The sequence below is a fragment of the Streptomyces sp. NPDC008139 genome, assembly GCF_042957025.1.
Taxonomy (GTDB): Bacteria; Actinomycetota; Actinomycetes; order Streptomycetales; family Streptomycetaceae; genus Actinacidiphila.
In genome coordinates this window covers 527,547-585,217 of sequence record NZ_JBIBHM010000001.1, presented here as the reverse complement: position 1 = coordinate 585,217, position 57,671 = coordinate 527,547, and the positions used below count along the sequence as shown (strand labels likewise).

Here is a 57,671-nt window from a genome sequence, read left to right as displayed (position 1 = left end):
GCCGGCGCGTGGGGCTGACGGTCGGCGGCCGGCGGGCCACCGCGCTGACGGCTGGTGGTTTGCGGACTGGCGTACGCCCCACGGACCGGCGTAATCCGGCCAGCACGAGGAGAGGGGCGAGAACGGTGGGATCCGCGCGGACGACGGCGTAGGAACCCGTCGTCCGGGGGGTGGGGCGGCGCCCCTGGGGGCACTCGTTCGGCGACCACGCCGAGCCGCGACGACGCGGAACTTCCGGTGATACGTACGCGTTGACGTGTGGAGTGCCCCCGGCAGGACTCGAACCTGCGGCCAAGCGCTTAGAAGGCGCCTGCTCTATCCACTGAGCTACGGGGGCCGGACAGTGGCCGCGGCTGTCTCCGCCCCTGGGTGGTTCCGTGACCTTGTACCGAGGTCAAGGATAGGGCGCTACATGCCTGCCGCCGGTTGCTTCACCCGCGTGACACGTTGTGGAGGTTCGGTGAAGTGGTCCGATAATCGCAGGCATGTGCAGAACGTGCATCGCTTTTGACGCCTCGGATCGCTGCTGTTGTGCACTCGTTATGCCGATGGCTCATTCTGCCCCATCGACCCCATGGGCCGCCCCATTTCGCGTAGTGCGGGCCGAATGGGGTGGTTTACCCGAAATGCGCTTCAAAAATGCTCCAATATGGGGCATTCTGCCGGTGTGGCGATCTTGGACGTACGGCCCGAGCTGCTCGACGCGCTGTCCGCGCTGCGCGACCGCGTCGACGCCGCACGCTTCCCCTTCCCGCTGCGCGGAGCCGCCCGCGCCCGGCGTACACGACAGGAGTTGCTCGCCCAGCTCGACGACTACCTGGTGCCCCGGCTGAAGGCGCCCGAGGCCCCTCTGCTGGCCGTCGTGGGCGGTTCGACGGGCGCGGGCAAGTCGACCCTCGTCAACTCCCTTGTCGGCCGCCGCGTCAGCGAATCCGGCGTGCTCCGGCCGACCACCCGCACCCCGGTGCTGGTCTGCCACCCCGAGGACCGCGCCTGGTTCGCGGACCCGCGCGTCCTGCCGGGCCTCAACAGGGCCTGGGCGGTACGCCAACGGGTGGGTCCGGGCGGCGCGGCCGGGGACGGCAGGCCCGGCCGGGGCGACAGCGGTGACCGGAACGACGACCGGCGCGGCCGGGGCGACCGTACCGACCGCGGCGAATCCGGGCGCGCCGAACTGCGCCTGGAGACCGACGACAGCCTGCCCCGCGGCCTCGCGCTCCTCGACGCCCCCGACATCGACTCCCTCGTCACCCGCAACAGGGAACTGGCCGCCGAGCTGATCTGCGCCGCCGACATCTGGGTCCTGGTCACCACCGCCTCCCGCTACGCCGACGCCCTGCCCTGGCATCTGCTGCGCACCGCCAAGGAGTACGACGTCACGCTCGCCACCGTCCTCGACCGCGTCCCGCACCAGATCGCGGACGACGTCGGCAGGCACTACGCGGCGCTGCTCGGCAAGGCGGGCCTGGGCGACGTACCCCGCTTCACCGTCCCAGAACTGCCCGAATCCGCGGGCGGCGGCGGCCTGTTGCCGCAGACCGCGGTGGCCGCGCTGCGCGAATGGCTCGCGCACTGCGCCCAGGACCCGGCCGCCCGCCAGCACGCCGCCCAGCGCACCGCCGTCGGCGTACTGGACTCCCTGCGCGGCCGGTTGCCCGCCCTCGCCTCCGCCTCCGCCGCCCAGCACGCCGCCGCCGTACGCCTGGCGCGCGGCGCGGAGGACGCGTACGAACAGGCCGGGGAGCGGATCGACACCGCGATCGGCGCGGGCGTCCCGCTGGCCGGTGAGGCCCTCGCGCACTGGCAGGGCTACCCCGCGTGCGGCCCCGACGCCCTCCAGCACGCGCTCGCCGAGGAGTTCGCGGCCCTGCTGCGGACCGAGACCGACGCCGCCGACGAACGCGTCGTCGCCAACTGGCAGCGCGACCGCGCCGGATCCGCGCTGCTCGGCGAGCCCTCCGCGCGGCCCGACCGCGACCGCGTCGCCGTCGCCGCCCGGATCGACAAGGGCGTACGCCGCTGGCGCCGCGGCCTGACCGAACTGTCCTACGCGCAGGCGCGGGCCGCCCGCGACGCCGACCGGCCGCCCGTCGACCCCGAGGACGTGGCCGCGCTGCTGGCGACCGCGCTGCTCGGCGGCAAGCGCGGGAGCGCCGCGGGTGAGCGCCTCGCCGAGACCGTCGGCGTACAGGCCGCGCTGCGGCTGCGCGACACCGCGCGCGACCGGCTGGACGACGCCGTCGCCGGGCTGCTGCGCGCCGAGCGGGACCGGCGGCTGGCCCCGGTCGACGGCTACGACGTGACCGCGCGGCAGCAGTCGTCGCTGATCGCGGCGCTGTCCGTACTCCAGAGGGAAAGGTGACCACGGTGGCCACGACGACCGGCAGTTCGGCACGATCCGCGGCGGGCGGGTCCGTGGACGCGGCGGGAGACGGGCCGGGACGTGTCCCGGCCCCGTCGTCCTCCGCGCCGTCCGCTTCTCCGTCCTCCGCTTCTCCGTCCTCCGTTTCTTCGTCCTCCGTTTCTTCGTCGGTCGCTCAGGGGCGGGGGAGCGCTACGGACGCGCTGACCGTGCGGGTGGACGCGCTCGGCGAGTTGCTGGGGCTGTCCAGGACGCGGATCAGCCCGGACGCGCTGGCCGAGACCGGCGAGCTGCTGGAACGCCTGGGCGAGCGGCGGCGGTTGTCGCTCGACCACACGGTGGTGGCGCTGGCCGGGGCGACCGGCAGCGGGAAGTCCACGCTCTTCAACGCTCTTGCGGGGCTCGCGCTCTCCGAGACCGGTGTACGGCGGCCGACCACCGCGAAGCCGGTCGCCTGCGCGTGGCAGCCGGAGCGGGCGGCCGGGCTGCTCGACCGGCTGGGGATCGCGCCGCAGGACCGTTACGCCAGGCGCGGCGCGCTGGACGCGGCGGGGGAGTGGCCGGGGGACCTGTCGGGGACGGAGGGCGTCTTCGCCGCCGACGGCGCCACCGGGCGCGCGGAGAGCCTGGACGGGCTCGTCCTGATCGACCTGCCCGACCACGACTCGGCCGCGACCGGCCACCGCGAGCAGGTGGACCGGCTGCTGGGCCTGGTGGACGTCGTGGTCTGGGTGCTCGACCCCGAGAAGTACGCCGACGCGGCCCTGCACGAGCGCTATCTGCGCCCGCTGTCGGGGCACGCCGACGTGACTGTGCTGGTGCTCAACCAGATCGACCGGCTGCCCGGCGACTCGGTCGACCTGGTCCTCGACGACCTGCGGCGGCTGCTGGACGAGGACGGCCTCGCGGTCGGCGAGCACGGCGAGGACGGCGCTGTGGTGCTCTCCGCGTCCGCGCTGACCGGCGAGGGCGTCGCGGACCTGCGCGCCGTACTGGCCCAGCTCGTCACCGACCGCGCGGCGGCCGGAAGGCGGCTGGCGGCCGACATGGACCGCACGGCGAGCAGGCTGCACCCGCTCTACGTCGGCGAGGGCGGCGCCGGACTCACGGACTCGGCGCGCGAGGAATTCGTGGACCGGCTCGCGGACGCGGTGGGCGCGGCCGGGGCAGGACAGTCGGCGGAACGGGACTGGGCGGGCGCGGCGGAGGAGGCCTGCGGTACGCCGTGGGGTCGGCTGATCGGTGAACGGGCCGCGGCCGGCGCCGGTTCCCGTGGTGAGCGCCCGGCGCAGGGTTCACCCGTACGAGCGACCCGTACGGGCGGCGGTGGGCTGTCCGCGTCCCGGCCGGTGGTCGACGAGGCGGTGCGCGGTGTGGCGGCCGACGCGTCCCGCGGGCTGCCCGCGCCCTGGGCGCAGGCGGTACGGGACGCTGCCCGGCGCGGCCGTGACGGGCTGCCGGAGGCGCTGGACGGCGCGGCGGCGCGGGCGCGGCCGGGGGCGCCGGAGCGGCCCGGCTGGTGGTCGGCGGCCGGTGGCGCGCAGTGGCTGCTGATGGCGCTGGCCGTGGCCGGCGCGGTCTGCCTGATCTCGGTCGCGGTGGGCTCGCTCGATCTGACGTGGTGGCTGCCGGTCGTGATGATCGCGGTCGGCGGGCTCGGCGGCCCGGCCCTTGCCGGTGCCTGCCGGTTCGCGGCCCGCGGGCCCGCCCGGCGGTACGGCCAGGCCGCGGAGCGGCGGCTGCGGGACGCGGCGGCGGACTGCGGCAGGGCCCGGGTGCTCGAACCGGTGGCGGCCGAATTGATGCGGTACCGCGAGGTGCGCGAGCAGTACGCGGTGGTCGCCGGGGCGCATTCCACGCACGTGGCGCATTCCGTCCGCACTTCTCTGGGAGATCACTCGTCCGAGTGACGAAGTTATCCACAACCGGCCGGTAATCCACAGATTCCAGCCGGTTTCTCCATGACTGGTCGAATTCCTGCACGATGTCCTTACGGCGTCCCGCAGGGGGCGCGATCGGCAGGGAGGGCAGAGAAATGAACGAGACGCTTGTGACCGTGGTGGGAAATGTGGCCACCGAGCCGGAGACCCGGCAGACCGCGACCGGTGTGGCCGTCACCCGCTTCCGGCTGGCGACCACCGCGCGCCGGTGGGACGCCGAGCGCGGCGCGTGGACGGACGGTGCCACGAGTTTCTACACGGTGTGCGCGTGGCGGACGCTGGCCTGGCATGTGAAGGAATCGGTCGGACTCGGTGAACCCTTGCTCGTCCAGGGGCGGTTGAGGGTCCGCGAGGAGGACCGTGAGGGTCGGCGCTATCTGACCGCGGAGATCGAGGCGGTGGCGGTCGGGCACGACCTGGCGCGGGGTGTCTCGCGGTTCAGCCGGGTCGCGGCGAGCATGACCGGGGCGGGGGCCGCGTCCGTGTCCGGAGCGGCGGGTTCCGTGGTTGGGAACGCGGCCGGGAACGCGGCCGAGACGCCGCCGGTGGCCGCCCGGCCGGATCCGGCGCCGCCCGTTCCCGCGGCGGCGCCCTGAGTATCCGGAGTATCCGCTTTCGGCGGCATTTCCCAGGATGAATTCTGTCGATGACTTATCGACAAACACGGAATCATGCAATTGTGCCGATAACGATTGGGATTCGAAAAGGCGCTGCGGGGACTCTCTTGGTGAGCGTGTGACGCCTGGTTCCTAGGATCTCCTCGTTCAGCACGCACGGGGGCCGGAACTGCGCAGGCAAGGCGATCCTCTGAACGACCAACGCGCCTTGCCCGGAGGGGAAATCCATGTTCAAGACCTACAGGCGGGGCGCCGCCCGCCTCGCGGCGGCCGGCATTGCCACGGGCCTGCTCGCGGCGGGCGTGATGGCGGGCGCTGGCGCGGCCGTCGCCGCCCCGAACGACGGCACGACGCCGTCGGCCACGGGTGCCACCGCCGTGCTCGGTGGCATCGAGAAGGACAAGGCCGACAAGGCCGTCGTCAACCCCGGTGCCAAGGACGAGTACGACGTCACCGCCGGGCTCTTCTCGATGGCCGTGACCGGTGGCGGCACCATCGAGACCTACTGCATCGACTTCAATCACCACACCGTCGACAAGGCGACCTACAACGAGGTCACCTGGGACAACTCGACGCTGAAGGACAACAAGGACGCGGGCAAGATCGCCTGGATCCTCAACAACTCCTACCCCAAGGTCGACGTGGCGGGCGTCACGGACACCCTCAAGGCCGCCGGGGTCACCCTCGACCACCCGCTCACGCCGGGCCTGGCCGCGGCCGGTACGCAGGTGGCGATCTGGCACCTGTCCGACCCGGGGGTGAACGTGCAGGCCAAGGACAGCGACGCCAAGGCGCTCGCGGAGTACCTGGACAGCCACGCGCAGACCCTTGAGGAGCCCAAGCCCTCGGTGACGCTCGACCCGCCCGCCGTCTCCGGCAAGTCCGGCGACCGGCTCGGTCCGGTGACCGTGCACACCACCGCCGACGCGGTCGACGTCAAGCTCGGCGCCGACGCCCCGGCGGGCGTCAAGATCGTCGACAAGGACGGCAAGGCGATCAGCGGTCCGGTCAAGAACGGCACGGCGCTCTACTTCGACGTTCCCGCGGGCACCGCGGACGGCACCGCCCCGGTGACCGTCGCGGCCACCACCGAGATATCCGTCGGCCGTGCCTTCTCCGCCACGGACACCTCCAGCCAGTCGCAGATCCTCGCCGGTTCGCAGAGCACCACCGTCACCGCGGCGGCGACCCTGTCCTGGGCCAAGAAGGGCCCGATCCCGGCGCTGTCCGCGCAGGTCGTCTGCGCCAAGAACGGGGTCGACGTCACCGCCGCCAACCAGGGCGACGAGGACTTCACCTTCGAGCTCGAAGGCAAGAGCTACACGGTCGCGCCCGGCAAGTCCCAGACCGTCACGGTCCCCGTCCAGGAGGACCAGAAGTACAAGATCGACATCACCCTGCCCAACGACCAGGTGAAGACCTTCGAGGGCGTCCTGGACTGCAAGACCGCCACCACCCCCGGCCCCACCCCGACGGCCACCCCCACCAACGCCCCCAGCCCCGCCACCTCCGGCAGCACCACGGGCGGCACCGATCTCGCCGAGACCGGTAGCAGCAGCGCCACCCCGATGATCGCGGGCATCGCCATCGCCCTCGTCGTCCTCGGCGGCGCCGCCGCCTTCTTCTTCCGCCGCAAGAAGAACACCCCCACCGCCTGACCCGGGGCACCCCACCGCGAACGGGTCCTGCCGCACCGGAGGGTGCGGCAGGACCCGTTCGCACACCCGCCCCCGTCCGGCCCGCGCCGCCTACCGCGGCGCTCGCGCGAATATCGGCTTCCGCCGGCGCTCAGCAGGCACGCGAGATCATCGCCCGCGGCTGAGAGCGCCGCCCCGGCTTCTCTCGAAGCTGTTCGAAGGCGACCGAACGGTGGCACGATGCGGCGCACCAGGTGTCACGAGGGGGCGAGGGGGGCCGATGCCGTGTTCGCGGGAGGTCGTTTGCCAGGGCAGAGGCTCTGCCCTGGCGGCCAACCGCAGCACGGGCGGATCAGCGCCCCGCCCCGTAAATGTCCGGACGCCTCCCGGGCCGTCTGCGGGCCGGGTGGGGATGACGGGCGCCGGGCGGGGGTGGGGGAGGGACCCGTTCGCACGGATGGGTGGACGTACGGCAAGATGGGGTGTATCTGCCCTCACGCGGCGGTGCCGCACTGTGGCCCTACTCGATTGCCGGACGGTTTCTCTTGGCTGAGTTCATTTACACCATGCGCAAGGCCCGCAAGGCCCACGGCGACAAGGTGATCCTCGACGACGTGACGCTGAGCTTCCTGCCGGGAGCGAAGATCGGCGTCGTCGGGCCGAACGGCGCCGGTAAGTCGACCGTCCTGAAGATCATGGCGGGCCTGGAGCAGCCGTCGAACGGCGACGCGTTCCTGTCGCCCGGCTTCTCGGTGGGGATGCTGCTCCAGGAGCCGCAGCTCGACGAGTCCAAGACCGTGCTGGAGAACGTGCAGGACGGCGCCGCCGACACCATGGCGAAGCTCACGCGGTTCAACGAGATCGCCGAGCTGATGGCGACCGACTACTCCGACGCGCTGCTGGACGAGATGGGCAAGCTCCAGGAGCAACTCGACCACGCCAACGGCTGGGACCTGGACGCGCAGCTCGAACAGGCCATGGACGCGCTGGGCTGCCCGCCCGGCGACTGGCAGGTCACCACGCTCTCCGGCGGCGAGAAGCGTCGCGTCGCGCTCTGCAAGCTGCTGCTCGAAGCGCCCGACCTGCTGCTGCTCGACGAGCCCACCAACCACCTGGACGCCGAGTCGGTGAACTGGCTGGAGCAGCACCTGGCGCAGTACGCCGGCACCGTCGTCGCCGTCACCCACGACCGGTACTTCCTGGACAACGTGGCCCAGTGGATCCTGGAGCTGGACCGCGGCCGGGCGCACCCCTACGAGGGCAACTACTCCACGTACCTGGAGAAGAAGTCGGCCCGCCTGAAGGTCGAGGGGCAGAAGGACGCCAAGCGCGCCAAGCGCCTCAAGGAAGAGCTGGAGTGGGTCCGCTCCAACGCCAAGGGCCGTCAGGTGAAGTCCAAGGCCCGCCTGGCCCGTTACGAGGAAATGGCCGCCGAGGCCGACAAGGTGCGGAAGCTGGACTTCGAGGAGATCCAGATCCCGCCGGGCCCGCGTCTGGGCTCGATCGTGGTCGAGGTCAACAACCTCTCCAAGGCGTTCGGCGACAAGGTGCTGATCGACGACCTGTCGTTCACGCTCCCGCGCAACGGCATCGTCGGCGTCATCGGCCCGAACGGCGCGGGCAAGACCACGCTGTTCAAGATGATCCAGGGCCTGGAGACCCCGGACTCCGGCTCCATCAAGGTCGGCGAGACGGTCAAGATCTCCTACGTCGACCAGAGCCGCGCCAACATCGACCCGAAGAAGACGCTGTGGGCCGTCGTTTCCGACGAGCTGGACTACATCAACGTCGGCCAGGTCGAAATGCCGTCCCGCGCCTACGTCTCGGCCTTCGGCTTCAAGGGCCCGGACCAGCAGAAGCCCGCAGGTGTGCTCTCCGGCGGTGAGCGCAACCGCCTCAACCTGGCGCTCACCCTCAAGGAGGGCGGCAATCTGCTGCTCCTCGACGAGCCCACCAACGACCTCGACGTCGAGACCCTGTCGTCGCTGGAGAACGCCCTGCTGGAGTTCCCCGGCGCGGCCGTCGTGATCTCCCACGACCGGTGGTTCCTCGACCGGGTGGCGACGCACATCCTCGCGTACGAGGGCGAGAGCCGCTGGTACTGGTTCGAGGGCAACTTCGAGTCGTACGAGAAGAACAAGGTGGAGCGCCTCGGCGCCGACGCGGCCCGGCCGCACCGCGCCACGTACAAGAAGCTGACCCGCGGCTGAGGGCACGGTATCTGTGATGGCACGGCACATCTTCCTCTGCCCGCTGCGCTGGGCGGACATGGACGCCTTCGGGCACGTCAACAACGTGGTCTTCCTGCGGTATCTGGAAGAGGCGCGGATCGACTTCATGTTCCGGCTGGCGCCGGGCGAGGGAAGCGTGTCGTTCACCGGCGGGTCCGTCGTGGCCCGCCACGAGATCGACTACCTGCGTCCGCTGGTGCACCGGCACGAGCCGGTCACCGTCGAGACGTGGGTCTCGGACATCAGCGCGGCGTCGCTGACCGTCCACTACGAGGTCAAGGACGGCGAGACGGTGTACGTACGGGCCTCCACGGTCGTCGTCCCGTACAACCTCGCCGCCGGACGGCCGCGGCGGATCACCGCGGAGGAGAAGCTGTTCCTCCAGCGGTATCTGGACGGGGCCGTCACCGTATGACCGCTCCCGCGCGGTTGACGCTGACGCTGGCACGAGTGGGGGAGGCGGCCGATCTGGCCGCCTTCCTCGGCCGACTGATCCGCTGGGACAAGGCGGCGGTCGTACGGCTCAGGTCCGCCGAAGGGGAGGCCGCCCTCGGGGTCTTCGGGCACCCGCCCTTCGGGGGCGTCCTCGCGGTCCGCACCGCGGCGCTGGCCGAGGGCGGGGTCGGGGCGGCGGTCGACGCGACCGTGTCGGCCGGGCAGCTCCTCGACGCCGTGCCTCCGCCGGAGGGGGGCGAGTTGGTGCTGCCCGGGTCCGTCACCGGGCCCTCCTGGGCCGGGCTGTTGCCGCCGCGCGGCGGCTGGCTGCGGGTCACCGAGGTCGACGGGGACGCCGTGCGGGCGGCTGCCGCCCGTGTGATCGGGGAATTCCGTACGCGTACGGAGGAGTTGGACGAGGCCGGGCGTACGCGGGCCGGACTCGACGCGCTCGCCGAGGAGTTGTGGGCTCGGCCGCTTCCCGGTACCGGCTTGCCCTTGCGGGCGGTGCACGCCGCCCATGCCCTCGGGTTTCTGCGGGGGGTCGAGGACGCCGTGCTTCTGTCCGCCGGGCCCTGGCTGCGGTTGCGCACCGCGCTCGGTTCCGTGGCCGTACGCGCTGCCGCGCCGGCCTCCGGCCTGACCGTCACCCCGGCCTAGCGGCCGGCCCCTCTTTTTTCCCACCCGCCCACCGGTGCAGTGCTTCCACCCCTGCGGGTGCCGCCCGTGGACCCTCCCGCCGTCGGCGGCTGCCGCGCCCCGTCCGGCCGCACGACGTGCGAGGTGAGTCGGCACCCCGCAGGTGCCGTCCTTGCGGGTCCCCACAATCGGCCGCATGGTGCTCGCCGTCGTGTGTGTGCGCGTGGGTGACCGTCAGTTCTCCGGGGGCTCCTCCGTCCGCTGAGGGGGTTGGGAGGGGTCGGGCCAGAGGGAGATGTGGTCGGGTTCGAGTTCGAGGAGGACGCGGGAGCGGATGGAGAGGGAGTCGGTGTAGTCGCGGGGGAGTTGGAGGCGGCCGGCACGGTCGACGGTGGCGTATTCGCGGGCGACGACGGACTCCTGGCCGTGTTCGTCGACCTCGGTGTGGCGGACGACCTCGGAGGCGGTGCGGCCGTCGCGGATGGCGACGGTGCGGCGGACGGCGTTGGCGACGGCGTGGTCGTGGGTGACGACGACGACCGTGGTGCCCAACTCCTCGTTGGCGGTGCGGAAGGAGGCGAAGACCTGCTCGGCGGTGGCGGAGTCGAGTTCGCCGGTGGGCTCGTCGGCGAGGACGACGGAGGGGCTGTTGGCCAGGGCGACGGCGATGGCGGCGCGCTGCTGCTCGCCGCCGGACATCTGGCCGGGGTGCCGGTCGTGGCAGTAGCCGACGCCGAGCATGCCGAGCAGTTCGGTGGCCCGCGCGGTCCGCTGCCGCTTCGTGCGCAGCCCGCCGGTGCGGCCGGCGAGCTGCATCGGCAGGACGACGTTCTGCGCGGCCGTGAGGTACGGCAGCAGATTGCGGCCGGTCTGCTGCCAGACGAACCCCACCACCTCCCTGCGGTACCGCAGCCGCGACGCGGCGTCCATCGCCAGCAGGTCGTAGCCGCCGACGGACGCGGCGCCCGCGGTCGGCACGTCGAGCCCGGCCAGGATGTTGAGCAGCGTGGACTTCCCGCTGCCCGAAGCGCCGACCAGCGCCATCAACTCGCCCTTCCCGACGAGCAGATCGAGCCCCTGGAGGGCCTGCACCTCCACCCCGTCCGCGGTGAAGATCCGCACCAGCCGGTCGCAACTGATCAGCGCGTCCTTGCCGTACGCGGGCCGCTCCCGCCGCTCGGCGACCGCCCGCTCCAGATCCGCGAGACTGCTGACGGGAGCGCGGTCAGGTCCCGTCACCGGACCCGGCACCGCGCCGCTCACCCCGCCGCCCACTTCGCCCGTCATACCCGGTCCCCCACTCTCAACTCCGCGCTCTCCCGCCGCCGTCCGCTCACCCACACCTGGATCAGCAGCACCGCACAGGCCAGTATCAGCAGCCCCGCCGACGGCAGGGCAAGGGACCACGGATCGGCCCGCAGGCCGAGCCCGAAGTCGGCCGGTTCCACGCCCTGTTCGCCGCCGCCGAAGGTGAGCGCCCGCAGATCGACGCCCGGTCCGAGCAGCGGGACCACCGCCAGGCCCACCAGCACACCGCCGACGGCGGCGAGCAGCGCCTGCGGCAGCATCTCCAGCAGGACCAGCCGCCGCGACTGCCGCCGCGTCATGCCCATGGTGCGCAACCTGGCCAGCAGCGTGGTCCGTTGCGGCGCGGCCTGGAGCAGCGACAGCAGCAGGGCCAGCGCGCTGAAGGCGGCGCCCGCCGCGACCGCCGCCAGATAGACCGAGCGCGCGCCGTGCTGCAAGGGGAAGTCGCCCAGCCGGGACCGCTGTTCGCCGCGCATCAGCACCGTCAGGAAGGACGCGGGCTCCTTGGCGACCGCGCGCAGCGCCCCGCCGTCGATGTGACTGCCCGGCGCGTTCATCGCGAGCAGCACCGTAGGACCGCTGTACTGGCTGTACGCGGCCAGGTCCGGGTGTCTGGCGGCCAGTTGAGCCGCGGAGACGATCACGAACTCGGCGCCGGGCGCGGCCGGGGTGCTGGTCAGGACGGCCGCGGTCCTGACGGTGACGGCGCCGACGGCCGCGTCCACCCGGGCCGTTCCGTCGCCGAGCAGCGACGCAAGACCGGGGCTGAGCACGGCGGGCAGCGTTCCACGCCCCGGATCGTGTCCGAACGCGTGCGCGGGGAAGGCGGGCAGCCCGATGTCGTGGGTCAGTCGCGCGTACGCGGCAGGGTCGACGATCACCAGCGAATAGGACAGGCCGAAGGGCGCGGTCGGGCTGTTCGGCTCGACGCGGGCGGTGACGACCCGGCCGACGCCGGGCACCTTCTTCCGTACCTCGTCGGGCAGTTGGCGGGGGAGCCCGAAGCGGGAGTCGACCCGCGCGTCCGCGCCGACCAGGGCGCTCGCCGCCCGGTCCCTGCCGTGGTCGACACCGGCCAGCACCGAGCCGCCGAAGGACGCCACCGTCAGGGCCACCAGCAGGGCCAGTAGCGGCAGTTGGCTGGTGGCGGGGGAGCGGCCCGCGCGGGCCAGGCCGAGGTGGGTGACCGCGCCGGGCAGCCGGGCCGCGGGGCGCGCCAACAGCCGTAGCGGCAGCGGATACAGGCGCAGCAGCACCAGCGCCGCCGCGACGGCGACCAGCACCGGGGCCGCCGCCAGATACGGGTCGCCGCCGCTGTCGGTGCCGCGCCGCCGCAAGGCCAGTACGGCGCCCACGACCAGGACGGTGACGGTCAGTTCCGCGACCAGTCTGCGGCGCGACGGCCGGGCCGCGGTGACATCCTCGCGGCCCGCCGCACGTGGCCGCCGGGCCGCCGCCACGGCCCGGACCGGCAGCGCCAGAGCGGCGACCGCGGTGACCGCCGCGCCCAGCAGCAGCGATGTTCCGTACCGCGAGGTCGGCAGCGCCAGCAGCGCCAGGGCGACGCCCAGGACGCCGCCCGGCACGGCGGCGGCCGTCGTCTCGCCGAGCAGCCGCCGGAAGATGCCGCGCAGGGCGGCGCCGCGCGAGCGCAGCAACGCGATCTCGCCGCGCCGCCGCTCGGCGGCGAGGCCGCCCGCCATCAGCAGCACCGCGAACGCCGTCGTGCCGACGCCGACCGCCGCGATCAGCACCAGCGGCGACACCGCCCGCCGGTCGTCGGAGTAGTCGTCCAGCACGGTGCCGAGGCCGCCGGTGAGCTGGATGTCGGGGTCGGTGGCCTGCCGCAGGGCCACCGAGTCGGGCCCCGCGTTGAAGGACGCCAACTGCCTTTGCAGCGCGGGCACATCGTGCGCGGCCAGGCCGTCGGTGGCCAGCGGGTGGTGCCAGTAGCGGGTCACCAGCGTGCCCAGCAGCGGCATCGAGCGCGCGGCCGTACGGTCGACGAGCAGCGAGAAGTGCCAGTACGTCTTGGGTTCGCTGCCCGGCGGGGTCGGCGGCGCGGACAGCTGCGGGGTCAGCAGGTCGCTGTTCTCGGTCCAGAAATCGTCGGCCGGGTCGCGGGGCGCGACGATGCCCGAGATCCGGACGGTCAGCGCGGTCGCGGTGCGGCCGTGCAGGTGCACGGTCTGACCGACCCTGAGACGCATGACCTCGGCGGTCCGTACGGTGACGGCGGCCTCGACCGACAACGGCGCCGGAACGCCCCCGTTCGGCGCGGGAGCCGGCAGCCGCCCGGCGACCAGGCGCCCGTGCCCGGCCAGTCCCGCCTGCGCCACCAGGCTGGCGGCCGGGAAGAGTTCGGAGGTACGGGGCAGCCCCTGGTCGGGCACCGACGCCTCCGAGGCGCGCACCCCGATGACGGACCGGTCCTTCCGCAGCCGCAGCGGCGGCTTCGCCATCCGCTGGAAGACCTTCTCCACATGGTCGACGGCGGTGGGGTCCAGCAGTTCGGTCGTCGTGAACTCGGGCGTGTAGGGGCCGGTCAGGCTGACACCGCGGTCGAGCGGCGCGGCGTCCCGGACGGCCTGCCGCAGCGCGGTGTCCTCGTAGCGGTCGACCGCGCGGGGGAGCGTCGCGGCGAGGAAGGCGGTGACCAGGACCAGGACGGCCGTCGCGAGCGCGGCGGCGGGCGCGGACCGCAGCCTGACCCGTACCCAGGAGGTGTCCACGCGCGCGCCACCGTCAGGACCGGGCACCGGCGTGCCAGCAGATGCCCGGCCCGGAGCCCGGCCCGGAGCCCGCCGCCCCGAAGCCCGTTCCGGAGAAGCCCCCGAAGCGCCCTCCGAAATACCCCCGCCCTCAAGCGAGTTGTCGTCCGGCATCTCAGTCCTCCCCCTGCCGCCGCAGCGTCGCCGCCGGATCGCCGCGGCGCACCGCGGTGGCGAGGACGACGACCAGCGGCGCGATCAGGACGACGCCCAGCAGTTCGGCCAGCGGCCCCGCGGGCATCTCGACCAGCAGATCGGGAACGGGCCGGGCGGCCTGCGAAGTGAGCACGACCAGCGGGGTGATCAGCCGGGTCAGCAGCGCGCCCAGCACCACGCCCACGACGAGCGAGATCAGCACGAGCGTCCCCTGTTCCGCGGCGATCATCCGGGCCAACTGGCGGCGCGGGGTGCCCAGGGCGCGCAGCACCGCGAATTCGCCGTTGCGCTCCCTGATCGCGCCGACCGCGCTGACCGCGAAGCCGACCGCGGCCAGTACTGCCGCGGCGATCACCGCGGCGGGCAGCGCCGACTGCGGTCCCGCGCCCAGCGGATCGGCCCGCAGATCCGCCGCGGTCTCGTCCCGTACGAGCACCACGTCGACGTCGGTACGGGCGCGCAACGCGGCGGCGACCCGCGCGGTCGTGCCGGGCCCGGTGGCCAGCCACCACTCGGTGGGCTCCATGGAACGCGCGTCCTGCGACTCCAACAGCCGGTTGACGGACCGGAGATCGAGCAGCAGGGCGCCCGCGTCCAGGTCCTGCCGGCTCTGCGTGTCCTGCGCACCGTCCGGGGCGGCGGCGCTCCGGTCCGCCGTGCCGGGGATCGCGCGGACGGCGGCGGTGACGCGGGCGACGATGTCCACACCGTTGAGCTGGATCCGCACGGTGCCGCCGACCCTCGCGCCGACCGCCTTGAGGTACGAGTCGGTGGCGACGGCCGGGAGTTCGGGCGGCACGAGCGACTCGACGCGGGTGCGTACGGTGGCGGTCGGCGGCGCCTGCCAGCTGTTCGGGACCACCTCCGTGGAACCGGTGGCGTACTCCAGGCGGAACAGCGCGGGGCCGCCCAGCACGGGCGGTTCGGCGGACGGCCGCACCGCACCGGGATCGCCCGCCAGGCTCGGGTCGTCGAAGTCCGCCTGCGCGTCCCACGAAGCGGCGCCCCGCGCCGTACCGGTACCCGCCGCGCTCAGCGCCTCGCCACCGCCGTCCGGCCCGACGACCCGCGCGGAGGAGATCGTCAGTCGGTGCGTCTCGTTCACGCCCGGCAGCGAGAAGACGGTGTCGATCCGCGTCAGCCGCAGCGGTCCCGCCGGGCCGCCGCCCGCCGTGCCCGCCGCGGACGCCAGGTCCAGGGCGAGCCGGTGCGGTGCGCCGTCCGGCGGCAGGTCGCCCAGCTCGAACTCGTACACCACACCCGTGGCGTCCGTCAGCGCGGCGGTCAGGTGGTCGGGGCCGTCGGCGGACGCGATCCGGCGGCCGTGCTTGTCCACCGCCCGCAGCGACGCGGTGAACTCCACCCGGCGCGCGTCACCGGGGACGGCGAACCCGCCCGAATCCCCGGCGCTCCCAGTGGCCCCGCCCGAATCCCCGGCGGCCCGGCCCGAACCCCCGGCCCTCCCAGTGACCCGGCCCGAATCCCCGCTCCTCCCGGCGGCCCCGCCCTTCCCTCCCGCCCTCAGCGGCGCGAGCAGCTCTGCGACCGGCCGCCCCGACGTGAGGTCGGAGCGGAACCGCATCGCCCTGCCCGCCTGCTCGGTGTCGATGGCCAGGACCGTCGCGTGCCGCTGCTGTGTCAGCAGCACCTCGTCGCGGGCCGCGGGGGCCACCGCGGTGATGCCCGGCACCTTCGCGTAGATCCCGGCCTGCCCGAACGGCGGGGTCGTCATCCCGGTGACCCTGATGTCGGAGCCGACGGTGAAGTCCGCCTGGTCGCGCTGCGAACGGTCCCAGCTCGCGCCCTGCCCGATCGCGAACATCCCCATGGCCACGGCCAGCACCAGCAGCAGCACCGCGCTCGCGCCGCGCCGCGGACGGCGGGCGAACTGCCAGCCCGCCAGGGCCGGCGCGAGCCCGCGACCGCGCGCCGCCCGCCGCTCACCGAGCCCGGCCGCCAGCGGCAGCAACCGCAGCACCAGCACCGTGCCCGCCAGCAGGCACAGCGCGGGCGCGGCCACCAGGACCGGGTCCACGCCGAGACCGCCCGCGCCGTCGGCGCTCAGCACGCCGCTGCCGGACGCCCGGCGCTGCAACTGCCAGTACGCGACCCCGGCGACCACCAGCAGCCCGACGTCCGCCCCGGCCTGGAGGGCGCCCGGCAGCGCGCCCCGCCGGGACCGCGCCGCGCGCTCGGCCGTGAAGGAGCCGCCGCCGCGCACCGCGGGCACGATCACCGCGAAGGCGCAGGCCAGCGCCGCGCACACGGCCACGACCCAGGCCGCGCCGCCACTGCCGCCGCCGAGCGTGACGCCGGTACGGGCCAGCGCGCCGGTCCCCGCCAGGAGTCGCGTGACGGGACCGGCGAGCAGCGGCGCGATCAGCGCGGCGGGCACCGCCAGCAGCAGCGCCTCCCCGGCCGCCAGCCGGGCCACCCGCGAGCGGGAGCCGCCGCGGGCCCGCAGCAGCGCGGTCTCCCCGGCCCGCTCCTCGGCCAGCAGTTGCGCGACCAGCAGCAGCGCGAAGCCCGCCAGGATGACGAGCTGGAGCGCGCCGATCAGCAGCGTCGAGCGGGTCACCAGCAGGCTGCGGCGCAGCCCGTCGAGCAGCGTCGGCAGCTCGCTCGACACCTGCGCGGAGCCGGTCGCCTTCGAGCCGCGCAGTTCGGCGACGGCCGCTTTCGCGCTGCGCTCCAGCGCGTCCATCCGGGCCACGCCCACGCCGCCGAAGTCCGCCGTGCCCTGCCAGGACATCTCGGCGGGCGCCACCCGCCCCGAGCCGAAGGTGCCGCCGTCCACGAGCATCGGCCCGTACGTGGTGAACGACAGCGTGTGGATGCCGCGTCCGCGCAGCGGGTCCAGATGCCAGTACGGCGAGGCGGGATCGGCGGGGCGGTAGAGGCCGGTCACACGGATGCGCAGCGGCGGCCCGCCGAGCCGGTCGGTGAGCGTGACGACCCTGCCGGTCCGCACCTGGAGCGCCTGGGCCGCGACCACCGGCATGGCGACCCGCACCTCGGCGGAGCCCTTGGCCGCGGGCGTCGGCCAGGCGCCCTCGGTGATTGTGACGCGCGAGCGGTCGAAGGTGGCCAGCAGCGTCAGATCCGGGTCCCCGCCCGTCGGCGACCCGGCGGGGCGCAGCGCGAACGGCAGCCCGTACGGGCCCGACCTGGTGCTCGACCTGACCGCGGCCGGCAGCCCGTCGAACGCGTCGGGCACGGTGCGCCGTACGGCCGAATCCAGCCCGTCCCGCGTCTGCCCGGTGACCGATGCCTGCACCTCGACCGTCGACCGGTCCGCGGCCTGGTGCTGGAGGGTGCGGCGCAGCGCCGCGTCGCCGATCGCGCCGGTGAAGGCGGTGAAGGTGGCCAGCACGGAGGTGGTGAGGACCACCGTGAGCAGCGCGGCGGCGAGCAGCAACCGGTGCGCGCGGACGCGCAGCAGCACGAAACCGGTCACCGGCGAGCCCCCGTCCTGTCGCTGACCGGATGGTCTCAAACGGGGAGCGCGTGGTGAACGGTGCCGGAGGTTGTCGGAATACGATCGTGACCGACCGTTGAGCGGACGATTCGCCTCCGCTCAGGGCCGTTTTCAGCCGGGGGTGTTGACCATCGACGCGGCGGCGTACGTCAGGTAGTCCCACAACTGCTGTTCGTGCGCGGGGTCGAGTCCCAACTCGTCGACCGCCACCCGCATATGGCGCAGCCACGCGTCGTGCGCCGCCTTGTTCACCTCGAAGGGCGCGTGCCGCATCCGCAGCCGCGGGTGGCCGCGCTCGTCGCTGTACGTGCGGGGACCGCCCCAGTACTGCATGAGGAAGAGCCGCAGCCGGTCCTCCGCCGGGCCGAGATCCTCCTCGGGGTACATCGCCCGCAGTTCGGGATCGCCCGCCACCCCCTGATAGAAGACGTGCACCAGACGGCGGAAGGTTTCCTCGCCGCCGACCAGCTCGTAGAACGTCTGCTGCTGCACCGTGCCGCGCGGGATCTCATTCACACCCCCATGGTCGCAGAAGGACCGGCCGAGTACCGGAGTCGTAGGACCGGGTCCGCGGGCGCACGATGGAGGCATGGCCGACACAGACGCGGAAGCGGGCACGGAGGGTACGGACACGGGCGCGGACGGTACGACCTCGGATACCGGTACAGGCGCGGATACGGGTACGGATACGGATACGGGTACGGGTACGGGTACGGGCGCGGCCGGGCGGTACCGGGCCGCGGCCTCCGCGCTGCGCACCCGCATGGTCCGCCGCATCGTCGCGGGCGGCGGCCTCACCGACCCGGCCTGGCGGGCCGCCTTCGCCGAGGTGCCGCGCCACCTGTTCGTACCCGACTACCAGCGCTCGGCGCACGGCGGCGGGCAGGACCGGCTCACCGCCGCCGACCCCGACCCGCGCCACCGGCTGCGCTGGCTCGCGGGCAGCTACGCCGACCGGCCGATCGCCACCGACGTGGTGGACGGCGAACTCCTCTCCTCCAGCAGCCAGCCCTCGCTGATGGCCCTGATGTGCGAGGCGCTCGACGTGGCGGACGGCCACCGCGTCCTGGAGATCGGCGCAGGAACCGGCTACAACGCGGCGCTGCTGGCCCACCGCCTCGGCCCCGACGCCGTCACCACCATCGACCTGGACGAGCGGATCACCGCCGCCGCCCGCGCGCACCTGGCCGCGTACGGCACACCCGCCGCCCGCTCCGTCACCGTGGTCACCGGCGACGGCGCGCTCGGCCACCCGGCCGGCGCCCCGTACGACCGGGTGATCGCGACCTGCGAACTGCCCGCGATCCCGGCGGCCTGGCTCGCCCAGTGCCGGCCGGGCGCCCGGATCCTCGCGCCCCTCGGGACCGGGCTGATCGCGCTCACCGTACGGAGCGCCACCGAGGCCGAAGGGCACTTCCTGGCCACCCCGGCCTTCTTCGTCCCGCTGCGCGGCCCCTCCACGACGGCCCCGGCACCCGCCGACGACGCGGCGCAGGCGGTACGGGCCACCCGCACACCGCCGCGGATCATCGGCAACGACCTCTTCCGCTTCCTGCTCACTCTCGTCGCGGGCCCGCTGGACCTCACCTGGTCGCCCCGGACCGGCACCGCCCGACTGCTGGCCGCCGACGGCTCCACCGCCAGTGTCACCGCAGACGGCACGACCCGCGTCAGCGGCCCCCGCGACCTGTGGGCGCTCGCCGAGTCCGCGCACGTCGTCTTCCGCGACCTCGGCCACCCGGCCAGGTCCCGCTTCGGCCTCACCGTCGACGGCCCCCGCCAGTGGACCTGGCTGGACGACCCGGCGGGCCCGTACCGCTGGCCGCTGTGAGCCGCGGCGGCCGAAGAGCCCTCAGCCGGACAGCGGCTCCCAGACCGCCGCGTCGTGCGCGAACAGAATCCGCCGCGGGTCGTACGCCAGCAGCCGCTCCACCCATGGGTCGGGCTCGGGCAGCGGCGCTCCCGCACCGCCGGCGGCGGCCAGCACCGCGCCCTGCGCGGCGGCGAAGTCGGAGGCCGAGGCGTGCGTCTGACCGGCCAGGATCACCGTCCCGTCCGGCCTGCGGATCACCAGCGACTGGTGGCCGACCGTGTGACCCGGCGTCGGCAGGATCCACAGCCCCGGACGGATCTCCACTTCACCGGTCAGCTCCTCGTAGCGGGCGCCGGGGAAGCCGACCAGATGCTCGGGCGTGTGGCCGCCGCCGCGCGCCGCCGCCAGCTCGGCGTCCTGCACCAGCACCGGAGTGCCGGGGAAGAGCGGATTGCCGCCGATGTGGTCGAAGTGCAGATGGCAGTTGACCACCAGCGCGATGTCCGCGGTCGTCACCCCCGCCGCGGCGAGCGCGTCGGGCAGCGGACGGCGGTACGGGCGGTAGTGCGCGTCCGTCTCGGGGTCCGCGGTGCCGATCCCGGTGTCGAAGAGCAGGAGTTCGCCGTCGTGCTCGACCAGATAGCCGAGCGCGGGCTCCACCCGCGGCTTCCCGTCGCCGGTCTCGGAGCCCGGCCGGACGAACCGGCCCAGGTCGAGGCGGCGCAGGGCCGCTCCCGTAGCGGACACGCGCGTCACGCCCGGCGGAGTGTGATCGTCGTCCACGCCCCCACATGGACCCGGTCGCCCTCGAAGAGCGGGATCGGGGTGTACGGGCGGATCGCGTCCTCGCCCAGGTTGACCGTGGTGCCGTTGGTGGAGTCCTGGTCGACCACCGCCCAGGAACCGTCCGGCTGCTGGACCAGCACGGCGTGCTGGTGGGAGACGCCCGGGTCCCCGGGGGGGCGGGACAGGTCGATGTCGGGGGCCTCACCGGTGCTCTGGCGGCGCCGTCCGATGGTGATCTGGTTGCCGATCAGGGGCAGTTGGATCTCCGGCGAGAACGCGGGGAAGTACAGGCCCTCCGCGTCCGGGCCGCTGCGGGCCATCATCGCGGTGAAGTACTCCCGGTCCGCGCCGATCACCGCGACCCACGCCGTACCGGCGGACGCCGCGGGCGGCTCGTGGCCGGACCCGGGGGAGACCGAGGGCCCGGACTGCTCACCGGACGGATACGGGTTCTGGAACGCAGGCGCCGCCGGCGAGGACGGCGCGTGCTCGGGGCCGCCGCCCTCGATCGGGCGGCGCGTGGCGGGCGCGGGCGGAGCCACCGACGCCTCGGTGGGCGTCGGCCGCGCGGCGGGCGGCCGCTCGGCGGAGACCTCCGGCTCCGCCACCGGAGCCGGACCCGACCCCACCGCCTTCACCTGCGAGGACGGCGGGTCCAGCAGGAAGTCCCCGGAACCCGACGTCACCGACTGCGACGGCAGCGGCTCCGCGGGCCGGTTCACCTGCGAGGGGCGGGACCGCTGCGAGCCGTAGTCCGGATACGGCGGGAAACCGGACGCCGTCGGCGGCGGAGCGGGCGGCGCGACGAAGGTGGTGGAGGTGTGCGTCTGGAAGTTGAAACGGCACTCCTCGCAGAACAGCGCCATCCCCTCCCGCGGCGTCCCGCACTGCGGGCACAGCTCCGGCGCCGCCGGCCCGTCCGGGTCGTAGCCGCGCGACGACGCCCCCGGCGAGGTCGACACCGGCGAGCTGGACGCCGACGCGGAAGCGGACGCCGACGAGGACGGCGGCCGGGTCCCGTACGAGGACGACGGCACGGCGATCCGCATCCCGCAGACCTCGCACCAGTCGTCGGTCCCGGACTGATGGCCGTTCGGACAAGTCGGCATGGTGCTGGCTCCCCCTCCGCCCGCCGGGGGCGGGGTCACAATCCGTGCGAGCTGCTGACGGTTACGTCCTCACACGTTACGTCGTCACATGTCGCGACCGCACGGGTCACTTCTTCACACGCACGGTCTTCGTCGACCGGGTCTCCAGGGTCATCTCGTCCGCGTCGGCGACCCTGGCCTTCAGCCGCACAGTACCGCTCGCCGCGTCGACCACGTCCACGACCTTCGACAGCAGCTTCGCGGTGTCCTCGTTGCCCGACGCGCTCGCGAGCTGCACCGCGCGGCCCAGTTTCGCCGTCGCGCCGTCCATGTCACCGGACTTGCGGGCCTCCAGACCCTGCTGGATGACCTGCGCCAGCTCCGCCTGCCCGGTGTAGTGGGCGACCTGCGGGTTGATCCGGGTGGAGGCGGCCATGTCGTCCGTCCACACCGCGCGGACCAGGCCCTGCGACAGCACCTCGACGGTGCCGTCCGGCTGCGGCAGCACCAGCGACAGCCGCGCCGCCAGCATCTCCTGGCCGACCCCGGCCACCGGCACCTGCACGCACACGTGGTAGTCGCGGGACTCGTCGCCCCACGACCCGGTCGGGTAGTCGCCCGCGCGCGGACCGGCCTCGGTGCGCCGCGCGCTCAGGTCCTCCACGGTCGGCGCGACCTGCTTCACGAACTTGATCTCGGAGCCCTGCGGGGTCCACAGCCGCAGGCTGACGTCCGCGACCTCCTTGCCCATCGCGTTCTCCATCATCGCCTGGAAGTCCGCGGCGAGTCCGGCCGGATCGGCGACGATGTCGACCGAGCCGAGCATCGCCGAGGCGATCCCGGTCAGCTCCTTGACCTCCCAGTCGGTGCCGACACCGCGCGCGTCACAGGTGAAGCGGCCCGTGCACGCGTCGAGGGTGGCCTGAAGGTCCTCCGGCTTCTCATGCTCGTTGCGGCCGTCGGTGAGCAGGATGCCGTGCCGTATGGCCACGTCGGTGCTGGCCAGCAGCCGGTCGGCCAGTCGCAGCCAGGTGCCGATCGCGGTGCCGCCGCCCGCCGTCAGCTTGCGCAGCGCCTGCTTGGCCTGCGCGCGGGTGGTCGGATCGGCCACCGCCAGCGTGCCGTTGGCCGGGTAGACCTCGCGCGCCTGGTGGGTGCCGCCGACCACCGCGAAGGCGACGCCGTCGCGGATGGTGTCGATCGCGACGGCCGTGGCGTCACGGGCGTTGCGCATCTTCGTCGGCGGATACTCCATCGAGCCCGAGCAGTCGACCATGATGACCACGCCCGCGCTGGGCGCCGCGCCCCCGCCGGCGGACGCCGGCCCCGGCAGCGGCTGCCCGCCCGAGGTGCCGCCGCCGGTCGACGTCACGGTGACGATGGCGTTGACCTCGCGGCCGCCCTCGGGAAGGAACTCGTTCTGATAGATGTCGACCGAGAACTGCGGCACGTTCGACTTCGAGAATTTGGCCATCGGTACTGCGCTCCTTAAAGCCCGTTCACAGCCCCGCCCAGGCCCTCCGTGACCTGGGCGGGTGGGAATCCTGCCCGCGACACGGCGGCCGGGAACGGCAGCACCGCGACCGTTACGTTGTCGTGGCCGCCGCCGTCCAGCGCCACCCCGACCAGCGTCCGCGCGCTGTGCAGCGGGCGGGTCCTGGCGTCCGGCGGTACGACCTCGGCCATCTCGGCGGCCGACTCCGCGTAGTTCCACAGCCCGTCGGTGCACACCACGATGACGCCGGGGCTCTCCGGCTGGAAGGCCGCCACGTGCGGGTCGACCTCGACGGCGTCCGCGCCGAGCCAGCCGGTGATCGCGTGCGCCCGGTCGTCCGCGTACGCCTCCGCCTCGGTCATCAGCCCGGCGGAGACCATCCTGGCCGCCCACGAGTCGTCCTCGGTGAGCCGGGCCGACGGGCGGTCGCGGTCGTCGGGAATCCAGTACGCGCGGCTGTCGCCGATCCAGCCGACGGTGAAGACCGGGCCGGTGACGACGGCGCTGACGCAGGTGCAGGCCGGTGCGTTGTGGTGCGGGACGCCGTCCTGGGTCTCCTCCTCGGCGAGCGCGCTCACCGCGTCGAAGGCCGCCATCAGCGCGCCGCGCATGGCCTCCTCGGCGGGGGCGCCGCGCTCCAGCGAGGCCAGCAGCGACTCGTTGCCCGCCACCGACGCGGCGGCCGACGCGTCGTCCGGGCGGTACGCGGTGGACACGCCGTCGCAGACCACCGCGGCGACCGCCGGGGTGCCGTCCGGCAGCGAGGTCGTGGACAGGGCGAAGGCGTCCTCGTTGCGGTGGTGCCGCAGCCCGCGGTCGCTCACCGCGGCCACGCCCTCCAACTCCTGCTCCTGGTGGTCCCGTTTGCGCGGCTGGGCGTGCCCGCAGTGCTCGCAGTACCCGTCCGCGTCGACCCCGCCGAGGCCGCACGCCACGCACACCGTGCCGTTCTCCTCCGCCGGTTCCTCCTCGCGCGGATCCGACACCTTCGCCCCGGCCAGCGGCACCCCGAGCGCGAGCGTGTCGCCGCCCCCCGCGGCCTGCGGGGGAGCGAGCAGGAACGCGTCGGTCGCGGCCCCGTCGCCTTCGGCTCCACCGCCGGGTTGCCCGGTGCCGTGGTGCCCGCCGCCGAGCTGACCGTCCTGGCCGGCGCCTGCGGCCCGCGGGTGCGCGCCGCCGTGCGGGTTGCCGCCCGTGCCCGCCGTCCCGGCAGCCGAAGGCGCGGCGCCTGCCGATCCGGCACCCGCCGTTCCGGCAGCCGGGTTTCCGGCGCTCGCGCCCGCCGCACCGCCCGCGGCGCCGGGGCCTTCACCGGGCGTCCCGGCATCGGCGGCCGCGGAGCCGAGGTGGCGGCCGTCCGTGCCCGCCGGTCCGGCGGCCGAGGGCGCACCGCCCGCCGCACCGCCCGCCGCACCGGGCGTTTCCGCGCCGGAAGGCGAGGCGGCGGCCCCCGCCGTTGACGGGTCCGCGCCGGAGGCGGTGCGGCTGAGGTCCGCGCCGCAGTGTTCGCAGAAGCGGTCCTCCGCGTCCAGCGGCTCCGCACAGGAGGGGCACAGCGTCGTCGTGGAAGGCGGCGACTCGGGCATTGGCGGCATCTCGTTTACACCCACGTCCGGGGGCGGAAGCGGTTGGCGCGTTCCACCAGTTCGATCCTCGTACTGCCCTGCTGGGCGAGCCTGGCCAGCACCCGGTACGAGCGCTCCAGGCCGAACCGCAGGTCCCGCTCGTTCAGGGCGGAGCCCAGAACGGCCTTGTGCGGTCCGGCTGTTGACGGTACGCCCGGAGCGCCCGCCGGGAGGTCCCCGACACGGCCCGCCAGCACCCAGTCCAGCGCGCTGCCCAGCACCTCGGTGGCGAGCTGCTCGCGCCGGTCGGAGTCCAGGCCCTGCCGTTGCAGCTCCTCGACCTGGAGCCCGGCCGCCTGGAGGTCGGCCAGCAGCGGCTCCCGCGGCGATCTGTCCCGCAGCCGGGCCCTGATCGCCGCCACCCGCGCGGCGGTGAAGTGGATCGACGACTCGGGCACCGACTCCAGGACGCGTACCGCGCCCTGCCGGTCACCGGAGGCCAGCAGCACCCGGCCGAGACCGAAGGCCGCGCTCACATAGCTCTGGTCGGTCGTCCACACCAGCCGGTAGTACTCGGCCGCGTTGTCCAACTGCCCCAGCACCTCGGCGCAGATGCCCAGCGCCAGCTTCGGCGCGGGCTCACCGGGGAACGCGTCGTAGACCGCGTCGAAGCTCAGCGCCGCCGTCTCGTGGTCGCCCGTGCACAGCGCGGCCAGGCCGCGGTGCCACACCACCCGCCAGTCGATGGCGTCGTCCTCGGCGTCGGCGAGCGTCGCCATCACCTGCTGGGCGCCGTCGAGGTCGGCCATCTCCAGCCGCGCCCGCAGCTCCCGCAGCCGCTTCTCCACCGAGTCCTGCGGCGCGGAGTGCAGCGCCGCCACCAACTCGGCCGGGGCCGCGGCCGAAAGCCCGGCCAGGAAACCCGCGTTGGGGTCGGCGGGGTCGACATGCGGTACGGGCAGCGCCAGTACGGCCGCGCCCGCGTTCAGCCGCGACACGGTGGGGCTCGTGGCGGGCGGCGGGCCCCAGTTGGGCAGCGGGGCGCCGATCACGGTCGGGCTGTACGCGCCGGGGCCGGGCACGGCGGGCAGCCCCGCGGGCTGGGCCGGGATGCTTCCGGCGGGCAGCGCGGGCGCCGACCCGTTGCCGCCGACCCGGTCGCGGCGCCGCGAGGCCTTCTCCAGCGCGCGGTCGGCGCCGAGCGTCGAGGTGTCCCCGGTCACCGGCCGTACCAACTCGGTGTCCACCACGCGCAGTTCGGGGCCGAAGAGGGTGGACAGCGCGGGCCGCGGGCGGCCGGTCTCCAGGGCGACGACCTCGCGCAGCACGCCCAGGAGCTGGTCGGACATCTCCTCGGCGGAGGAGAACCGCTTGTCCGGGTCCGGGTCGGTCGCGCGGACCAGCAGCCGGTAGAAGGACTCGTAGCGGGAGAAGACCTCGATGTTGCCCGGGTCGGGCAGGCTGTCCACGAAGACGTTCGTGTAGCCCTGGAAGTCGAAGGTCAGCACCGCGAGCGTGCGCGCCACCGTGTACAGGTCGGAGGCGACCGAGGGGCCGACCTCGGCGACCTCGGGCGCCTGGTAGCCGACCGTGCCGTATATCGCCGACTCGGTGTCGTCCATCCGCCGCACGGCGCCCATGTCGATGAGTTCGAGCCGGTCCTCGGTCTGGATGGCGTTGTCGACCTTGAAGTCGCAGTAGAGCAGATTGCGGCTGTGCAGGTGCCCCAGCGCGTCCAGCGCCTCGATGGCGTACGCGATGGCCTGCGCGACCGGCAGCGGCTCGCGCCTGCCGTCCGGCGTACGCCGCTCGTTGGCGATCTCCTTCATCGACTTGCCGCCGACGTACGCCATCACGATGTACCCGTCGAGGGTGCCGGTGCGCTGGTCGAGGTGCTCGACGAAGTTGTAGATCCGGACGATGTTGGGGTGCTCGATCTCGGCGAGGAAGCGCCGCTCGGAGACGGCCGCGGCCAGCGCGTCCTCGTCCCCGGTGTCGAGCAGGCCCTTGAGCACCACCCAGCGGTCGGACACCGCCCGGTCCACCGCCAGGTAGATCCAGCCGAGGCCGCCGTGCGCCAGGCAGCCCACCACGTCGTACTGGCCGTGCACGATGTCGCCGGGCCGCAGCTTGGGCGAGAACGAGTACGGGTGGCCGCACTTGCTGCAGTAGCCCTCGGTACGGCCGGGGCGGTCGCCGCGGCTGCGGCCGACGGGCGCGCCGCAGTCGCCCTTGCTGCAAAAGCGCTTGCGCTCGGGCACCTCGGGGTTCTCCAGCACCGCGGCGGCCGGGTCCGGCCGCGGCACCGTCGGCACCGACACCAGGCCCGCGCCGAGCTTGCCGCGGGTGGAGCCGCTGCTGGAACCGCGGCTGCTGCGCACCGACACCGAACGGCCGGTGGCGGTGCCGCTCAGCGACCGCGACAGCCGCCCGGAGACCGAACGGCGCGAGGCGCGGGAGGACGACTTGGAGGACCGCGAGGAGGAGTGCGACGAGGTCTGCGAGGACACCGAACGGCCGGAGCGGCCCGAGTCGGCGCCGCGCGCGCCGGGCACCGAGCCCGCCGCGCCCACCGGACCCGCGCCCGCCGGACCCGCGCCGCCCTGCGCGGCCACCGGGAGCGGCGCGAGGCCGCAGGTGTCGCAGTACAGCTCGCCGCCGCCCATGTCCTCCAAGGTCCCGCCGCAATCGGGCCGTTGGCACTTGCTCACGGTGTTCCCCCTCAGCCTTTCCCCTGTCGCGCGTACGCCACGCGCGCCCTGTACGCAACGGTCCCGTCCGACGACGGCATTCCGGCGGTCCCGGTCATGCCGGCCCCCTGCTGTCCTGCGGCCCCGACGTCCGCGGCACGGTGACCTCCGCGACCGCCTGCTGATACCGCTGCACGGTGCGCTCGGCCGCGGCCAGGTCGCACGGCGCGCTCCACAGCAGACGGCGCGCCTGGTCGTACCGCTCGATCAGCAGCGGGTCCTCGGCCATCCCCAGCCGCGCCACCTTCGCGCGGTACGCGTCCAGTCTGCCGCGCAGCTCCGCCCTGACCGCCAGCGGCGCGGTCACCGCGGTCAGCGAGTCGCGGGCCCGCAGCAGCTCCTCGTCCGCGCGCTCCTCCAGGCCGTCCAGCAGCGGGGACAGCCGGTGCCACTGCGAGCCGCGCCAGAACTCCTCGGCGGACGCGAGCTGTTCGTGCAGCGCCGCCGCCGGGCCGCTGACCGCGGGCACGTCGGACGCCAGGATCTTCGACAGCACCTCGACCCGGGCGCTGCGCGCCTCGGTCAGCGTGCGGTCGGCGCGCGACAGCACGTCACGCAGCCGCAGCAGCCGGTGCTCGGCGTCGTCCCGTACGTGCAGCACCGCCTCCACCTCGCGGCGGATCTGCTCCAGTTGGCGGCCCGCCTGCTCGTACCGCTCGGTGTCGGGGCGGCCGGGCGAGGGCGCGGCCCGCCAGAAGGCGAGCGGGTCGGAGACGGTACGGGCGCGCAGCACGCCCAAGTCGTCGATCAGACCGGCCAGTTCGTCGCCCGCCGGGTGCGTGCCCGGCCGTACGCCCACCGAGTCCGCCAGCGACTGGACCCGCCGGGTCTCGGCGGCCAGCAGGTCGATCCTGGCGGGCAGCGCCGACCACACGGAGTCGGCGGCGGCCACCGTCTCCATGGCCTGGTCGTACCAGCCGTTCATCCGCGCCAGCAACTGCTCCAGGCTGAACTGCTCGGTCAGTTTCGCCGGGCCGGTCAGCGACCTGGCGGCGTCCGGGGTGGCGGCCCCGGTGACGGTCACGCCCTCGCCGCGCAGCAGCTCGGTCAGCCGGACCAGTTCGGTCTGGGTCGGCCAGCGGCGCCTGGCCCGCAGCTCACGCGCGCTGTCCAACGCCTCGGTGTACGCCTCGAAATGTGCCCACAGCAGGGTGATCGCCGCGTCGGTCTCCGCCCAGCGCTCCTTGGTGACACCGGTCAGCTCGGCGCCCTCCAGCAGACGGCGGCCCGAGTGGTCCTGGAGGGCGAGCAGCGAGGACTCGATCGCCTCGTGCTCGGTGCCGAGCCGCTCCAGGGCACGGTCGACCTCTTCCCGTCCCATGACCGGTCCGGTGGGTCCAGCGACCGCCATCACACCCTCTTTCCGCTGTCCGTGTGCGCTGTTGGTGCCCCCGACTGCGTCGCGCCGTTACTTGTAGTGGGCCTCCGGCGGGCCGGTGATCCCGGACAGGTGCTGGCCGAGCCACCGGTGGTACTGCCGCATCCACTCGCTGTCGGCGCCGCCGCCGCTGTACGTCGCCAGCACCTGGTTCACCTGCCGGATCAGGTCGGTGTCCGCCAGGTTCATCGCCACACCGTACGGCTCGGTGGTGACCGGTTTGCCGACCAGCCGCATCGACGGGTCCTGCGCGGCCTGGCCGGCCGCGAGCGCGTTGTCGGTGAACACCGCGTCGGCGAGGCCGAGTTGCACCCGCACCAGGCAGTCGAGCTGGTTCGGCACCAGCATGATCTTCGCGCCGTGCGGGTCCGCCTGGAGCTTGGTCTCACCGGTCGAACCGGACGCGGTGCAGACCTTCTTGCCGCTCAGCGAGTCGTCGAAGCCGGTGACGGGGGAGCCCTCGGGCGCCAGAAGCTGCTGGCCCGCCATGAAGTAGGCGCTGGAGAAGGCGATCTGCTTGTCCTTCTCGGTCAGCCGGGAACAGGTGATGCTCATCGTGCGCACCACCATGTCGACCTTGTGGGTCAGGATCATCGGGACGCGCTGGTCGGTCGGTATCGTCAGGTACTGCACCTGCGCGTCCTGGCCGAGGATGCTCTCCGCGATGGCCTTGACGATGGCGATGTCGAAGCCGGTGATCTCACCGGAGACCGGGTCGCGGTAGCCCCACAGATAGCTGTTCTGGTCGACACCGACGATCAGCCGCTTGTGCCGCCTGATCCGCTCCACCGCCGCGCCGTCCCGTGTCCCGCCGTTGGGATCGAGGCTCGTGACCGCGCCGGTGGCCGGGTCCAGGGCCGTCGCGGAGTTCTCGCACGCGTCGTCGGCCGCGTACTGCGCGTGCGTCACCGGCGCCGGCGGGGCGGTCCTGCCCGCGTCGGCGGCGGGAGCGGTGTCCGACGGCAGCAGCAGCGCGGCGCTCAGCGCCAGCGCGCACGCCGAGGCCATCCCCGCGACGCCGCCCCAGCCGCGCAGCCTGGCCCTGGCCCGTCCGCCGCGTCCTGGCCGTTTCGCTTCCACAGTCCGCCTCACCCCGGGTTCGTTCCGCACGCTCATCACCGGTACTCCGACAGGCGGCGTCCGATGCCGAACACCGCGCCCGCCGCCGCCAGTACCGCGAGCACCGCCGCGCCGTACGGCAGCAGCGACAGTGCGCCGTGGCCGTTCCTCGCGGCCTGCTGGAACTCGTGCTGTTCCTGCGCGACGGCCTTCTCCAGACTGGCGTCGACCACGTCGAAGCACTGCCCGGTGGTCTCCGTGACCGTCTTGCCCTTGCTGTCCTTGCCGCCGATCACCTCGGCGACCGCCGTGGCGTAGTCACCGTTGTTGTCGCTCGCCCTGGCCACATCGTGCCTGCCGCGCCACGCCTGCACACCCTTGATGGCGGAATCGACCGGGGTGCGGCCCGCCGTGTTGTCGGCCAGTTTCAGGGCCTTCGCCAGCTCACCGCCCACACCCTTGGGGTCCTTGCCCGCCAGCGTCTCCATGCCGCTCTGGAACGTCGCGTCGTACGCGCTGCCGGAACCGCGGGCCACCAGCGTCAGATTCTCGTCGCCGCGGGCCTGGAGCACCGCGATCCGCGCGCTGTTGAGCACCTTCATCGACTCCGCGCCGTGCGCGTCGGAGTTGTCGAGCTGCGTACGCGCCACCGTGTGTCCCACCACCAGCCACAGCAGGACCACCGCGGAGGCGGCGGACGCGGCGAGCATGCCGTGGTTGAACACCCGGTTGGTGCGCCGGTAGTGGCGGCGCTGCGCCCACACCAGGCCGCCGAGCGCCACGATGCCCAGCGCCCACGAGGCGTAGGGCAGCGCCTTGGCGCCGGAGTAGTCGTCGTCCAGCCGCGCCGACTCCGCCTCGTACAGCTTCTTGGAGGCGTCGAGCAGCCCGCCGGGCTTGCGCATCTGCTCGTTGGCGAACCGCAGATAGGCGCCGCCCAGCGGCAGGCCCTGCCGGTTGTTGGCCTGGGCGGTGGCCACCAGCTTGGTGTACCGCGGGAGTTGCTGGTTGAGCGAGGAGATCTGCGCGCTCGCCTCCGCGGACCCTTGCGTGTTCGCGGCGGCGTGCGTGATCAGCTCGGCCGCGGTGTCGATGTCCTTGTCGTAGCGGTCGGTGACCGAGCGCGGCTCCTGGCCGCCGACGAGGAAGCCGCCCGCCACCGTCGCGTCGGCGTCGGCCAGGCTGCGGTAGATCTCCGCCGCGTCCGCGCTCAGCGGCCCGCTGTGGTGGAGCACGCTGCCCGCGGCCGTCGTACGGTCGCTGACCTGCCAGGCCGTGACGGCGCCGAACGCCACGACCAGCAGGGCCAGTACGGCGCCGATGATCCGCAGCCGGCCCGGCTCCGTGGTGGCGGCGGCCTTGAGCTGATCCGTACGTTCCACCCAGGCCCGGCGGCGCTGCGCCGGTACCTCCGTCCGGTTCAGCCCGTTCGAACCGCCCATCGTCGGCGTCTGCGTCACTCACCCTCCCCCGGGACCGACCACCGCGTCCGCGGAAGTCACGCTCTCAGCCAGCAGTATGGCCGCAGCCACCTGCATCCACCTAGCCAACCGGTGGATCTTGCCGCACAACCGCCTTGCCTGCTCCCCTAACCCCCCACACGCGTAAACGCCCTGTTCGGTTCCCGGGTGACGGGAACCGAACAGGGCGGTGTGAGGCGTTACGCGTAGTGGGCCCGCAGTGCCGCGTGGGACTGCGGTGGGGCCGCCAGGTGGTCCAGACCCAGCAGGGCCGCGCCGAGCACGGGCGGCGCCGTCACGACGTGCGGCCGGGCCTTGGGGGCGCGGGCGGTGAGCCGTTCGGTCAGGGCGTCCATGAGATACGGATTCCTGGCCGCCATGACCCCGCCGCCCAGCACCACGTCGGCCTCCTCGTCCAGCAGATCGAGCCTGGCCAGCGCCACCGTGGCCAGGGCCACGATCTCGTCGGCCTGCTGGTCGAGTATCGAGCGGGCGACCGCGTCCCCCGCGTCGGAGGTGGCGAACAGCACGGGCGTCAGCTCGTACTTGCGGGCCGCCGGAATCGTTTCCAGGTGCAGCGCCTCGATCAGCGCGTACATCGAGGGCAGTCCGAAGTGCGCGGGCAGTGTGGCCGCCAGCGCCGTCGGTCCGCCCCGGCCGTCCTCGGCGCGGGCGGCGTGGAACAGGGCCTCCTCGGCGAGACCCGAACCGCCGCCCCAGTCCCCGGAGATCTTGCCGATCGCCGGGAAACGGGCCGTCCTGCCGTCCGGCAGCATGCCCACGCAGTTGATGCCCGCGCCGCACACCACCGCCACCCCGCGGGGCGCGTCCACGCCCGCCCGCAGGATCGCGAAGGTGTCGTTGGCGACGCGTGTCGACCTCGCCCAGCCGCGCCCGTGCACCGCCGCTTCGAGTTGCTGCTCCTCGACCGGCAGGTCCGCGTTGGCCAGACAGGCCGAGGTGTGCTCCACCAGAGGTGTCCCGGTATCGGCGCTGTCGGAACCGTCCGCGTCACGCCGCAGGCCCGCGTCGGCCGCCGCGCGCTCCACGATGCGCGCGAGGGCGTCGACGGCTGCCCCGACCCCGACGACCGGCGGCTGGAAGCCGCCGCCGCGGGCGGCGCCGAGCACCGTTCCGTCGGCGGCGACCAGCGCCACGTCGGTCTTGCTGTTGCCCGCGTCGATGGCGAGGACGCCACCGGGGACGAGCGGTTCCCGGCTCACGCCCACGCCAAGTGCTCCCGGTTGTGCGCGACGAGACTGTCGGTGAGCGCCTCGGCGTACTCGTACTGGCCGATCAGCGGGTGCGACAGCAGCGCCTTGAACACCCGGTCCCGGCCGCCGCGCAGCGCGGCCTCGAGCGCCAGGTCCTCGTACGCCGTGACATTGGCGATCAGGCCCGCGTACAGCGGGTCGAGCGGCTCGACCGGCAGCGGCTTCGTGCCGTTCCCGTCGACCACCGCGGGCACCTCGATGACGGCGTCGTCGGCGAGGAACGGCAGCGTGCCGTTGTTGTACGTGTTCACCACCTGGATGTCGCCGGTGTTCCGCAGCAGCGAGGACGCCAGCGCCACCGCGGCCTCCGAGTAGAAGGCGCCGCCGCGCTTGGCCAGCAGCTCCGGCTTCTCGTCCAGCGCCGGGTCGCCGTACATCTCCAGCAACTGCTTCTCCATCGCGGCCACTTGGGAGGCCCGCGACGGCGTGGTCCGCAGCTCGCGCACCACCTCGTCGTGCGCGTAGTAGTAGCGCAGGTAGTACGAGGGGACGACGCCGAGCCGGTCCACGATCTCGCGCGGCAGGTGCAGGTCGGCGGCGATCGTGTCGCTGTGCTCCGCGAGCAGCTTGGGCAGCATGTCGTCGCCCTGCGGCCCGCCCAGGCGCACCCCGCGCTCCCACGTCAGGTGGTTGAGCCCGACGTGGTCCAGGTGCACCTGCTCCGGCGAGACGTCCAGCAGCTTGGCGAATTTGCGCTGGAAGCCGATCGCCACATTGCACAGCCCGACGGCCTTGTGCCCGGCCTGGAGCAGCGCCCGGGTCACGATGCCGACCGGGTTGGTGAAGTCGATGATCCACGCCTGCGGCGCGACCCTGCGCACCCGCTCGGCGATGTCGAGGACCACCGGGACCGTGCGCAGCGCCTTGGCGAGACCGCCCGCGCCGGTGGTCTCCTGGCCGACGCAGCCGCATTCGAGCGGCCACGTCTCGTCCTGGTTGCGCGCGGCCTGCCCGCCGATCCTGAGCTGGAGCAGCACGGCGTCCGCGCCGGCCACCCCCGACTCCAGGTCGGCGGTGGTGGTGATGGTGCCCGGATGGCCCTGCTTGGCGAAGATCCGCCGGGCGAGCCCGCCGACCAACTCCAGGCGGTCCGCGGCCGGGTCGACCAGCACCAGTTCCTCGATCGGCAGAGTGTCGCGCAACCGCGCGAATCCGTCGATGAGTTCGGGGGTGTACGTGGACCCGCCGCCCACGACTGCCAGTTTCATCCCTTGACTCCCGTCAGGGTCACGCCTTCGATGAAGGCCTTTTGCGCGAAGAAGAAGACCACGATCACCGGGGCCATCACGAGAACGGTGGCCGCCATGGTCAGATTCCAGTTGGTGTGGTGTGCGCCCTTGAAGGACTCCAGTCCGTAGCTGAGCGTCCAGGCCCCGGGGTTGGAGCTGGCGTAGATCTGCGGCCCGAAGTAGTCGTTCCAGCAGTAGAAGAACTGGAAGAGCGCCACCGCGGCCAGGGCCGGCCTGATCATCGGGACGATGACGGTGAGCAGCGTGCGCAGCTCACCGCAGCCGTCGACCTTGGCGGCCTCGGTGTACTCCTTGGGGATCGTCAGCAGGAACTGCCGCAGCAGGAAGATGGTGAACGCGTCACCGAAGGCCATCGGGATGATCAGCGGCCACAGGCTGCCGTCCATCCCCAACTGCTTGGTCCAGAACAGGTACATCGGGATGATGACCACCTGTGGCGGCAGCATCATCGTCGAGATCACCAGGACCATGACCAGATTACGGCCGCGGAAGCGGAACTTGGCGAGCGCGTACGCCACCGGCAGGGACGACACCACGGTCAGCACGGTGCCGCCGACCGCGTACACCAGCGTGTTGCGCCACCACGTCAGGAAGCCCGGGGTGTCCCACACCGTGCGGAAGTTGGACCACTGCCAGTGGGCGGGCCACAGGTCGCGGGTGAGCGCCTGGTTGTCGCTCATCACCGCGGTGAGGAAGACGAAGACGAAGGGCAGCACGAAGAAGGCCGCCGCCGCGATGCCGAGCGAGTGCACGGCGATCCAGTGCAGGGTCTCCTTGCGGCGCGCCTTGCGCCGGGCGCGGAGGTCGGGGCCGCGGCCCGCGGCGGAGCCGCGTACGGCGCCGCCGGGCGCGATGGTCGCTTGGGTCATGATCAGTCCTCCGCCGACAGGAAGCCGTTGCGGCGGCGCAGCAGCAGCGCCGTGAACGCCATCGAGAGCACGAACAGCACGAGGGCGATGACGCACGCCGAGCCGTAGTCGAAGCGCTGGAAGCCGCGTTCGTAGACCAGTTGCGGCAGGGTGAGGGTCGACTTGTCGGGGTAGCCGGGCTCCACCTGCTGGCCGGAGTTGCCGATCACCCCGCTCGCGACCTTCCCCGCGACCAGCGGCTGTGTGTAGTACTGCATGGTCTGGATGACGCCGGTGACCACCGCGAACATCACGATCGGCGAGATGTTCGGCAGCGTCACGAACCGGAAGCGGTGCCAGGGGCCCGCGCCGTCCAACTCAGCCGCCTCGTACTGCTCCTTGGGCACGTCGAGCAGCGCGGCCATGAAGATCACCATCAGGTCGCCTATGCCCCACACGGCCAGCATGGTCAGCGCGGGCTTGGACCAGTGCGGATCGGTGAACCAGCCCGGGGTGGGCAGACCGAAGTCGCCCAGCAGGTGGTTGACCGGTCCCGTACCGGGGTTGAGCAGGAAGACGAACGCCATCGTCGCGGCGACCGGCGGGGCCAGATACGGCAGGTAGAACGCCGTACGGAAGAAGCCCGCGCCCGTCTTGATCTTCGTGATGAGCAGGCCGATGCCGAGTCCGAACAGCACCCGCAGCGTGACCATCACGACGACCAGCCACAGCGTGTTGCGCAGCGCGGGCCAGAAGAACGGGTAGTCCGAGAAGACGTACGACCAGTTCTTGCCGCCCACCCAGGTCGGCGCGTTGATGCCGTTGTACTTCATGAACGAGAAGTAGACGGTGGAGACCAGCGGGTACACGAAGAAGACGCTGAACCCGATGATCCAGGGGGACAGGAAGGCCAGGGTGCGCAGCGCCGACTTGCGGCGCTTGGCCTTCAGCAGGGGATGGAGGGCGGCGGTCATCACTTGGCCTGCGCGATGTCCTTGTCGACCTGCGCGTCGACACCCTGGAGACCCTGCTCAAGGTCCTTGGACTTGCCGGACTCGTAGGCGTAACCGAAGTCCTGGAGCGTGAGCTGGTACGCGCCGCCGTTGATGCTCGGCGGGGTGGTGGTGCTGTCCGGGTTCTGCGCGATGTCGATGAAGGTCTTGAAGCCGGGGTCGGCGTCGAGCTTCGGCGACTTCAGCGCGGCCAGCGTGGAGGGCACATTGTGGATCGCGTTGGCGAAGGAGACGACCGCGTCGGTGTCGGTGGTCATGAACTTCACCAGCTCCCAGGCCGCGTTCTTCTTCGTGCTGGTGTTGGCGATGCCGATGATCGTGCCGGACAGGTAGCCCTTGCCGTACGTGCTCGCCTGGTCGTCGGGGACCGGGAACGGCGCCACGCCGAGGTCGTTCATCCCGGAGTCCTTGGCCATGCCCAGCCGCCACTCGCCGTCCATGCCCATCGCGACCTGGCCGGTCAGCAGCGGGTTCTTCGCGCCGAATTCGTCACCGAAGGTGTTGCGGTACTTCTCCAGCTTGCCGAAGCCGCCCAGCGACTTCACCATGTCCTGCTGCCAGCCGAACATCGCCGCGAAACCGGGGTCCTTGGCCACCTGGGACTTGCCGCTCGCGTCGAAGTACTTCACGCCCCACTGCGCGGCCAGATGCGTGGTGGTGGACTCGTAGCCGTGGAAGTTCGGCATGAAGCCGAGTTGGCTGTACGAGTCGCCCTTGGACTTCGTCAGCTTGATCGCGTCGGCCTTGAACTCGCTCATGGTCTTGGGCGGCGCGCTGATCCCGGCGGCGGCGAACGCCTTCTTGTTGTAGTACAGCCCGTACGCGTCACCGAGCAGCGGCAGCGTGCAGCGGGTCCCGTTGAACTGGGTGTACTCCAGCATCGGCTTGGGGAAGGTGGCGGCCGGGTCGATCTTCGACTTCGTCAGGAACGGGCCCAGGTCGGCCATCGAGCCGGAGGAGCAGAACTGGCCGACGTTGTCGGTGGTGAAGGAGGAGACGACGTCGGGGGCCTTCGAACCGCCCGCGCGCAGCGCCTGGTTGATCTTGTCGTCGGTGATGTTGCCCTGCACCTTGACGTGGATGTTGGGGTGCGCCTTCTCGAACCGGGCGACGTTGTCGTTGATGGCCTTCAGCTCGTTGGGCGCGGTCCAGCCGTGCCAGAACGTGATGGAGACGTCCTTGCTGGCGTCGTCGTCGGCCGAGCCGGAACTCTGGCCGGTACATGCGCTCGCGAGCAGCGATATCGCGGCGGTGGCCGCTACGGCGGCGGCTGCCTTCGTCAGACGGGACACTGCGCTTCCTCCGGGGGATCTTCGGGCCTTGCGGGCCTTTCACGTACTGCTTTCAAGGACTGTTCGAGGGTGTGCCGAGGGGTGTGCCGAGGGTGTGCGGGACCACCGGAGCGGCGGGGTGTGCCGGTCCGCTGGATCTGCGGGGTACGCGGGTTCTGGGCTCTGGGGGGTTCTGGCTCTGGCTCTGGCTCTGGCTCTGGCGGTTCGGGGTGGCGGGGTCTGTTGTCGGGGCGGGGTCAGCGCGAGGTGTCGAACACCTCGTCGCGGGTGGTGGCGAGCGCGCTCTCCAGCGCCCCGCTCAGTACGGGGTGGTCCTGGACCGTGCCGAGCACCAGATGCGGCCGGGGTACGGCCAGTTCGGCGAGTTCGGCCTGGACCAGGGCGCGCAGCGGTTCGCCGCCCGCCACGGTCACATCGCCCGACAGCACGATCATCGCCGGGTCGAGCACGGCGACCAGCGAGGCCAGACCGATGGCGGTGCCGGTGGCGAACCGGGCGAGCAGTTCGCCGTACGGGCCGCTGTCGGCGCCGGTCTCCTCGCTCGCGGTGTGCCGCAGCGCGGCCTCGGCGAGCAGTTCGGCGGCGGCGTCCTGCTGGGTGCCGGCCGGGACGTCGATGCCGAGTTCCCTGGCCAGCCGCAACACGGCGTTGCAGCCCGCGAGTTCCTGGAAGCCGCCGTTGTTGGCCTTGGTGACGTTGCGGACCAGCGGGGTGCCGGGCACCGGCAGGAAACCGACCTCGCCCGCGCCGCCGGTCCAGCCGCGGTGCAGCCGGCCCCCGATGACGATGGCGGCGCCGATGCCCTCCTCGTTCCACAGCAGCACGAAGTCGTCGTGCTCGCGCGCGGCGCCGATCCGCTGTTCGGCGACGGCGGCGAGATTGACGTCGTTGTCGTACTCCAACGGCATCGGCAGCGCGGCGGCCAACTCGTCCAGCAGCGCGGGCGCGTGCCAGCCGGGCAGGTGGCTGGCGTAGCGCAGCCGTCCGGTGCTGGGGTCGAAGGCGCCGGGCGTGCCTATGACGATCCGGTGCAGGTCGGAGCGGTTCAGCCCGGCGGCCTTGGCCGCGCCGTCCACCGCCTGCACGACCTGCTCCACCGCGTTGCCCGCGGTGCGGCGGCGCGGGGTGAGCAGCTTGAAGGTGCCGACGGTACGGCCGGTGATGTCGGCGACCGCGGCCCTGATCCGCTCGGAGTTGACATCGAGCCCCGCCACGTACGCGGCGGCCGGATTGACCGAGTAGAGCTGCGCGTTGGGGCCGGGGCGGCCCGCCGTGGTGCCGGTGGCCTGGACCAGCCCCGCCGCCTCCAGGCGCGCCAGCAGTTGCGACGCGGTGGGCTTGGACAGTCCGGTCAGCTTGCCGATCCGGGTACGGGAGAGCGTGCCGTGCTCCAGCAGGAGGTCGAGTGCGGCGCGGTCGTTCATGGCGCGCAGTACGCGCGGCGTTCCAGGGGTGCCAGCCATGCGCGCCATCCTCCCTCAGTTCACTGTTAGGAAAGTTTCCTATTGGCAAAACGAAAGGTAGGCCCGCCATTGGCGGAGCGTCAAGGGGGGTCGACGGCAGGACGGCCAAGTCGTTATGAACGAAGCCCCCGGCACCATCAGGGTGCCAGGGGCTTCGGCAAAGCGACAGGTGCCGCGGGTCAGCGCTCGCCGGAGGCGGGCGGCGGCACAGGCGCCGCGGGGCGCGCGTCCTCGACGGCGGTCTGCCGCCGCATCTCGGCCACCTCCGACGCGCCCTCGGGCACCGTCGCCTCGGTGACCTCCACCGTCGGCGTACCGCCGGAGATCACGATGCCCGCCTCGTCGAACGCCCGCTTGATCCGCCAGCGCAGCTCACGGGCGACATCGGTGGCCCGCCCCGGCATCGTCTTGGCGTGCGTCTGGATCACCACGAAGTCCGTCCCGACCGACTCCAGGCCGAGGACCCGTACGGGCTCCCAGAGCATCTCGTCCCAGGGGTCCTCCTTGCCCATGTCCTCGCCGGTGGCCGCGATCACCTGGCGCGCCCGCTCCAGGTCCTCGCCCGCGCCGACCTGCACGTCCACCACGGCCGTCGCCCAGCCCTGGCTGAGGTTGCCGATCCGCTTGACCTCGCCGTTGCGCACGTACCAGATCTCGCCGTTGTCACCGCGCAGCTTGGTGACCCGCAGGCCCACCTCTATGACGGTGCCGCTGGCCACCCCCGCGTCGATCACGTCCCCGACGCCGTACTGGTCCTCCAGGATCATGAAGACGCCGGACAGGAAGTCCGTCACCAGATTGCGCGCCCCGAAGCCGATCGCGACCCCGGCGACCCCGGCGCTGGCCAGCAGCGGCGCCAGATTGATCTTGAGCACCGACAGCACGGTCAGCGCGGCCGTGCCCAGGATCAGGAAGGACGCCACACTGCGCAGCACCGAGCCGATCGCCTCGCTGCGCTGCTTGCGCCGCTCCGCGTTGACCAGCAGGCCGCCCAGCGCGGTGGAGGCCGCGGCCTCCGCGCCCCGGTTCATCCGGTCGATGAGTCTGCTGATCGTCCGCCGCACCACCGAGCGCAGCACGATCGCGATGGCGACGATCAACAGAATGCGCAGCCCCGCGCTCAGCCAGCTCGCCCAGTTCTCCTGTATCCAGCCGCTGGCCCGGTAGACCGACGAATCACGGTCTCCGGCGGCGAGCGGCAACAGGCGGGACGGTACGGCGGCGGCGGTGGACGTCGCGGTGGGCACTGCGGAACCTCCGGTGGGAAACAAGCCTCCACACTAACGGGACGACCGATGCCGTCTTGTTGCCGTGCGGGAGGAGGGGCAGGCCACGATCGTGGGGATGAACACAGGTGTGCTGCAAAACACCCTCGGTCCGTTACCCGGGCATGGTGGCGCCATGGGCCGCCTTCCGGAGAGACTTAGGCCAGATCGTCCCGGCGCGAGCCACGCGCCGCCGGCGTTAAAGGAGGCATCCGTGCCGCATGTCCTGGTCCTGAACGCGTCGTACGAGCCGCTCGGCGTCGTACCGCTCCGCCGTGCGCTTGTCCTCGTGCTCAACAACAAGGCCGTCTGCCTCGAGGAATCCGGCGCCTATCTGCACAGTGAGACACAGGCGCTGCCCGCGCCCAGTGTCGTGAAGCTCACCAAATTCGTGCGAGTCCCCTTTCGGGGCACCGTGCCGCTGACCCGTAGGGCGCTGTTCGCCCGCGACGGCGGCAAGTGCGCGTATTGCGGAGCCGCCGCCACCAGCGTCGACCACGTCATTCCGCGCAGCCGGGGCGGCCAGCACGCCTGGGAGAACGTGGTGGCCGCGTGCAGACGCTGCAATCACGTGAAGGCCGACCGCCATGTGGCGGAACTCGGCTGGCGGCTGCGCCATCAACCCGCCCCGCCGTCCGGGCTCGCCTGGCGGATCATCGGGACCGGACATAGGGACCCGCGCTGGTTGCCATACCTGCAACCGTTCGGCGCGGATGACGCCCTGGCCCGGATCGACGGCATATCAGCCTGAGATCCGGGCTTTCGTGCGTCTCGGGCGCTGTACGGCAACCGGGAGCACGTCCGGCGCGGCGCGGGCGGTCCGTGACGGGCCGGGGGTGACACGGAGTGACCGACATGGGTCACTCCGTGTCACTCCGTCACCGCGATCAGTCCGCCACCGCGTACGCCTCGACGCCGAACAGCGAGTAGCCGAATTTGGTCGCCCGGCGCTCGCCCTGCACCCGCACGTACCGGGTGCCGTCCTGCGCGTCGAGCCACACCGTCTCGGTCCCGCCGCCGCCGTCGGTCACCGTGGCCGCCGTGTGCCAGGTCACTCCATCGGCGGAGGTCCGCACCTGATATCCGGCCGCGTACGCGTCCTGCCAGTGCAGGACGACCCTGCCGACCCGCGCCGGGGCCGCCAGCTCCACCTGCACCCAGGCGTGGTCGTCCACCGGCGAGGACCAGCGGGTCTCCGGGTCGCCGTCGGCCACCGCGGACGCCGGGAAGTCCGGGGTCTCGTCACCCGAGGACGTTGCCGCGCCACCGCGCAGCAGATCGGGCCCCGCGGTCCGCACCCGCGCCCGTACGGTGATCCGCCGCTCCACGGTGCGGCCCGCCACGGTGATCCGCACCGGCAGGCTGTACGTGCCGGGCGCCGTCCCCGCGGGCACCGACACGCTCAGCGGCACCGCGGCCGCCGCGCCGCGCCGCACCGGGACCGACGCGGGCGCGGTCGCCGTCGCCCCGCCCTTCGGCGCGGCCACCGAGACCGCCGCCTTCTCGTCGCGCGGCAGCCCCGAGGCCACCGACGCCGTCACCGGGACGGCGGAGCCGCCGATCTCGGCGTCCACCTCCGGCTGGTCGAACGTGACGCGCGGCGCCCCGGCGAACCACGGCACCACCTCGTGCACCCCGGCCCCGTCCGACAGCCGCACCGCGTCGGCGACGACCCCCGCGGGCAGCTCCGTCCAGTCCCCGGTCAGGCTTCCGATCCGCTGCCAGCCGCCGCCTGGAGTGTGCACCTCCACGGCCGCGAGCGCCTTGGTCACCTGGCCGGTGGCCGTGCGGGTGGGCGGGCCCGTGTCCCGTACGGCGATCGGATGCGGGCCGAAGGGGGAACCCGCCATCGGCCCCGGCGCCGGATCGATCGCGGCGGCGGGGGCGCCCGACCCCGTACGCGTACCGGACGCGGCGATCGTCACGCTGTCCAGCAGCCGCGCGCCGCCGAAGTCCACCGTCAGCGGACCGGCGTCGGAATCCGCGGCGGTCGAGGTGGAGAGGTCGCCGTCCACCACGGCCGACGCGTCGTCGGGACCGCTGGCTGTCGGGGCCACCTCGCCGCTCACCGACACGGTGAACTCCCGCACCGTCACCGCCCCCGACTGCCCGTCGCTCGCGCGCAGCCGCACCTGGCGGGCGCGGGTGCCCGCGGGGAGCGTCGCCGAGATCACCGCCTGGTCGTGGTACTCGCCGACCCGGTGCCAGCCGGTGCCGTCGTCCGCGGACAGTTCGAGGACCGCGTCGTGCAGGAAGTCGTCGGAACCGCTGCCGTCGCCCATCGCGATCCGCACCGAGCCGACCTGCTTGGCCGTCCCGAGATCGACCCCGAAGGAGTCGTCGGGCTGCGGGGGAGCGTTGCTCGACCACGCCGTGGAATTCTTGCCGTCCACCATCGCCGACGGGTCGGTGCCGCGTCCCGAGGCGAGCGTGGCCGTCGCGGTCCTGCCGTCCGCGCGCAGCCCCGACCAGGCGTCGCCGTCGTCGACCGCCCGCGACAGGAAGCCGTCGAGCACGTCCTCGCCGACCTTCGCCGTGCCCTGCGTCAGCGCCGCCCGGCCGCGGTCCAGCGACTGCCGGGCCTTCCAGGCCGCCGCGCCGTCGCCCGCCGCCTGCGCCACCAGCATGTCGACCGCGTGCCCGCCCGCCGTCCCGTACGCCGACAGCCGGTCCAGCCACGGCCGCACCTCGGCGCCGAAGGTGCCGTCGGCGAGCCCGTGCAGGGCGTGCGGCGCGCCGCTCATCACGGTGAAGGCCGACCGCAGCCGGGCCGCCGCCGTCGTCAGCCGGGCGCGGTCGCCGGAGTCCAGCGCGGCCCAGAACTCCTTGGTCAGCGGGCGCAGATACGCCGACTCGTCGCCGCCGAGCGCCGACGACGCCTCGTTCCCCGCCAGCGCGCGCAGCGCCGCGCGGGCCGCCTGATCCGGCCCCGCCAGGTCGTCGATCGCCGCCTGCCAGGAGGCCGCCGGGTCGTAAGCGCGCGGATTCCAGGCGAAGTCCGCCGCCGTGAACAGCGGGATGCGGGACGCGGCGGGCTGCTGCATCGCGCTCGCCAGCACCCCCGCCGAGACCGTCGCCACCGCGGGCTGACGGCCGGTGTACGGGCCGAGGAAGAGCCTGCCCGGCGCGAAGTCGTTCACCGGGTAGTTGTCCACCGTCACCAGCGGATGCTTCAACGCGGCAGCCGCGTCCGCCACTTGGGTGCCGGTGATCCGCGCGGGCAGCACCCCGACACCGGTCCAGGCGACCGTCACGTCCGGGCTCAGCGCCTTCGCCAGCGCCGTGCGGTACGGGGTCGTGCCGTCCTGGTAGTACTCCGTGGGCAGCAGCGACAGATCGGCGCTGCCGTAGCGCCGCGCCAGATACGCGGCCACCACGTTGGCGACCTTCGCCTGGGCGCGCGCCGCAGCGTCGGGCCCCGAGCCGAACTCCCGCGCGTCCGCGCCGCAGTGCCACTCGCTGTAGCTCACGTCCTGGAACTGCAACTGGAACGCCCGCACGCCCAGCGCCCACATCGCGTCCAGCTTCCGCTCCAGGGCCCGCTGGTCGGACTTCGACGAGAAGCACATCGCCTGGCCCGGGGCCACCGCCCACGCCAGCGTCACATGGTCCCGGGTCGCCCGCTCCGCCAGCGCCCTGAAGTCCGCGCGCTGGCCCGCCGGGTAAGGATCGCGCCACTGCGCCTGCCGGTACGGGTCGTCGCCCGGCGCGTACAGATAGCGGTTCTGCTTGGTCCTGGCCAGGAAGTCGAGCTGCGACAGCCGCTGGTACTGCGTCCACGGCACGCCGTAGTACCCCTCGGTCACCCCGCGCACCGCCGCCGTCGGCCAGTCGCGTACGACCACGCCCGCGAAGCCGCGCTCGCCGCCGCTGTCGCTGGTGACGAGCTGACGCAGTGTCTGCGCCGCGTGGAACAGGCCGTCCTCGCCCGCTCCGGCCAGCGCCACGGTGCCGCCGTCCACCGCGAGCCGGTAGCCGCCGGACGCCAAGTCGTCCTGCTCGGGGGCCTTGAGCGCGGTCAGCCGGGGCTGCGCCGCGTCGCCCGCGTAGACGGTCAGCCCGGACCCCGGCGTGTCCGACCTGCGGATCTCCTGGGCGCCCGCGCCGCGCAGCGCGTCCTCGATCACATCGAGCGCGTACGGGTCGGCGTCCGTGCCCGCGACCAGCGTCACCGTCCTCGTCACGCGCGCGAACTGCCCCTGCGCGCGCAGACTCTGAGGGCGCGGCCACACCGCCGGGGGCCGCGGGGAGGCCGCGGTGTCCGTCCTGGTCCCGGCGGGCGGTGTGCTCGGCGGCGCGGGAGCGGCGGTCGCGGCGGGCGACTGGGCCAGCCAGCCGCCGATGAACGTGGCCGCGATGGCTGCGGCGGAACTCCTCCGGAGGGCCTGCACGGTTCCTCCTTGCGGAGTGCTGCACCGACGACGGACGCCGAGCCCATCACCCCTCGCGGTGCGGTGTCAATGTGGCTGGAGTTTCCTCCGCTTTCCCGCCGGATTCCGTCCGCCTCCCGGTCGCCTCGCCGCCGCCTTCCGTCGCCTTCCGCCGCCTTCCGCCGCGTGCAAGGGGCGGGAGGGCCACGGGCGGGACTTCCGGCGAGTCGCGGACGGGCCGCGGGCCGTCTTCCGGAACTCCCCCCGAACGAGAGGCGCGGCGCGCCTCCGGGTACAGCCCGCGGCGTCGGGGTAGGGGTCAGTGCGGCTCCCGGGACAAACCTGTGCGAGCGAGGACGCGTGACCGACCGATCAACCCATTGACTGACGAATGCGGAGGCCCGATGGACCGGGTGCGGCTTGCCGGGCTCTATGGCGTGGACGTGACGTACCGGCCGGCACCCGGGCGGGAGGTCCCGGTGCCGGAGGAGACGGTGGTCGCCGTCCTCGCGGCGCTCGGCGTGGACGCCTCGACGCCCAGCGCGGTCAAGTCCGCCCTCACGGCGTACGAGACGCGCCGGGCCAACCGGCTGCTCCCGCCGTGCACGGTGCTCAGATCGGGCCGCGGCACACTCGCGCAGGCGCTGCGCGCACTGCCCGAGGACACCCGGCTCACCGTCGAGACCGAGACGGGCGAGGCGCTGGACCCCGCCGTGACGCCCCCGCCGGGGCGGTACGCGCTGCGCGCGGCCACCGCCGACGGACGTACCTCCAGAGGCGACCTGATCGTGGCGCCCGAGCGGCTGGCGGGCCCGACGGGACGCGCCTTCGGCTTCATGGCGCAGCTCTACTCCACGCTCTCGCAGCGCTCCTGGGGCATGGGCGACCTCGGCGACCTCGCCGATCTCGCCGCCTGGTCGGGGCGGACACTGGGCGCCGGATTCGTCCAGATCAACCCGCTGCACGCGGCCGTCCCGGGCCCGCCCACCGACCCCTCCCCGTACCGGCCGTCCTCCCGCCGCTTCCCCGACCCGGTGTACTTGCGGATCGAGGAGGTGCCGGAGTACGCGTACCTGTCCGGCGAGGCCAGGGAGACGGCCGACGCGCTGTCCCGCAGGGCCGCCGCGCTGCGCGACACCGTGCTGCTCAAGGACGCGCTGATCGACCGGGACGCGGTCTGGGCGCTGAAGGCCGAGGCCCTGGAGCTGCTGCGCGGGGTGCCGCTGAGCCCCGGCCGCCGCGCCGCCTACGTCGACTTCCTCGCCGAGCAGGGCCAGGCCCTCGACGACCACGCCACCTGGTCCACCCTGGCCGAACTGCACGGCGCCGACTGGCACAAGTGGCCCGCGGGGCTGCGCGACCCGCGCTCGCCGCAGGTCGCGCGGGCCCGCAGCGAGCACATGGACCGGGTCGACTTCCACTGCTGGCTGAGCTGGCTGACCGACGCCCAACTCGGCGCCGCGCAGCGGTCCGCGCGGGACGCGGGCATGACCATCGGCGTCGTGCACGACCTCGCCGTGGGCGTGCACCCCGCCGGTTCCGACGCCTGGTCCATGCAGCACGTCCTGGCCACGGGCATGTCGGTGGGCGCGCCGCCCGACGCCTTCAACTCCCGCGGCCAGGACTGGGGTCTGCCGCCCTGGCGCCCGGACGCGCTGGCCGCGACCGGCTACGCGCCGTACCGCGACCTCATCGCGCGGATGCTGCGGCACGCGGGCGGCCTGCGGATCGACCACGTCATGGGGCTGTTCCGGCTCTGGTGGGTGCCGGAGGGCCGCCCGCCGACCGAGGGCGCCTACGTCCGCTACGACGCGGAGGCGATGCTCGGCCTGCTGGCCCTGGAGGCGCACCGCGCGGGCGCGGTGGTGATCGGCGAGGACCTGGGCACCGTCGAGCCCGGCGTACGCGAGGAGTTGGCGGGCCGCGGCATCCTCGGCACGTCGGTGATGTGGTTCGAACGCGATTACGAGGGGACCGGGCCCGAGGGCGGCGACGGCCGTCCGCTGCCGCCCGAGGCATGGCGCGAGTCGTGCCTGGCGACCGTCACCACCCACGACCTGCCGAGCACGGCGGCCCGGCTCACCGGCGAACACGTCGAGCTGCGGCACCGGCTCGGGCTGCTGACCCGCCCGCTCGCGGAGGAGGAGGCGGCCGACGCCGCCGAGGTCGCGGAGTGGCTGGCGCTGCTCGGCCGGCTCGGGCTGCTGCCGGAGGGCGCGGTCGACGAGGAGGCGGTGGTGAAGGCCGTTCACCGCTTCCTGGCGCGTACGCCCGCGAGCATGGTCGGCATCTGGCTGCCGGACACGGTCGGCGACCGCCGCCCGCAGAATCTGCCCGGCACCTGGGACCAGTACCCGAACTGGCGGCTGCCCGTCGCCGACGCCGACGGCACCCCGCTCACCCTGGACCGGATCGCCGTCTCGCCGCGGCTGTACGCGCTCGTGGACGACGTAAGGCAGGCGATGGCGGAGGCGGGGGGCAAGGCGGCCCCGGCGGCGGCCGGGAGCGCGGCGCCCGCCGGGGCCGGGACCGGGGCGGCCGTCGTGGCCGGGACCGGGGCGGCCGTCGTGGCCGGGAGCGGGCCGGCCGTCGTGGCCGGGGCCGGGGCGGCGGAACACCCGGAAGGCCCGGAACACCCGTAAGGACACCCCGGGCGCGCGGCCCGTGAGGGGCTTCACTACATTGAGGGCGTGGACAAGAAGCTCACCAAGAAGGCCGTGCGCGCCGGAGTCATCACCGCCGGTACGACGCTCATGCTGCTCATGTCGACCCCGGCGTTCGCGTTCGCCCGCGACGACGGCGACGACCCGGGTTCCGGCCTGAGCGTCATCGAGACGCTCAGCCTGTTCGTGCTCGCCCCGCTCGTCCTGTTCGGGGTCATCGCGGGTCTGGTCATGGTGACCGACAAGACCCGCAAGGAGCAGGAGCACCCGAAGCAGTAGCCGCGGCACTCGGCCCTCGGGCCCCTTCGCCCCCTCGGCGCCGGACTTCCCGGCGCGCCAGGGGGCTTTGTGCTGCCCGCGCGGCGTCGGGCGCGCGGGCGCGTGACGGGTCTGCTGGTGACGGGTCTGCGCGTGACGGGTCTCAGCGCCGGGCGCCCGGTTCCGCCGACGCGGCCAGTAGCAGGCGCAGCAGGTCGGCGAGCTGTTCCGCCTGCGCCGGTTCGACGGCGTCGAGCGTCGCCTTCTGGAGGGCGAGCCCGGCGCCGACCGCCTGGTCGATCACCCGCAGTCCCTTCTCGGTGAGGGAGACGCGCAGGCCGCGCCGGTCGTCCGGATCGGGCACGCGGTCCAGCAGGCCGGCCCGCTCCAGCTTGTCCAGCCGGCCGGTCATCCCGCCGGTGGTGAGCATCAGGGCGGCCGAGAGCTGCCGGGGCGAGAGGGTGTACGGCTCGCCGGCCCGGCGCAGCGTCGCCAGCACGTCGAACTCGCCGCGGCCGATGCCGTACCGCTGGTACTCCTTCTCCATCCGGTCGCCCATCAGGCGTGCGATCCGGTAGATCCGGCCGAAGACGGCCATCGGGAGCGTGTCGAGGTCCGGGCGCTCGGACCTCCACTGACCGGTGATGGCGTCGACGACGTCGAGGGGTTCCTGAGCCATGGCCTCAGTATCGGGGCGGGGTCGCTCGACGGCAAGAAAGTAGCTTACAAGTAAGTAGCTTAGCGCTAAGCTATATTCTGTCGACCTGACCGGTCGGCCTTCGTTCGGAACCGGGATCGGGGAGCTTCACGATGTCGCTGCTGCGTACGCGAGCCACCACCGCACGACCCGCCGTCGCCCGGATTCCGGGGGAGCGGGCCCTGCTCGGGGCGATGGGCGTCGACTCGGTCGGCTCCGGGATGTACATCCCCTTCAGCCTGGTCTTCTTCCACCACATCACCGGGCTCTCCTTCGCCGTGGTCGGCGCCGTCCTGACCGTCGTCGGACTCATCGGCATGGGCGCCCTGCCGCTCGCCGGGACCGCCGTCGACCGCTACGGCGCCCGCCGCGTCCAACTCCTCCTCTACGGGGTGCGCGGCACCGGATTCGCGCTCTATCCCTTCGCGACCTCGCTGCCCGCCTTCGCCGTCGTGGCCCTCGGCACCGCTTTCGGCGACCGCGCCTTCCCCGCCGTCCAGCAGGCGTACATCGGCGAGGTCGCGAGCGGCGTCGACCGCGACCGCCTCCAGGCCGCCGCCCGCGCCCTGCGCAACGCCGGGCTCGGCGCCGGGGCGCTGCTCGCCTCGCTGGTCATCACCGTCGCCGGTGACCGCGGCTTCACCGCTGCCGCCTGGCTCAACGCGCTGAGCTTCGGCGTCGCCGCCCTGCTGATACGGAGTATCAGCGCCTCGCGGGTGCCGGACGGTTCCGCGACGGCCGAGCGGCCCGCCGCCGGTTACCGGCTCGTCCTCGCCGACCGGGCCTTCCTCGGCCTCACCGCCGCCAACTTCCTCACCGCGCTGGGCTATTCGGCCCTCGCCGTGCTCTTCCCGCTCTTCATCGCGGGCACCCTGAACGGCCCGCAGTCGCTGACCGGCGCGGCCTTCACCGTCAACACCGTGCTGTGCGCCGTCGGCGGCGTCCACGTCGCCGGGCGCGTCCGCGGGCGCGGCGCCCGCCGCACCCGGTCCGCCGCGCTCGGCGCGGTGATCTTCGCCGCCGCCTTCGTGGGGCTCGGGGTGTTCGGCGCCGCACGGCCGCAGGCCGGATGGGCCGTCGCCGGCGGGGTGTTCGCACTGGTGGCGCTCTACACGGTCGCCGAACTGGTGCACAACCCGTCCTCCAGCGCGCTCGCCGTCGCCGCCGCCCCCGAGGCTCTGCGCGGGCGCTACATGGCCACCTACCAGCTCTCCTGGTCCCTGGCCGCGACCCTCGCCCCTTCCCTCTTCACGGCCCTCTTCGCCGCCGACTCCCGCCTTCCCTGGGCCGTGCTCACCCTCACGGCGCTCTGCGCCGCCGCCCTTCTCCTCCGCCTCGAGCCCCACCTTCCCGCCGCAGCGGTCCGCCTCGCCCCCCTCCCGGTGCCTCCTTGCCCGGTGCCCACCCCGACTCCGGCCCTCGCGGCCTAGCCGCACCGACGCAGGGCCCGGCTTTCGAGGGCACGGCCCCGGTCGGCTGCTTTGCGCAGGGCCTGGTTTTCGGTGCGCGGCCCCTGCGGGTTCACCTTGCGCGGGGCCCGGTTTTTAGGGGCGCGGGGAACTGCGCGACAAGCCCCCACCGGCGGGTGGTCCGGGGACGACCGAACTGCCCCGCCGGGGCGGGTGGTGACCTGCGGGAGCGCGGCGGCTGGCCGCGCAGTTCCTCCCCCAACCTTCGGCCGGGAGGTGCCCCCCAGCGCCCCGGACGGGGCACACGCCGTGCGGACAGCGCGCCTACGCACCGGCATGCGCACATCGAACGCAGCCTCGTGCCCCTGAAAGATCGGCTCGCCGCCCTGGCGGAAGAACCGCACCGGGGCCCCGGACCGCGAAGGCGGTCCGGGGCCCCGGTGGCGAGAGGGCCGGGCGGTCAGCCGGCGGCGGCGTCGGCGGCCTGGGCGCGCAGCGAACGCTCCACGCTGGAGCGGGACTCCACGACCAGGCGGCGCAAGGCCGGGGCCGGGTCGGCCGACGCCAGCCAGGCGTCGGTGGCGTCCAGAGTGGCCTGCGAGACCTGGAGGGCCGGGTAGAGGCCGACCACGATCTGCTGGGCCATCTCGTGGCTGCGCGAGTCCCACACGTCCTTCACCGTCGCGAAGTACCGCTCGGTGTACGGCGCCAGCAGCTCGCGCTGGTCGGTCTGCACGAAGCCGCCGATCACCGCCTCCTGCACGGCGTTCGGCAGCTTGTCGTCCTCCACGACAGAGGCCCAGACCGCCGCCTTGACGTCGGCGCTCGGCCGCGCCGCCCGTACCGCCGCGGCGTGCTGCTCGCCCGCCGAGGTCGGGTCGAGCGCCAGCTCCGCGTCGATCGCCTGCTCGTCCGCGCGGCCGGTCGCCGCGAGCCGGGACAGCAGCGCCCACCGCAGATCCGTGTCGACGGCCAGTCCCTCGTACGTCACCGTGCCGTCCAACAGCCCGGCCACTACGTCCAGTTGGGCGTCGGTACGGGCCGCGAGGGTGAACGCGCGTGCCCAGGCGAGCTGGTGGTCACTGCCCGGCGCCGCCGTCCGCAGGTGCTCCAGCGCCGCCTCGGTCCACCGGGCCAGGCCGGTGTCGCGCCAGGCCGGGTCGGCGTACAGGTCGAGCGCCAGCTTCACCTGGCGGTGCAGCGACTGCACCACACCGATGTCGGTCTCCTTGCCGATGCCCTGCAACACCAGCTCCAGGTAGTCACGGGCGGCCAGTTCGCCGTCCCGCGTCATGTCCCAGGCCGACGCCCACACCAGCGCGCGCGGCAGCGACTCCGTGAAGTCCCCGACGTGGTCGCGGACCACGGCCAGCGACTGCTCGTCCAGCCGCACCTTCGCGTACGACAGGTCGTCGTCGTTGAGCAGGATGACGGCCGGGCGCGGCGTCCCCGCGGGGAACGGCACCTGTGTCGACTCGCCCTCGACGTCCAGCTCGACGCGCTGGGTCCGTACCAGCTTGCCGTCCACCAGGTCGTACGCGCCGACCGCGATCCGGTGCGGGCGCAGCACGGCCTCGCCCTTCGCGCCGACGGGCAGCGCGGGGGCCTCCTGCCGTACCGCGAGCGAGGCGACCGTACCGTCCTCGGCCACCGTCACCTCCGGCCGCAGCACATTGATGCCCGCCGTCTCCAGCCACGCCTTCGACCAGGTCTTCAGGTCGCGCCCCGAGGTCTCCTCCAGCGCGCCCAGCAGATCCGCCAGCCGCGTGTTGCCCCACGCGTGCCGCTTGAAGTACGCCTGCACGCCCGCGAAGAACTCGTCCTCGCCCACGTAGGCGACGAGCTGCTTCAGCACCGAGGCGCCCTTGGCGTACGTGATGCCGTCGAAGTTGACCAGCACGTCGTCCAGGTCGTTGATCTCCGCCATGATCGGGTGCGTGGACGGCAGTTGGTCCTGCCGGTAGGCCCACGTCTTCATCGAGTTGGCGAAACTCGTCCACGAGTGCGGCCACTTCGAGCCCGGCGCGTACGCCTGGCAGGCGATCGAGGTGTACGTGGCGAACGACTCGTTCAGCCACAGGTCGTTCCACCACTCCATGGTGACCAGGTCGCCGAACCACATGTGCGCCAGCTCGTGCAGGATCGTCTCGGCCCGCGTCTCGTACGCGGCGTCCGTGACCTTCGACCGGAACACGTACTGGTCGCGGATCGTCACCGCGCCCGCGTTCTCCATCGCGCCCGCGTTGAACTCCGGCACGAAGAGCTGGTCGTACTTCGGGAAGGGGTACGCGTACGCGAACTTCTCCTCGAACCAGTCGAAGCCCTGCCGGGTGACCTCGAAGATCGCCTCGGCGTCCAGGTACTCCGCCAGCGAGGGACGGCAGTAGATGCCCAGCGGCACGCTGCGGCCGTTCCCCTCCCAACTGCTGTGCACCGACGCGTACGGGCCGACGATCAGGGCCGTGATGTACGACGAGATGCGCGGGGTCGGCGCGAACACCCACACGCCGTCCGCCGGGGGCTCGGGCGTCGGGGAGTTCGAGATCACGGTCCAGCCGGCCGGGGCCTGGACCGTGAAGGCGAAGCTCGCCTTCAGATCCGGCTGCTCGAAGCTGGCGAAGACGCGGCGGGCGTCCGGTACTTCGAACTGCGTGTACAAATATGCTTGCTTGTCGACCGGGTCGACGAACCGGTGCAGGCCCTCACCGGTGTTGGTGTACGCGCAGTCCGCGACGACCCGCAGCTCGTTCTCGCCGGAGCGCAGGCCGGGCAGCGCGATCCGCGAGTCCTTGAACGCGGCTGCCGCGTCCAGGGGCTCGCCGTTGAGCACCACCTCGTGCACGAGGGGCGCGACCAGGTCGATGAACGTTTCCGCTCCCGCCTCGGCGGCCTCGAAACGTACGGTGGTCACCGACCGGAAGGTGCCGCCCTCCTGGGCGCCGCGCAGGTCCAGCTCGATGTCATAAGCGTCCACGGTGAGCAGGCGCGCACGCTCCTGCGCCTCCTCACGCGTGAGGTTCGTACCAGGCACGGTGGCCCACTCCTTCTCGTCAGATGAGACGCCCATCCTCGCACGGCACGTTTCCGTTCCACGGCTCGCCGCCAGGGCTTTGTCTTTTCCCGCCCGCCCACCCGTGCGGGTGTTTTTTCGTCTGCGGGTGCCGCTTGTGCCTGGTCGGTGCCGGTCCGGGGCACCTCCTCGAAATGCGGCTGCCTGCTCCCGTGTATGCGGCACCGTTCCTGTCACCGCATTTCTGCGGGGGCACCCCGGCCCGTCCCCTCCCGGTACGTCGGCGTCCGCCTGTCCGGTGGGGGTGGCCGGGGGGTGGGTGGGCGTAGGCACGTCGGCGTCCGGCGGTCCGGTGGGGGTGGCCGGGGGAGGGAGATAGTGGGGGGGTGAAGCCCGTCGGCGGTCGTCTCTCCGCTGCGGTGGCTGGGACGGGGGTGGGCTACTGGATGGTGTCGGGGAGGTGGGGGGCGGCGGTGTCGGCTACGAGTTCGGCGAGCTCGAAGCGGTACTCGAATTGCTTCATGTAGCCCTCGACGCGGAGAACGTACGTCCGCTCGGAGCACTTGAACGCCTGCCTGCGCCGGGGTTTGCGGACGTCGCGGTCGAAGGTGTTCACCAGGTTGAGGAAGACGCCCGGCGCCTCCTCATGGCTGGCTTCGAACTCGGTGAGGGTGTCAACCCGATAGGGCCCGTGAGGCGAACCGCCGACCGGACTTATCAGGACCATCCATCGGGCCACGCCAGCTCCTTGCCCATCGCATGAGAGTGATCAACACCCCCCATTCCACCCGACCCTGCCAACGATCACCAACGCCCCCCGCCCCCAGCAGCCCTTGGCCCCCACCGCCGCGCCCGAGCCCACCCACCCCGCCGGAAGGCCGGGTGGCGCAGGGGCCCGGGCCCCCACCCAGGCCCCCGGAGGGGGTCACCCGAATAGGTGAAAAGGTAAGCTCGGCATCCGAACACGTGGACTTTAGCCCAGGCTTGTCCGGGTTTGTCGACGGGCGTGTAACAGCGGTTAGTGACGGGGTCGGCGGCGGGAACGACCACCGCATGAGCATCGAGAACCCCCACACACACCGCGCCGTCGACCACCTCCGCACCGGCCACAGCGTCTTGACGGTCCGTCAGCTCAGGAAGCGCGGCGTGACGCCGGGCGTGATCGCCGAGCGGTGCCGCCCGGGAGGGCCGTGGCAGCAGGTGCTGCCGCAGGTGTACCTGCTGCACTCCGGGCCCCCGAACAGCGCGGAGCGCCTGGAGGCGGCGCTGCTGTACGCGGGCCGCGATCCGGGAGCGCACGGCCCGCTCGGCGGCGGCCGGGAGGCGATGGTGACCGGGCTGGCCGCCCTCGCCCTGCACCGCTTCTCTTCGGTGCCGCCGCTGCCGGGGCTGCCCCGGATCGACGTCCTGGTGCCGCGGCAGCGCAGGCTGCGCGACGCGGGCGACGTGGCGATCCGCAGGACCAACGCGCTGCCCCGCCCGCAGGAGGTCACCGGACTGCCGTGCGCGCCGGTGCCGCGCGCCCTGGCCGACGCGGTCGCGGAGCTGGACGACGCCGAGACGGTGCGGCGGCTGCTGACCGAGGCGGTGCGCGGCGGGCACTGCGACGCGGGCGCCGTACTGGAGGAGCTGGAGCGCGCTCGGCTGCTGGACCGGCCGCAGGTGGCGGCGGCGCTGGACGCGCTGCTCGCCGAGGGCCGGTCGGTCGCCGAGGACCGGCTGATCGCGATGGTGCGCTGCCACGCGCTGCCCGACCCGGTGTGGAACGTCGACCTGCGGCTGCCGGGCGGCCCGCCGCTGGGCGGAGTCGACGCGTACTGGCCGGAGCACGCGGTGGCGGTGGAGATCGACGCGCGCACCGTACGGCCGGGCACGGCGGCGGGGGAGGACGGCCACGACGACGTATACGCGACGGACGCGTACGGGGACGGCGGCGCGTACGGACCGGGTGGCACGTACGGTCCCGGCGGCGCCTTCGACCAGCTCTTCGACCGGGCCTTCGAGCACGGTTTCGAGAACGCCGAGGACGACGCCGTGTGGTCGCGCTACGCCCGCGAGCGGGAGCGTCTGGAGGCGCTGGGCATCACTGTCATCCACCTCACGCCGGCCAAACTGAGGGACTCCGCCGAGCAGCAGGCGTCGATCGTCAGGACCGCGCTGATGGCGTCCGCCGACCGGACACCCGCCGCGTATGTGGTGGTCACCCCGAGGTGACCCCCCGTCACACGAGGAAGCGGGGTCCCGGCGATTTACCCCGACCCGTACCGTATTCGTCCTGATGGCGGTTGGCGGAAACACGTCACGCCCAGACCATTGGACGGTCAACACTCCCCAAAGGGGAGTCAATTCCAGCAATGTGAGCGATCGACCGGCTCCGTTTTCCGAACAGACCACCTCGGTCCGAACAGGGATGCCCATGCCACTCGCTCACATTCCCGGCAAGAGACGCGCGGCCCGTATCGCGCTGGCCGCGGGTCTGGTTGCCGCGCTGTCGGCCGCCGGGCCCGCGCTCGCGATCGCGGACGCGCCCGCCTCGTCGCCCTCCTCCACCCCCGCGCCCGGCCCCGGCTCGCCGGACAAGGGCGCCGCCGACAAGGGCGGAGCCGCGGACAAGCTCGGGTCCGCGGACGCCTCGCTGCTGGCCAAGGCCAAGGCGGACGGCGACAAGAACGTCACCTTCATGGTCGCCACCAAGCCCGGCAGCACCGGCCAGGTCGCCGACAAGCTGGACGCGCAGGGCGCCAGCGTGGGTCTGCGGTACGACAAGATCGGCTATGTGCGGGCCACCGTGCCGACCGGCAAGGCGGACCAGGCCATCGCGGCGGCGCAGAAGCTGTCCTCGGTCATCGCGATCGACCTCAAGCAGGAGATCAAGCTCGACGACCCGACCCCGGCGGCGGACACCACCGCGGCGGCGGCCAAGAACGGGAAGGCGTCGGCCACGACGTACCCCGGTCCCGGCAAGGACACCCCGGCCAAGAACCCGTACCAGCCGGCGTTCGAGACCGGCGCGGTCGACTTCGTCAAGGACAACCCGAAGTACGACGGCCGGGGCGTGACCATCGGCATCCTGGACTCGGGTGTGGACATCGGCCACCCGGCGCTCCAGAAGACCACCACCGGTGAGCGCAAGATCGTCGACTGGATCACCGCGACCGACCCGATCCTCGACGGCGACGCCACCTGGCGCCCGATGGTGACCGCGGTCTCCGGCCCGAGCTTCACCTCCTCGGGACGCACCTGGAAGGCGCCCGCGGGGAACTACTACTTCAGCACGTTCGCCGAATCCGCCACCATCGGCGGCGACATGAACGGCGACCTGAACCGCGACGGCGACACCACCGACAAGTGGGGCGTGCTGTACGACCCGGCCGCCGGTACGGTCCGCGTGGACCTGAACGACAACGGCGACTTCACGGACGACACCGCGATGAAGCCGTACAAGGACGGTTTCCAGATCGGCCACTTCGGCACCGACAACCCGGCGACGCCGATCTCCGAGTCGATCCCGTTCACCATCGAGATCCGCAAGAACGTGCCCATGGACCCCTACGGCGGGACCTGGGTCGGCAAGACCGCGGACTTCGTGAACATCGGCCTCGTGGAGTCCGAGCACGGCACGCACGTGGCGGGCATCACCTCCGCCAACAGCCTGTTCGGCGGCAAGATGAACGGCGCGGCGCCCGGCGCGAAGATCGTCTCCTCGCGCGCCTGCACCTGGAGCGGCGGCTGCACCAGCATCGCGCTCACCGAGGGCATGATCGACCTGGTCGTCAACCGGCACGTGGACGTGGTCAACATGTCCATCGGCGGTCTCGGCGCCCTCAACGACGGTGCCAGCGCCCGCGACCAGCTCTACAAGGAGCTGATCGACACCTACGGCATACAGCTCGTGATCTCCGCGGGCAACGACGGCCCCGGCGTCAACACCATCGGCGACCCCGGCCTCGCGGACCACGTGCTCAGCGTCGGCGCGTCCATCTCCAAGGAGACCTGGGCGGCCAACTACGGCTCGCAGATGACCGTTCCGTACTCGATGATGCCCTTCTCCTCGCGCGGCCCGCGTGAGGACGGCGGCCTCGCCCCGGTCATCACCGCGCCCGGCGCGTCCATCAACACCATCCCGACCTGGGAGCCGGGCGGGCCGGTGAAGGAGGCGGGCTACACCCTGCCGCCCGGCTACGCGATGCTCCAGGGCACCTCGATGGCGTCCCCGCAGGCCGCCGGAGCCTCCGCGCTGCTGCTGTCCGCGGCCAAGGCCAAGCACCTGACGGTCAGCCCCGCGCAGCTCCGTACCGCGCTGACCAGCACCGCCAAGTCGATCCCCGGCACGCAGACCATCGACCAGGGCGCCGGTCTCATCGCCGTCGGCCCGGCCTGGAACCTGCTCAAGCAGGGCGGCAAGACCAACACGTACACGGTCAAGGCGCCGGTCAACACGGTGCTGAAGGACTACCTCGTCACCCCGGGCTTCGGCACCGGCGTGTACGACCGTGAAGGCGGCCTCCAGGCCGGGCAGTCGCGTACCTACGACGTCACCGTGACCCGCACCAGCGGTCCGGTCTACGCCCAACTGCACACGCTCACCTGGGCGCACAACGACGGCACGTTCAAGGTGGCCAGCCCGCTGGTGCTGCTGCCGCTGAACAAGCCGGTCACCGTGAAGGTCACCGCGAAGCCGAAGTCGGTGGGCGCGCACAGCGCGTTGCTGAACATCGACGACCCGCTGACCCGCGGCATCGACTCGCAGATGTCGGCCGCGGTGCTCGTCTCCACTCCGGTCGCGGGCCCGTCGTACACGCTGACCCGCTCCGGCAGCATCGAGCGCGACACCACGAGGTCGTACTTCGTGACGGTCCCGGCGGGCGCGACCTCGCTGGAGGTCGCCATGGACGGGCTCAAGACCGGCAGCCAGACACGGTTCCTGACGATGCACCCGTACGGTGTGCCGCTCGACTCGACCCAGACCATCGACTGCTACCCGAACTACGACAACCCCAACAACAAGTGCCGCCCGGACGTGCGCTCCTACGCCAACCCGATGCCGGGCGTGTGGGAGATCGCGGTCGAGGCGCGCCGCACCTCGCCGCAGCTCGACAACCCGTACAACCTGTCGGTGACGCTGCTCGGCGTGGCCTTCGACCCGGCGGTCAAGACGGTTCCCGAGGCCAAGGTCGGCACGCCGACCCCGGTCGACTGGACGGTCACCAACGGCTTCGCCCCGATCCAGGGCAAGCTCAAGGGCGGCCCGCTCGGCTCGGCGTTCACCGCCAAGCCGACGATCGCCGACGGTGACACGCAGACCACCACCTTGACGCTCGGCCCCGGCGCCTCCCGGCTCGACGTGTCGATCGGGGCGACGTCCGACACGGCCGCCGACCTCGACCTGTACGTCTACCGGGACGGGGTGCTCGTCGCGCAGTCCGCCAGCGGCGGCTCCGACGAGCGGGTCAGCCTGGCCAACCCGCCCGCGGGCACCTACACCTTCGAGGTGGACGCCTACGCCGTACCGGCCGGGACGACCACCTACGACTACGAGGACGTCTACTTCTCCGCCGCCCTCGGTACGGTCACGGTGGACGACACCACCACGGTCAACCTGCCGCACGGCGCCTCCGCCAAGGTCTCGGCCTCGCTCCTGGCCTCGGCCGCGGCGCCCGAGGGACGCAAGTTCTTCGGCGAGGTGCAACTGCTCAACGCGCGCGGCTCGGTCGCGGGCAAGGGCAGCGTGATCATCACGAAGACGACGCCGTAACGGAGTTGTCCTTCGGGGGGTGGGGGGGGGGCGGCCCCCCCCCCCCCCGGGGGGGGGGGAAACGGGGGCCGGCGTCCGGACGGCCGCCCCGGCCGCCGGCGCGGCCCCCGGGGAACAAACCCAGTCCGGGGGGGGA

Annotated in this window: 38 protein-coding genes and 1 tRNA gene (1 of these 39 only partly in view); 15 read left to right on the top strand and 24 right to left on the bottom strand. The window is 72.9% G+C overall.

The window, feature by feature from the left end; genetic code table 11:
• Positions 1–18 carry the final stretch of a carboxymuconolactone decarboxylase family protein gene (locus tag ACFZBB_RS02475; protein ID WP_391116978.1) on the top strand. Its footprint begins 435 nt before the window's first position, so only the last 18 of its 453 coding nucleotides appear in the window; the start codon falls outside the window, past its left edge; its stop codon occupies positions 16–18.
• A 246-nt stretch (positions 19–264) separates the two neighbouring features.
• Here ACFZBB_RS02475 and ACFZBB_RS02470 read toward each other — a convergent pair.
• Positions 265–337 (bottom strand) — tRNA-Arg (locus ACFZBB_RS02470).
• 339 nt (positions 338–676) lie between these two features.
• Here ACFZBB_RS02470 and ACFZBB_RS02465 point away from each other — a divergent pair.
• The 7 genes from ACFZBB_RS02465 (at position 677) to ACFZBB_RS02435 (ending at position 9,882) form a co-directional block, all read left to right on the top strand.
• Positions 677–2,362: a dynamin family protein gene (locus tag ACFZBB_RS02465; RefSeq protein WP_391117499.1), complete on the top strand. Its 1,686-nt coding sequence runs from the start codon at positions 677–679 to the stop codon at positions 2,360–2,362.
• 209 nt (positions 2,363–2,571) lie between these two features.
• Positions 2,572–4,272, top strand: a complete 1,701-nt coding sequence (locus ACFZBB_RS02460; protein ID WP_391116976.1) for a GTPase — start codon at positions 2,572–2,574, stop codon at positions 4,270–4,272.
• A gap of 125 nt (positions 4,273–4,397) precedes the next feature.
• Positions 4,398–4,898 carry a single-stranded DNA-binding protein gene (ssb, locus tag ACFZBB_RS02455; protein WP_391116974.1) on the top strand — a complete coding sequence of 167 codons (501 nt, stop codon included), beginning with the start codon at positions 4,398–4,400 and terminating at the stop codon, positions 4,896–4,898.
• Positions 4,899–5,146: 248 nt separating this feature from the next.
• Positions 5,147–6,577, top strand: coding sequence for an LAETG motif-containing sortase-dependent surface protein (locus ACFZBB_RS02450; RefSeq protein WP_391116971.1), 1,431 nt, complete (start codon positions 5,147–5,149; stop codon positions 6,575–6,577).
• 524 nt (positions 6,578–7,101) lie between these two features.
• Entirely contained in the window at positions 7,102–8,766 is a 1,665-nt protein-coding gene (ettA, locus tag ACFZBB_RS02445) for an energy-dependent translational throttle protein EttA (RefSeq protein WP_391116969.1), read from the top strand.
• A gap of 16 nt (positions 8,767–8,782) precedes the next feature.
• Complete coding sequence (locus tag ACFZBB_RS02440; RefSeq protein WP_355337139.1) at positions 8,783–9,202, top strand: thioesterase family protein; 420 nt, start codon at positions 8,783–8,785, stop codon at positions 9,200–9,202.
• The gene (locus tag ACFZBB_RS02435; RefSeq protein ID WP_391116967.1) at positions 9,199–9,882 is read left to right on the top strand and encodes a hypothetical protein; all 684 of its coding nucleotides are present in this window, start codon (positions 9,199–9,201) and stop codon (positions 9,880–9,882) included. Before ACFZBB_RS02440 ends, ACFZBB_RS02435 begins: the two co-directional genes overlap by 4 nt.
• A gap of 213 nt (positions 9,883–10,095) precedes the next feature.
• Here the strand turns inward: ACFZBB_RS02435 and ACFZBB_RS02430 are convergent, their stop codons facing one another.
• The 4 genes from ACFZBB_RS02430 to ACFZBB_RS02415 all read right to left on the bottom strand — a co-directional run bounded on the left by ACFZBB_RS02430 (position 10,096) and on the right by ACFZBB_RS02415 (position 18,090).
• Positions 10,096–11,148, bottom strand: coding sequence for an ATP-binding cassette domain-containing protein (locus tag ACFZBB_RS02430; protein WP_391116965.1), 1,053 nt, complete (start codon positions 11,146–11,148; stop codon positions 10,096–10,098).
• Positions 11,145–13,901: an FtsX-like permease family protein gene (locus ACFZBB_RS02425; RefSeq protein WP_391116963.1), complete on the bottom strand. Its 2,757-nt coding sequence runs from the start codon at positions 13,899–13,901 to the stop codon at positions 11,145–11,147. Before ACFZBB_RS02425 ends, ACFZBB_RS02430 begins: the two co-directional genes overlap by 4 nt.
• Positions 13,902–14,055: 154 nt before the next feature.
• The gene (locus ACFZBB_RS02420; RefSeq protein WP_391116961.1) at positions 14,056–17,553 is read right to left on the bottom strand and encodes an FtsX-like permease family protein; all 3,498 of its coding nucleotides are present in this window, start codon (positions 17,551–17,553) and stop codon (positions 14,056–14,058) included.
• Positions 17,554–17,685: 132 nt separating this feature from the next.
• Entirely contained in the window at positions 17,686–18,090 is a 405-nt protein-coding gene (locus ACFZBB_RS02415) for a globin (protein WP_391116959.1), read from the bottom strand.
• Between the two features lie 73 nt (positions 18,091–18,163).
• Between ACFZBB_RS02415 and ACFZBB_RS02410 the strand changes: the two genes are divergently transcribed.
• Positions 18,164–19,405, top strand: coding sequence for a methyltransferase domain-containing protein (locus tag ACFZBB_RS02410; RefSeq protein WP_391116957.1), 1,242 nt, complete (start codon positions 18,164–18,166; stop codon positions 19,403–19,405).
• Between the two features lie 21 nt (positions 19,406–19,426).
• Here ACFZBB_RS02410 and ACFZBB_RS02405 read toward each other — a convergent pair whose 3' ends face one another.
• From ACFZBB_RS02405 to ACFZBB_RS02335, 15 genes are all read right to left on the bottom strand, one after another.
• Complete coding sequence (locus ACFZBB_RS02405; protein ID WP_391116955.1) at positions 19,427–20,143, bottom strand: MBL fold metallo-hydrolase; 717 nt, start codon at positions 20,141–20,143, stop codon at positions 19,427–19,429.
• The gene (locus ACFZBB_RS02400) at positions 20,140–21,282 is read right to left on the bottom strand and encodes an FHA domain-containing protein (protein WP_391116952.1); all 1,143 of its coding nucleotides are present in this window, start codon (positions 21,280–21,282) and stop codon (positions 20,140–20,142) included. The genes ACFZBB_RS02405 and ACFZBB_RS02400 overlap by 4 nt, the downstream gene beginning before the upstream one ends.
• A 106-nt stretch (positions 21,283–21,388) precedes the next feature.
• A complete protein-coding gene (locus ACFZBB_RS02395) occupies positions 21,389–22,735 on the bottom strand; it encodes a VWA domain-containing protein (RefSeq protein ID WP_391116950.1) in 1,347 nt (448 codons plus the stop codon).
• Positions 22,736–22,749: 14 nt separating this feature from the next.
• Positions 22,750–24,342 (bottom strand): protein phosphatase 2C domain-containing protein, encoded by a 1,593-nt coding sequence (locus ACFZBB_RS02390; RefSeq protein ID WP_391116948.1) that lies wholly within the window; start codon positions 24,340–24,342, stop codon positions 22,750–22,752.
• A gap of 14 nt (positions 24,343–24,356) precedes the next feature.
• On the bottom strand, positions 24,357–26,987 hold the full coding sequence (locus ACFZBB_RS02385) for a tetratricopeptide repeat protein (RefSeq protein WP_391117497.1): 2,631 nt from the start codon (positions 26,985–26,987) through the stop codon (positions 24,357–24,359).
• 139 nt (positions 26,988–27,126) lie between these two features.
• Positions 27,127–28,422: a hypothetical protein gene (locus ACFZBB_RS02380; protein ID WP_391116946.1), complete on the bottom strand. Its 1,296-nt coding sequence runs from the start codon at positions 28,420–28,422 to the stop codon at positions 27,127–27,129.
• A gap of 57 nt (positions 28,423–28,479) precedes the next feature.
• A complete protein-coding gene (locus tag ACFZBB_RS02375; RefSeq protein WP_391117495.1) occupies positions 28,480–29,457 on the bottom strand; it encodes a transporter substrate-binding domain-containing protein in 978 nt (325 codons plus the stop codon).
• Between the two features lie 107 nt (positions 29,458–29,564).
• On the bottom strand, positions 29,565–30,950 hold the full coding sequence (locus ACFZBB_RS02370; protein WP_391117493.1) for a hypothetical protein: 1,386 nt from the start codon (positions 30,948–30,950) through the stop codon (positions 29,565–29,567).
• 218 nt (positions 30,951–31,168) lie between these two features.
• Positions 31,169–32,197 carry a BadF/BadG/BcrA/BcrD ATPase family protein gene (locus ACFZBB_RS02365; RefSeq protein ID WP_391116944.1) on the bottom strand — a complete coding sequence of 343 codons (1,029 nt, stop codon included), beginning with the start codon at positions 32,195–32,197 and terminating at the stop codon, positions 31,169–31,171.
• Entirely contained in the window at positions 32,188–33,450 is a 1,263-nt protein-coding gene (locus tag ACFZBB_RS02360; protein ID WP_391116942.1) for a 6-phospho-beta-glucosidase, read from the bottom strand. Before ACFZBB_RS02360 ends, ACFZBB_RS02365 begins: the two co-directional genes overlap by 10 nt.
• Positions 33,447–34,361 carry an ABC transporter permease subunit gene (locus ACFZBB_RS02355; protein ID WP_391116940.1) on the bottom strand — a complete coding sequence of 305 codons (915 nt, stop codon included), beginning with the start codon at positions 34,359–34,361 and terminating at the stop codon, positions 33,447–33,449. Before ACFZBB_RS02355 ends, ACFZBB_RS02360 begins: the two co-directional genes overlap by 4 nt.
• Before the next feature lie 2 nt (positions 34,362–34,363).
• Positions 34,364–35,314 (bottom strand): sugar ABC transporter permease, encoded by a 951-nt coding sequence (locus ACFZBB_RS02350; protein WP_355337169.1) that lies wholly within the window; start codon positions 35,312–35,314, stop codon positions 34,364–34,366.
• Positions 35,314–36,645, bottom strand: coding sequence for an extracellular solute-binding protein (locus tag ACFZBB_RS02345; RefSeq protein ID WP_391116938.1), 1,332 nt, complete (start codon positions 36,643–36,645; stop codon positions 35,314–35,316). Before ACFZBB_RS02345 ends, ACFZBB_RS02350 begins: the two co-directional genes overlap by 1 nt.
• A 236-nt stretch (positions 36,646–36,881) precedes the next feature.
• Positions 36,882–38,117 carry an ROK family transcriptional regulator gene (locus ACFZBB_RS02340; RefSeq protein ID WP_355337173.1) on the bottom strand — a complete coding sequence of 412 codons (1,236 nt, stop codon included), beginning with the start codon at positions 38,115–38,117 and terminating at the stop codon, positions 36,882–36,884.
• A 170-nt stretch (positions 38,118–38,287) separates the two neighbouring features.
• Positions 38,288–39,355, bottom strand: coding sequence for a mechanosensitive ion channel domain-containing protein (locus ACFZBB_RS02335; protein WP_391116935.1), 1,068 nt, complete (start codon positions 39,353–39,355; stop codon positions 38,288–38,290).
• A 232-nt stretch (positions 39,356–39,587) separates the two neighbouring features.
• Here ACFZBB_RS02335 and ACFZBB_RS02330 point away from each other — a divergent pair, with 232 nt between their 5' ends.
• Entirely contained in the window at positions 39,588–40,124 is a 537-nt protein-coding gene (locus tag ACFZBB_RS02330) for an HNH endonuclease (protein WP_075016193.1), read from the top strand.
• 136 nt (positions 40,125–40,260) lie between these two features.
• Here ACFZBB_RS02330 and ACFZBB_RS02325 read toward each other — a convergent pair whose 3' ends face one another.
• A complete protein-coding gene (locus ACFZBB_RS02325) occupies positions 40,261–43,764 on the bottom strand; it encodes a beta-N-acetylglucosaminidase domain-containing protein (protein ID WP_391116933.1) in 3,504 nt (1,167 codons plus the stop codon).
• Between the two features lie 383 nt (positions 43,765–44,147).
• On the opposite strand from ACFZBB_RS02325, the gene malQ reads away from it, so the two are divergent.
• Both malQ and ACFZBB_RS02315 read left to right on the top strand, forming a co-directional pair.
• A complete protein-coding gene (malQ, locus tag ACFZBB_RS02320; RefSeq protein ID WP_391116931.1) occupies positions 44,148–46,385 on the top strand; it encodes a 4-alpha-glucanotransferase in 2,238 nt (745 codons plus the stop codon).
• Between the two features lie 48 nt (positions 46,386–46,433).
• Positions 46,434–46,685 carry a hypothetical protein gene (locus ACFZBB_RS02315; RefSeq protein WP_391116929.1) on the top strand — a complete coding sequence of 84 codons (252 nt, stop codon included), beginning with the start codon at positions 46,434–46,436 and terminating at the stop codon, positions 46,683–46,685.
• A gap of 142 nt (positions 46,686–46,827) precedes the next feature.
• Here the strand turns inward: ACFZBB_RS02315 and ACFZBB_RS02310 are convergent, their stop codons facing one another.
• Positions 46,828–47,343 (bottom strand): MarR family transcriptional regulator, encoded by a 516-nt coding sequence (locus ACFZBB_RS02310; RefSeq protein WP_391116927.1) that lies wholly within the window; start codon positions 47,341–47,343, stop codon positions 46,828–46,830.
• 131 nt (positions 47,344–47,474) lie between these two features.
• On the opposite strand from ACFZBB_RS02310, the gene ACFZBB_RS02305 reads away from it, so the two are divergent.
• Entirely contained in the window at positions 47,475–48,791 is a 1,317-nt protein-coding gene (locus tag ACFZBB_RS02305; protein WP_391116925.1) for an MFS transporter, read from the top strand.
• Between the two features lie 439 nt (positions 48,792–49,230).
• Here ACFZBB_RS02305 and pepN read toward each other — a convergent pair whose 3' ends face one another.
• Entirely contained in the window at positions 49,231–51,801 is a 2,571-nt protein-coding gene (gene pepN, locus ACFZBB_RS02300) for an aminopeptidase N (protein WP_391116923.1), read from the bottom strand.
• A gap of 418 nt (positions 51,802–52,219) precedes the next feature.
• Positions 52,220–52,519, bottom strand: coding sequence for a hypothetical protein (locus ACFZBB_RS02295; protein WP_391116921.1), 300 nt, complete (start codon positions 52,517–52,519; stop codon positions 52,220–52,222).
• A 314-nt stretch (positions 52,520–52,833) separates the two neighbouring features.
• Here ACFZBB_RS02295 and ACFZBB_RS02290 point away from each other — a divergent pair, with 314 nt between their 5' ends.
• Together ACFZBB_RS02290 and ACFZBB_RS02285 are read left to right on the top strand one after the other, a co-directional pair.
• A complete protein-coding gene (locus ACFZBB_RS02290; protein ID WP_391116919.1) occupies positions 52,834–53,994 on the top strand; it encodes a hypothetical protein in 1,161 nt (386 codons plus the stop codon).
• A 202-nt stretch (positions 53,995–54,196) separates the two neighbouring features.
• A complete protein-coding gene (locus ACFZBB_RS02285; protein WP_391116917.1) occupies positions 54,197–57,535 on the top strand; it encodes a S8 family serine peptidase in 3,339 nt (1,112 codons plus the stop codon).
• The last annotated feature ends 136 nt before the right edge of the window (positions 57,536–57,671 follow it).

Coding starts and splice junctions, on each gene's coding strand:
- ssb (WP_391116974.1), top strand. CDS start 4,398: ATGAACGAGACGCTTGTGACCGTGGTGGGAAATGTGGCCACCGAGCCG.
- ACFZBB_RS02450 (WP_391116971.1), top strand. CDS start 5,147: ATGTTCAAGACCTACAGGCGGGGCGCCGCCCGCCTCGCGGCGGCCGGC.
- ACFZBB_RS02440 (WP_355337139.1), top strand. CDS start 8,783: ATGGCACGGCACATCTTCCTCTGCCCGCTGCGCTGGGCGGACATGGAC.
- ACFZBB_RS02435 (WP_391116967.1), top strand. CDS start 9,199: ATGACCGCTCCCGCGCGGTTGACGCTGACGCTGGCACGAGTGGGGGAG.
- ACFZBB_RS02430 (WP_391116965.1), bottom strand. CDS start 11,148: ATGACGGGCGAAGTGGGCGGCGGGGTGAGCGGCGCGGTGCCGGGTCCG.
- ACFZBB_RS02410 (WP_391116957.1), top strand. CDS start 18,164: ATGGCCGACACAGACGCGGAAGCGGGCACGGAGGGTACGGACACGGGC.
- ACFZBB_RS02400 (WP_391116952.1), bottom strand. CDS start 21,282: ATGCCGACTTGTCCGAACGGCCATCAGTCCGGGACCGACGACTGGTGC.
- ACFZBB_RS02395 (WP_391116950.1), bottom strand. CDS start 22,735: ATGGCCAAATTCTCGAAGTCGAACGTGCCGCAGTTCTCGGTCGACATC.
- ACFZBB_RS02390 (WP_391116948.1), bottom strand. CDS start 24,342: ATGCCCGAGTCGCCGCCTTCCACGACGACGCTGTGCCCCTCCTGTGCG.
- ACFZBB_RS02385 (WP_391117497.1), bottom strand. CDS start 26,987: ATGGGCGGCGGCGAGCTGTACTGCGACACCTGCGGCCTCGCGCCGCTC.
- ACFZBB_RS02380 (WP_391116946.1), bottom strand. CDS start 28,422: ATGGCGGTCGCTGGACCCACCGGACCGGTCATGGGACGGGAAGAGGTC.
- ACFZBB_RS02375 (WP_391117495.1), bottom strand. CDS start 29,457: ATGGCCTCGGCGTGCGCGCTGGCGCTGAGCGCCGCGCTGCTGCTGCCG.
- ACFZBB_RS02370 (WP_391117493.1), bottom strand. CDS start 30,950: ATGGGCGGTTCGAACGGGCTGAACCGGACGGAGGTACCGGCGCAGCGC.
- ACFZBB_RS02360 (WP_391116942.1), bottom strand. CDS start 33,450: ATGAAACTGGCAGTCGTGGGCGGCGGGTCCACGTACACCCCCGAACTC.
- ACFZBB_RS02355 (WP_391116940.1), bottom strand. CDS start 34,361: ATGACCCAAGCGACCATCGCGCCCGGCGGCGCCGTACGCGGCTCCGCC.
- ACFZBB_RS02350 (WP_355337169.1), bottom strand. CDS start 35,314: ATGACCGCCGCCCTCCATCCCCTGCTGAAGGCCAAGCGCCGCAAGTCG.
- ACFZBB_RS02340 (WP_355337173.1), bottom strand. CDS start 38,117: ATGGCGCGCATGGCTGGCACCCCTGGAACGCCGCGCGTACTGCGCGCC.
- malQ (WP_391116931.1), top strand. CDS start 44,148: ATGGACCGGGTGCGGCTTGCCGGGCTCTATGGCGTGGACGTGACGTAC.
- ACFZBB_RS02310 (WP_391116927.1), bottom strand. CDS start 47,343: ATGGCTCAGGAACCCCTCGACGTCGTCGACGCCATCACCGGTCAGTGG.
- ACFZBB_RS02305 (WP_391116925.1), top strand. CDS start 47,475: ATGTCGCTGCTGCGTACGCGAGCCACCACCGCACGACCCGCCGTCGCC.
- ACFZBB_RS02290 (WP_391116919.1), top strand. CDS start 52,834: ATGAGCATCGAGAACCCCCACACACACCGCGCCGTCGACCACCTCCGC.
- ACFZBB_RS02285 (WP_391116917.1), top strand. CDS start 54,197: ATGCCACTCGCTCACATTCCCGGCAAGAGACGCGCGGCCCGTATCGCG.